45 protein-coding genes, 1 other RNA gene and 1 CRISPR repeat array (1 of these 47 running past the window's edge) are annotated in these 57671 nt (G+C 49.1%); of the genes, 23 read left to right on the forward strand and 23 right to left on the reverse strand.

The features are described 5' to 3' along the window. The 4 genes from HMPREF1051_RS00365 to HMPREF1051_RS00380 form a co-directional block, all read left to right on the forward strand. A partial coding sequence (locus HMPREF1051_RS00365; protein WP_036490886.1) for an OmpA family protein occupies positions 1-1387 on the forward strand: 1387 nt, incomplete at its 5' end. 71 nt (positions 1388-1458) lie between these two features. Further along, on the forward strand, positions 1459-1947 hold the full coding sequence (locus tag HMPREF1051_RS00370; protein ID WP_003760091.1) for an Hcp family type VI secretion system effector: 489 nt from the start codon (positions 1459-1461) through the stop codon (positions 1945-1947). A 71-nt stretch (positions 1948-2018) separates the two neighbouring features. Next, positions 2019-4838: a type VI secretion system ATPase TssH gene (gene tssH, locus HMPREF1051_RS00375; RefSeq protein WP_003762842.1), complete on the forward strand. Its 2820-nt coding sequence runs from the start codon at positions 2019-2021 to the stop codon at positions 4836-4838. A gap of 586 nt (positions 4839-5424) precedes the next feature. Next, on the forward strand, positions 5425-5643 hold the full coding sequence (locus HMPREF1051_RS00380) for a YdcH family protein (RefSeq protein WP_003760086.1): 219 nt from the start codon (positions 5425-5427) through the stop codon (positions 5641-5643). A 349-nt stretch (positions 5644-5992) separates the two neighbouring features. Here the strand turns inward: HMPREF1051_RS00380 and recB are convergent, their stop codons facing one another. The 3 genes from recB to HMPREF1051_RS00395 all read right to left on the reverse strand — a co-directional run bounded on the left by recB (position 5993) and on the right by HMPREF1051_RS00395 (position 12688). After that, positions 5993-9634 (reverse strand): exodeoxyribonuclease V subunit beta, encoded by a 3642-nt coding sequence (gene recB, locus HMPREF1051_RS00385; protein ID WP_003762846.1) that lies wholly within the window; start codon positions 9632-9634, stop codon positions 5993-5995. Between the two features lie 377 nt (positions 9635-10011). Continuing rightward, the gene (ftsH, locus tag HMPREF1051_RS00390) at positions 10012-12003 is read right to left on the reverse strand and encodes an ATP-dependent zinc metalloprotease FtsH (protein ID WP_003762745.1); all 1992 of its coding nucleotides are present in this window, start codon (positions 12001-12003) and stop codon (positions 10012-10014) included. A gap of 64 nt (positions 12004-12067) precedes the next feature. Continuing rightward, positions 12068-12688, reverse strand: a complete 621-nt coding sequence (locus HMPREF1051_RS00395; protein ID WP_003762741.1) for an RlmE family RNA methyltransferase — start codon at positions 12686-12688, stop codon at positions 12068-12070. 108 nt (positions 12689-12796) lie between these two features. On the opposite strand from HMPREF1051_RS00395, the gene yhbY reads away from it, so the two are divergent. The 7 genes from yhbY to ubiE all read left to right on the forward strand — a co-directional run bounded on the left by yhbY (position 12797) and on the right by ubiE (position 17135). Beyond that, on the forward strand, positions 12797-13081 hold the full coding sequence (yhbY, locus tag HMPREF1051_RS00400) for a ribosome assembly RNA-binding protein YhbY (protein WP_003760073.1): 285 nt from the start codon (positions 12797-12799) through the stop codon (positions 13079-13081). A 204-nt stretch (positions 13082-13285) separates the two neighbouring features. Beyond that, a complete protein-coding gene (locus tag HMPREF1051_RS00405) occupies positions 13286-13552 on the forward strand; it encodes a hypothetical protein (RefSeq protein WP_003760069.1) in 267 nt (88 codons plus the stop codon). 296 nt (positions 13553-13848) lie between these two features. Beyond that, positions 13849-15138, forward strand: a complete 1290-nt coding sequence (locus HMPREF1051_RS00410; protein WP_003762832.1) for a CAP domain-containing protein — start codon at positions 13849-13851, stop codon at positions 15136-15138. Between the two features lie 97 nt (positions 15139-15235). Then, positions 15236-15523, forward strand: a complete 288-nt coding sequence (locus HMPREF1051_RS00415; protein WP_231286232.1) for a cytochrome b6 — start codon at positions 15236-15238, stop codon at positions 15521-15523. Between the two features lies 1 nt (position 15524). Next, entirely contained in the window at positions 15525-15956 is a 432-nt protein-coding gene (locus tag HMPREF1051_RS00420) for a gamma-butyrobetaine hydroxylase-like domain-containing protein (protein ID WP_003762839.1), read from the forward strand. 13 nt (positions 15957-15969) lie between these two features. Beyond that, positions 15970-16239: a hypothetical protein gene (locus HMPREF1051_RS14720; protein WP_168166254.1), complete on the forward strand. Its 270-nt coding sequence runs from the start codon at positions 15970-15972 to the stop codon at positions 16237-16239. Between the two features lie 158 nt (positions 16240-16397). Then, entirely contained in the window at positions 16398-17135 is a 738-nt protein-coding gene (gene ubiE / locus HMPREF1051_RS00425; protein WP_003760056.1) for a bifunctional demethylmenaquinone methyltransferase/2-methoxy-6-polyprenyl-1,4-benzoquinol methylase UbiE, read from the forward strand. 39 nt (positions 17136-17174) lie between these two features. Here ubiE and HMPREF1051_RS13935 read toward each other — a convergent pair whose 3' ends face one another. The 11 genes from HMPREF1051_RS13935 to HMPREF1051_RS00475 form a co-directional block, all read right to left on the reverse strand. After that, positions 17175-17324, reverse strand: coding sequence for a hypothetical protein (locus HMPREF1051_RS13935; RefSeq protein ID WP_003762792.1), 150 nt, complete (start codon positions 17322-17324; stop codon positions 17175-17177). Positions 17325-17344: 20 nt separating this feature from the next. Further along, positions 17345-21515: a CRISPR direct-repeat array (repeat unit 32 nt; unit sequence GTTTCAACACACAGCCGCCTGAAGGCGGCTGG). Positions 21516-21704: 189 nt separating this feature from the next. Continuing rightward, complete coding sequence (gene cas2 / locus HMPREF1051_RS00430; RefSeq protein WP_003762828.1) at positions 21705-21998, reverse strand: CRISPR-associated endonuclease Cas2; 294 nt, start codon at positions 21996-21998, stop codon at positions 21705-21707. A gap of 74 nt (positions 21999-22072) precedes the next feature. Beyond that, the gene (gene cas1c / locus HMPREF1051_RS00435) at positions 22073-23086 is read right to left on the reverse strand and encodes a type I-C CRISPR-associated endonuclease Cas1c (RefSeq protein WP_003762781.1); all 1014 of its coding nucleotides are present in this window, start codon (positions 23084-23086) and stop codon (positions 22073-22075) included. A 330-nt stretch (positions 23087-23416) separates the two neighbouring features. Further along, entirely contained in the window at positions 23417-24277 is an 861-nt protein-coding gene (locus tag HMPREF1051_RS00440; RefSeq protein WP_003762797.1) for a DUF2971 domain-containing protein, read from the reverse strand. Between the two features lie 37 nt (positions 24278-24314). After that, positions 24315-24983 carry a CRISPR-associated protein Cas4 gene (cas4, locus tag HMPREF1051_RS00445; protein ID WP_003762760.1) on the reverse strand — a complete coding sequence of 223 codons (669 nt, stop codon included), beginning with the start codon at positions 24981-24983 and terminating at the stop codon, positions 24315-24317. Between the two features lie 15 nt (positions 24984-24998). Further along, positions 24999-25982 carry a type I-C CRISPR-associated protein Cas7/Csd2 gene (cas7c, locus tag HMPREF1051_RS00450; protein ID WP_003762813.1) on the reverse strand — a complete coding sequence of 328 codons (984 nt, stop codon included), beginning with the start codon at positions 25980-25982 and terminating at the stop codon, positions 24999-25001. An 11-nt stretch (positions 25983-25993) separates the two neighbouring features. Further along, positions 25994-27886 (reverse strand): type I-C CRISPR-associated protein Cas8c/Csd1, encoded by a 1893-nt coding sequence (cas8c, locus tag HMPREF1051_RS00455; RefSeq protein WP_003762755.1) that lies wholly within the window; start codon positions 27884-27886, stop codon positions 25994-25996. Next, on the reverse strand, positions 27883-28557 hold the full coding sequence (gene cas5c / locus HMPREF1051_RS00460; protein ID WP_003762769.1) for a type I-C CRISPR-associated protein Cas5c: 675 nt from the start codon (positions 28555-28557) through the stop codon (positions 27883-27885). Before cas5c ends, cas8c begins: the two co-directional genes overlap by 4 nt. Before the next feature lie 119 nt (positions 28558-28676). Next, complete coding sequence (locus tag HMPREF1051_RS00465; RefSeq protein ID WP_003762835.1) at positions 28677-30758, reverse strand: ATP-binding protein; 2082 nt, start codon at positions 30756-30758, stop codon at positions 28677-28679. Next, positions 30758-32146 (reverse strand): SIR2 family protein, encoded by a 1389-nt coding sequence (locus tag HMPREF1051_RS00470; protein ID WP_003762786.1) that lies wholly within the window; start codon positions 32144-32146, stop codon positions 30758-30760. Before HMPREF1051_RS00470 ends, HMPREF1051_RS00465 begins: the two co-directional genes overlap by 1 nt. 62 nt (positions 32147-32208) lie before the next feature. Then, a complete protein-coding gene (locus tag HMPREF1051_RS00475; RefSeq protein ID WP_036490896.1) occupies positions 32209-34494 on the reverse strand; it encodes a CRISPR-associated helicase/endonuclease Cas3 in 2286 nt (761 codons plus the stop codon). A 679-nt stretch (positions 34495-35173) separates the two neighbouring features. On the opposite strand from HMPREF1051_RS00475, the gene HMPREF1051_RS00485 reads away from it, so the two are divergent. The 8 genes from HMPREF1051_RS00485 (at position 35174) to HMPREF1051_RS00515 (ending at position 45175) form a co-directional block, all read left to right on the forward strand. After that, positions 35174-36700, forward strand: coding sequence for a DUF4178 domain-containing protein (locus tag HMPREF1051_RS00485; RefSeq protein ID WP_003762852.1), 1527 nt, complete (start codon positions 35174-35176; stop codon positions 36698-36700). 1 nt (position 36701) lies between these two features. After that, positions 36702-36848: a hypothetical protein gene (locus HMPREF1051_RS14725; protein ID WP_003742187.1), complete on the forward strand. Its 147-nt coding sequence runs from the start codon at positions 36702-36704 to the stop codon at positions 36846-36848. Beyond that, positions 36845-37228 carry an adenosylmethionine decarboxylase gene (gene speD, locus HMPREF1051_RS00490; protein WP_003762799.1) on the forward strand — a complete coding sequence of 128 codons (384 nt, stop codon included), beginning with the start codon at positions 36845-36847 and terminating at the stop codon, positions 37226-37228. Before HMPREF1051_RS14725 ends, speD begins: the two co-directional genes overlap by 4 nt. 99 nt (positions 37229-37327) lie before the next feature. Next, the gene (locus HMPREF1051_RS00495) at positions 37328-39193 is read left to right on the forward strand and encodes a hypothetical protein (RefSeq protein ID WP_003762759.1); all 1866 of its coding nucleotides are present in this window, start codon (positions 37328-37330) and stop codon (positions 39191-39193) included. Between the two features lie 97 nt (positions 39194-39290). After that, positions 39291-41108, forward strand: a complete 1818-nt coding sequence (locus HMPREF1051_RS00500) for a hypothetical protein (protein WP_003762816.1) — start codon at positions 39291-39293, stop codon at positions 41106-41108. 100 nt (positions 41109-41208) lie between these two features. Next, the gene (locus tag HMPREF1051_RS00505; RefSeq protein WP_003762747.1) at positions 41209-42993 is read left to right on the forward strand and encodes a hypothetical protein; all 1785 of its coding nucleotides are present in this window, start codon (positions 41209-41211) and stop codon (positions 42991-42993) included. A gap of 91 nt (positions 42994-43084) precedes the next feature. Beyond that, on the forward strand, positions 43085-44701 hold the full coding sequence (locus tag HMPREF1051_RS00510) for an NAD(P)/FAD-dependent oxidoreductase (RefSeq protein WP_003762757.1): 1617 nt from the start codon (positions 43085-43087) through the stop codon (positions 44699-44701). 105 nt (positions 44702-44806) lie between these two features. Continuing rightward, on the forward strand, positions 44807-45175 hold the full coding sequence (locus HMPREF1051_RS00515) for a hypothetical protein (RefSeq protein ID WP_003762775.1): 369 nt from the start codon (positions 44807-44809) through the stop codon (positions 45173-45175). A 334-nt stretch (positions 45176-45509) separates the two neighbouring features. Here the strand turns inward: HMPREF1051_RS00515 and HMPREF1051_RS00520 are convergent, their stop codons facing one another. From HMPREF1051_RS00520 to plsY, 8 genes are all read right to left on the reverse strand, one after another. Continuing rightward, positions 45510-46724, reverse strand: a complete 1215-nt coding sequence (locus HMPREF1051_RS00520; RefSeq protein WP_036490899.1) for a beta-ketoacyl-ACP synthase — start codon at positions 46722-46724, stop codon at positions 45510-45512. Further along, a complete protein-coding gene (locus HMPREF1051_RS00525) occupies positions 46724-47254 on the reverse strand; it encodes a hypothetical protein (RefSeq protein ID WP_003762766.1) in 531 nt (176 codons plus the stop codon). Before HMPREF1051_RS00525 ends, HMPREF1051_RS00520 begins: the two co-directional genes overlap by 1 nt. Before the next feature lie 280 nt (positions 47255-47534). After that, positions 47535-48119 carry an NAD(P)H-dependent oxidoreductase gene (locus tag HMPREF1051_RS00530; RefSeq protein WP_003762844.1) on the reverse strand — a complete coding sequence of 195 codons (585 nt, stop codon included), beginning with the start codon at positions 48117-48119 and terminating at the stop codon, positions 47535-47537. Positions 48120-48423: 304 nt separating this feature from the next. Beyond that, on the reverse strand, positions 48424-49665 hold the full coding sequence (locus HMPREF1051_RS00535; protein ID WP_003762734.1) for an NAD(P)/FAD-dependent oxidoreductase: 1242 nt from the start codon (positions 49663-49665) through the stop codon (positions 48424-48426). A gap of 263 nt (positions 49666-49928) precedes the next feature. Further along, positions 49929-51152: a nicotinate phosphoribosyltransferase gene (gene pncB / locus HMPREF1051_RS00540; protein WP_003762789.1), complete on the reverse strand. Its 1224-nt coding sequence runs from the start codon at positions 51150-51152 to the stop codon at positions 49929-49931. A gap of 146 nt (positions 51153-51298) precedes the next feature. After that, on the reverse strand, positions 51299-52042 hold the full coding sequence (locus HMPREF1051_RS00545) for an epoxyqueuosine reductase QueH (protein WP_003762794.1): 744 nt from the start codon (positions 52040-52042) through the stop codon (positions 51299-51301). 67 nt (positions 52043-52109) lie between these two features. Next, entirely contained in the window at positions 52110-53561 is a 1452-nt protein-coding gene (locus tag HMPREF1051_RS00550) for a patatin-like phospholipase family protein (RefSeq protein WP_003762818.1), read from the reverse strand. A 157-nt stretch (positions 53562-53718) separates the two neighbouring features. Beyond that, positions 53719-54330 (reverse strand): glycerol-3-phosphate 1-O-acyltransferase PlsY, encoded by a 612-nt coding sequence (gene plsY / locus HMPREF1051_RS00555; RefSeq protein ID WP_003762795.1) that lies wholly within the window; start codon positions 54328-54330, stop codon positions 53719-53721. A gap of 56 nt (positions 54331-54386) precedes the next feature. Between plsY and folB the strand changes: the two genes are divergently transcribed. From folB to HMPREF1051_RS00570, 3 genes are all read left to right on the forward strand, one after another. Next, complete coding sequence (gene folB / locus HMPREF1051_RS00560; RefSeq protein WP_003762738.1) at positions 54387-54737, forward strand: dihydroneopterin aldolase; 351 nt, start codon at positions 54387-54389, stop codon at positions 54735-54737. 157 nt (positions 54738-54894) lie between these two features. Then, a complete protein-coding gene (locus tag HMPREF1051_RS00565; RefSeq protein ID WP_003762779.1) occupies positions 54895-55428 on the forward strand; it encodes an NUDIX hydrolase in 534 nt (177 codons plus the stop codon). 298 nt (positions 55429-55726) lie between these two features. Next, positions 55727-56608, forward strand: coding sequence for a DMT family transporter (locus HMPREF1051_RS00570; RefSeq protein WP_003762736.1), 882 nt, complete (start codon positions 55727-55729; stop codon positions 56606-56608). A 148-nt stretch (positions 56609-56756) separates the two neighbouring features. Here the strand turns inward: HMPREF1051_RS00570 and ffs are convergent. After that, an RNA gene (gene ffs / locus HMPREF1051_RS12615) (signal recognition particle sRNA small type) lies at positions 56757-56853 on the reverse strand. Between the two features lie 333 nt (positions 56854-57186). On the opposite strand from ffs, the gene HMPREF1051_RS00575 reads away from it, so the two are divergent. Further along, positions 57187-57671 carry the start of a DUF3683 domain-containing protein gene (locus HMPREF1051_RS00575; RefSeq protein ID WP_003762762.1) on the forward strand. It continues 3349 nt past the right edge of the window, so 485 of the gene's 3834 nt are visible here — the first part of the coding sequence; it begins with the start codon at positions 57187-57189; its stop codon lies off the right edge, out of view.

The raw sequence follows: 57671 nt of genomic DNA on the forward strand, positions 1-57671 counted from the left end.
GCGTATGCCTGATTCTGCAGTGAAGATGTCGAATTTAGTCGAGAGGTATGATGACACAGTATATATAAATATTTTTAATCCGGAACATTTATACACTGTAGTTTGGAATCTGCTTCAGAATATAGCCCGTAAACAAATCTCACTCAGCATAGAGCTGGTGTTGTCTCCCGCCATAAATGCCGATGTATCTATGATTATGCGGGGGTGGTTGCGCAATATATTGTTTTTGCAGAAAAAAATGGGTATATCTATACCTGTAAGTTTTGTTATTCGTGCTCCCTTTCTTTTCAAAGAGTCTTCAGATAAAAGAGAGCTATTTTTTGCCTTAAAAACTCAAGGCAGATGGAATGTATTAAATATTAATCAGTTTTTTACTGATTTTAAAGAAAGTCTGTCTATTGAGTTTTTACAGCAAAATAAACAATCAAACGGTTGTCAATATATATGGCTGATCGAGGCACTCAATTGCGTCGAAGAGCAATTGTTGAATCGTACAGACGGGGGGTGGGAATATGTCGATGTACGCAGCTTAAGCGTAGTTGACGATGGAGACTGCCAAGCCAAATCAGTATGGGCAACTTATATTTCTAAGAATACACAAGGGTTAATCCATTCTTTTAATAATTATCAAGGTAATCAATTTCAATATATTCATACCGAATTGTCAGATAAATATACCGTTTATCATAAAAATCATGCTATTGATATACTTTTTAAAGTATTATCTGTTTGTGCATTAGGTTTTTTATCTGCTTCGTTTTTCTCTATGAAAAACAATAGCCGTTTAATAGAACAAATCAGCCGGCATATAGAAAATGTTCGGTCTGAGGCAAATTCAAATGAGCGGCAACAACATTTGGTATTGCTAAAGCAGGATTTGCAATTGCTTGAGAAATACCGTGATGAGGGTGTACCAGCACATTTAGGATTAGGGTTATATCGTGCGGATTTATATATTCCAAAGTTAAAAGCCTTAATGCCGAAAGATCCTCCACCTTCAAAACCGATAAAACCGGAACCTGTGAAACCTGTAGTTATTACTTTAGACAGCTTGGCTTTGTTTGAAACAGGTCAGTTTGAACTAAAAAATAATGCCAATAAAGCATTGATTGGTGCATTAAAAGCAATTGAGTCACATCCTGATACACGAATTTTAGTTGAAGGACATACTGATAATGTTGGAAATCCTGTTTCTAATCAGCAATTATCAGAAAAGCGTGCTCAATCGGTCAAAGATTGGTTGGTTATCTCTTCTAATGTTCCGGAGAGTCGGTTTGAGGTTAAAGGATTGGGTGATACCAAGCCTATTGCAGATAATCAGACGGAAGAAGGTAAGGCCAAAAACCGTAGGGTTGAGATCATACTGATTCCGGCTGTAAAACAGTAAATTTAATGCAGCACAAGTTGCTTTAAGCCTCACAACTTAAGGCGTTTTCAATAAAACTAAGGAGTAAAAATATGGCAATTCCTGCTTATATGTGGTTGAAAGACGACGGCGGTTCCGTTATTAAAGGTTCTGTTGACGTCAATGGTCGCGAAGACAGCGTTGAAATCGTTGAGTTTCTGCACAATGTCCGTATTCCTACGGATGCCAATACTGGCAAACTGACAGGTACTCGCGTTCACGAACCTATCGTATTGTTCAAAGAATACGATGCTTCTTCACCATACCTGTACAAAGCAGTAACAACTGGTCAAACTTTGAAAGAAGTAGAAATCAAGTGGTACCAAATTGACGCTTCTGGTCAAGAGAAAGAGTATTTCAATACCAAACTGGACAACGTTAAAGTTGTAGCAGTAGGTCCTGTAATGCACAATATCAAAGACCCTGCTCGCGAACGTTACAATCACTTGGAACGCGTTGAATTGCGTTACGAAAAAATCACTTGGACTTATAAAGACGGAAACATCATTCATTCCGACAGCTGGAACGAAAGCCGCGCTTAATAATCCACATAAAGTGCTGCCTGATAAAGGTAGCACTTTTTTATAACACATTTTTACATCAGGGATATCAAATGTCTGCACATGATCAAGCATTATTATTACGTCGTCTGAACACGCATTGTCAGCAGGCGATGGAAGCTGCAGCCGGCTTATGTCAAACACGAGGTCATGCCGAAATTACGGTTGACCATTTATTTATCAAATTGCTCGAACTAGGGGATGGAGACGTTAATGCCTTATTGAGGCGTTACGAAATTGATTTAGAAAATATTTGGAATCCTTTGTTGAGTACGATGGACAAACTTCCACGCAATGTTCGTGGTAATCCTTCTTTGTCTAAATCATTGATTAGTTTATTGTCGGATGCATGGTTGTTGGCAAGTGACGAAGGTGCATCTGAGATCCGTTCAGCTTTCCTGTATCAGGCATTGCTGAAATCTCCTTACCGTCTGATGACGCAGGAAGCATGGCCCTTATTAAGCCTGACTGAAACACAGATAGGTCGTCTGAAAACCTGGTTGGACGAAGTTTCTATCGAAGGTGAGAATAATACATTTGCGCAGCCGGCTTCAGAAGAAGGTCAGCATACAGTTTCAGCAGAATCTAAACCCCAACAAACCGCTACAGCAGGACAAAACGATGCGCTTGCACGTTTTACCGTCAATTTGACTGAAAAAGCCACTCAGGGCGGTATTGACCCTGTATTTGGACGCGAAACCGAAATCCGTCAAATGATGGATATTCTATCGCGTCGCCGTAAGAACAACCCTATTTTGGTTGGCGAACCGGGTGTCGGTAAAACTGCATTGGTAGAAGGTCTGGCATTGAAAATCGCTTCAGGCGAGGTGCCTAAGATATTGGAAAACACCCAAGTATTGGTTTTGGACTTAGGTCTTCTGCAAGCGGGTGCGGGGGTGAAGGGTGAATTTGAACAACGCCTGCGCAATGTTATCGAGGCTGTTCAGAATTCTGAAGAACCCGTTTTATTATTCATCGACGAAGCGCATACGTTAATCGGTGCTGGAAACAGTGCAGGCGGCGCGGATGCAGCCAACCTCTTAAAACCGGCCTTGGCGCGGGGTGAATTGCGTACCATCGCAGCGACAACCTGGAGCGAATACAAACAATACTTTGAAAAAGACGCCGCGTTGGAACGCCGTTTCCAAATGGTCAAAGTTGACGAACCCGATGATGAGGCTGCGTTCACCATGCTCCGCGGTTTGAAGCAACGTTATGCCGCTTACCATAAAGTTCATATTCAGGACTCCGCCGTCATCGCAGCTGTACAACTTTCCCGAAAATACATTACTGGTCGCCAACTGCCGGACAAAGCCGTAGATTTGTTGGATACGGCAGCCGCACGCGTCCGCATGAGTTTGGATACCGTGCCTCATATTTTCGGTTTGATGGATGCCCAAATTTCTTCACTGCAGCGCGAACTGGAAGCATTGGATGCCGACAAGCAATTGGGTCGTCTGAATGCATCGCAGCAAGATAACATTCGACAAGTTGAGCAAGAGATTGCCCAGTTGAATGAAGAGCGCGAAGAAATGAACCGCCGATATCAGGAAGAAAAACAATTGGCGGATGAAATCCAATCCTTGATGGAAGCGGCCAAGAATACAGAATTGACTTCTGAAGAGCGACAAGCCGCGCAACACAACCTGACCGAGAAACAGCAACAGCTTGATGCCGTTGTCGCCGGCAAACCGTTGATTTTCACCAGCGTTGATGAGACCGTAATCGCCGATATTATTGCCGATTGGACGGGTGTCCCCGCAGGCAGCGTTCTCAAAGACGAACTGGCCAACCTGCTGCAACTGGAAAGCCTGCTTGAGAAACGCGTGGTTGGGCAAAGTGAAGCCATTCATGCTATCGCGCAAAGTTTGAGAGCCGCTAAAGCCGGTTTGAAAACCAACGATTCCCCATTGGGCGTATTCCTGTTGAGCGGTCCGTCCGGCGTAGGCAAAACAGAAACGGCGCTGGCTTTGGCAGATGCGCTGTTTGGCGGCGAAAAATCGCTGATTACCATCAACCTGTCCGAATACCGCGAAGCACATACCGTTTCCCAACTCAAAGGTTCGCCTCCGGGTTATGTCGGTTATGGCGAAGGCGGCGTTTTGACCGAAGCAGTACGTCAAAAACCTTACAGCGTCGTATTATTGGATGAAGTTGAGAAAGCCCATAAAGACATTCTCAATCTCTTCTACCAAGTCTTTGACAAAGGCATGATGCGTGACGGCGAAGGTCGGGAAATCGATTTCAAAAATACCGTTATCTTGATGACGTCAAACTTGGGTGCGAACGAATTGACCCAATTGCTGCAACCGCAAGAGCCTGAAGAAACAGAAGAAGCTGTTGCAGAAGAGGGTAAAGAGCAAAACGCGCAAGAACAGATTGTGGACACTGAAGTCGAACTTTCTGCACAAATGCCGGATGGCTCGTCTGAAAACGCCTGCGTTTCAGACGACCCTGTTGAAACCGATGAAACGCCTGAATTTAGTCTGGAAGAGTTGGCAGAAGCGATTCGTCCGATACTGACAGACCATTTCCAAGCTGCTCTGTTGGCGCGTATGCAGGTTGTTCCTTATCGTCCGTTGGAAAAAGAGGCATTGGCTCAAATCGTCAGACTGAAGCTGGACAAAATTGCTGACCGACTGTACGAAGCCCATCAAACACGCCTCAATTACAGCGAAGATTTTGCAGCGCTTCTGGCTGATTCTTGCACTACCGGCGACAGCGGCGCACGCAATATCGACCATTTGCTCAACCGCCAAGTCATGCCTGCCATCGCGCAAAGCTTTTTGCAATGGCAGCAAACCGCAGGGCATATGCCTGAACATGCAAAATTGGAGTTGGGTGAAGACGGAATAGACGTTTTATTTGAATAATGGGAAGAGAATAGGTCGTCTGAAATCATTATGTTGTTCAGACGACCTTCATTAATCTTTCACTTTATTGATAACGCATCCCGAGAGTTATTAGAAAGGTCGTCTGAAAAAAGCTTTTCTTAGTTCAGACGACTTTTTATAGTTAACGCATTATTGAAACCCATTATATAGTGGATTAACTTTAAATCAGGACAAGGCGACGAAGCCGCAGACAGTACAGATAGTACGGAACCGATTCACTTGGTGCTTCAGCACCTTAGAGAATCGTTCTCTTTGAGCTAAGGCGAGGCAATGCCGTCCTGGTTTAAAGTTAATCCACTATATTTGGATTGCGGCTTAATCAGATTTTATGCAGTGTATTGATAAATATTGAGAAAATAATGTCTTGTTACTCTCTTTATATTGTGTCAAAACACGGATATTTAAAAGCTGTTCTACGAACAAATGGGTTTGATATCGCTCAGACTCAACCTGATAAAAAAGGCTGAATAAAAGTGATAGCTTTGTTATAATGAAACTATAGAGATTTCCATCAGTTTCTTGGCATTGCGCCGTTTTATCCATATCAACGAAAGAGGAAAACAAAATGTTTCCAGAATATCGCGATTTAATTTCAAAATTAAAACAAGAAGATGCGCATTTTGCACGATTGTTTGATGAGCATAACGAGCTGGATGACAAAATTACCGGTTTGGTAAACAACCCTGTTACCAGCGGCTCTGAAGAAATCGAAGAGTTGAAAAAAGCTAAATTGAAACTGAAAGACGAGTTGTACGCTCTTCTGCAAAAAGCAGCAGGCAAATAATTCGAGTTTCTCAGGTCGTCTGAAACCGATATCGGGATTTCAGACGACCTTTTTGTTTGCGGGTGAGACGTAGGACGGGATAAGGCAAGGGAAGTACAGACAATAAACAGGTGCTGGTTTATTGCATGAATACAAAGCAAAGGTCGTCTGAAAACGCTTGCGCGTATAGTGGATTAACTTTAAACCATTACGGCGTTGCCTCGCCTTAGCTCAAAGAGAACGATTCTCTAAGGTGCTGAAGCACCAAGTGAATCGGTTCCGTACTATCTGTACTGTCTGCGGCTTCGTCGCCTTGTCCTGATTTAAAGTTAATCCACTATATATTTTCAGACGACCTTTTTCATTCCATTTACAGCCATTGTGCTAAGGATTCGGTATCCAAGTCCCATTGCCAGATGCCGTTGTCCGTGCCGTCCAATCCGCGCAGGAAGAGGTATCGGATGGCGATTTTGGGTAACGGCTTGCCACGCAGTTTGAAATAGCGGGCCACGGCGATGGCGTAGATGAGTGCTTGCAGGTAGTAGTGGTGCTCTGCTACGGCTTCGTTCATGGCTTGTTGCGTATAGGCTTCGGCGCTGTCGCCCAGATGGTTGGATTTGTAGTCGATGATGCATACGAGGTCGTCTGAATCTTGGCAGACCATGTCGATGAAGCCGTTGAGAAAACCTTGTACGTCTTGGAAATCCAATCTTTCCGCGGCTTCGATACATTCCGGCGGCAGTGAACTGTTTTCACGGGCAAACCAGCGGCGCAGGTCATGGAGTTTGAAGTCTTCGGTGTAGAGGGTGAACCCCATTTCCGGAAGGTGGCGTTCGGGTGGGATTTCAGACAGGCTTTGTGCAACAAGGCGCGTTTTGCGGCAGGTGTCGAGCATTTGCTTGACGGCATCTGTCCAGAGTAGGTCGAAACCGTAGCGGGTCAAGGTTTCGCTAATCAGGCTGCTTTGGCTTTCGGCGCTTTGGGCAAAGTTGAATTTTTCCAACATTTCATGCAGACAGACGCCGGCGTTGGCGCCGCGCGGGAAATGGTGGATGTCGGTGTTTGGGAGGTCGTCTGAAACGAGGAGGGCGGTTTCAGACGACCTTTCTGTGTCGGCGGCGGTTTCTGCGGGATCGAGTGCGGGTTGTAATTCTTCGCGCTCGTCGTCTCGGGTTTTGACTTGGCGGCTGAGGCCGGTAAAGCTGGTATGCCTGATGAACTGAAATCCGCGGGCAGGGATAACGGCGGCTTGATAGAGGTCGTCTGAAAGATGGCGGTTTTGCGCGGCAGCAGGTTGCGGCGCGTCTTCGGAAAAGCTGAAGTCGGTATGTTCGGGGGGATTGTTGAGGAAACGCAGCCAGTTGTTTTTCAGCATTTGCAGCTCGCCTAGGGCTTTGTTTGCTTTGCGTTCTTGGTCATAGGCCCGGCGGGTATCCGCCCGATTGCTGTCGGCGCTGCCTTCAAGCAGGTAGGCAAAAGGGGAATCGGCGGTATCGCCGCAATGGGCGGCATAAAGGACGAGCTGCTCTTCGGCACGGGTCAGCGCGACGTACAGCAGGCGCAGGCGTTCTGCCATTTCTTCGTCGGCAAGGTGGATGCGGTCTTCTTCGTTGAGTTGCGATTTGGCAAGCAGTTCGGTGGTGTGGTCGGCGGTGTGGAGGATTTGCCAATCGGCGGGCTTCATGTCTTTCGCGTCCCAAACGAAAGGGCAATAGACCAAAGGATATTGCAAACCTTTGGAGGCATGCATGGTGACGATTTTGACCAGTGCTTCGTCGCTTTCAAGCCGTAACAGTCCTGATTCGCCGACAGAGCGGTCTTGCGCGAGGCTGATTTGGTCGTTGAGCCATTGATGCAGGGCGGCGGGGCTGAGGCTTTGTCCTTCTTCTTCGGAGAGGCACTCTAAAAGCTGATGGAAATTGGTGAGGCCGCGCTCGTCGCCGCGTGCAAGCAATCCGGTTTCGATGCCGTGCAACGAGGAGAAGTGTTGCAGCGCGGCATAAATCCCGCTTTTCCGCCAAATGGCAACGGATTCGGCGGAGGTGTTTATCCAGTTTAATAATTCGGCTTCGTTGCGGTTGAGTTGATACAGGGCTTGCGCGTCGTAGCCGAACAATGTGCCGGATAAGACAAAGCGCAGAGAGCCGATTTGTCCGGGATTGAGCCAATAATCCAACAGCGCGGCAAGGGCGAGGGCTTCGGGCGTGGTGAAAACCGATTCTCGCGACAGCAAAACGCTTTGTATGCCGCGCGTTTTCAGCGCTTTTGCCACCATCACGCCTTCGTTAAACGTCCTGACCAAGACGGCAATGTCGCCCGAAACGACCGGCCTGTCTTTGAATTTCAGACGACCCTCGGCAGCTTCGTTGAGCGTGTGGGCGATTTCGTCGGCGCAATATTCGGAGGCACGGCGGCGCAAGATGTCTTTGTTGAGTACTTCGTCGTCTTTGCCGTTGAGCCAGCGTATCTGTATGGCAGTTTGGGGCGGCGAAAGCCGGCTTTCGGAACGTGCGGCGCCGACTTCGGTATAGTCTATGCCGTCCAAGACGAAAGGGCGGTTTTTGCAGCGGAACAATGCGCCTATGCCGTTAATCAGCTTGGCATGGCTGCGGTAATTGGTCGCCAGCGTGTAGCTGTGTTGCGCGTCGGCTGCGGCTTGCAGATAGGCGTAAATGTCGGCGCCGCGAAAGCTGTAAATGGCTTGCTTGGGGTCGCCGACTAGGAATAAGGGCTTGTTTTGGCTGATGAAGATTTTTCGGAAAATCTCGTATTGCAGCGGATCGGTGTCTTGAAATTCGTCAATCAAAGCGATGCGCCAGTTTTGCGCTACCGCCTGAGCCAGTGAATCGGCCTGCGGGTTGTTGGTCAATGCGTCATAAACATCAAGCAGCAAATCGTCGAAACCGCGTTCGCGCTTGGATTTTTTCTGTTTGCTCAGACTGGCATTAAGATGGTCGAGCAGGTCGAGGTGGAGCAGGGTAAGCGTATCTTCTTCAGCTTGCGTAATGGCAGCCGAATCTGCGCCGAGATTCGCCAATATCTGCAAATCGGCAAAGGCGGCAGCATCAGGAGTATTGCCTTTTTTGACTTTGGACTCTAAGGCTTCTGCGGCAAACATGGGCAGCTTTTCTGCCGTCGTTTTGCTAAAAGAAGGAAGGGCATCGGATTGGGAGGCGGATTGGAGTTCGAGAAAGACGGTTTTGAATGTTTTTTCTTGGTATGAGTTGCCATTTAATATCGGACGGATGCGCCAGAATGTTTCTTCCAAAGCATCCAGTTTGGAACGCACTTTTTCCCATGTTTTCCGAAAGTTTTCCTGCGCGGCGACTAGGTCTGCTTCGGGTCGTCTGAAAACCAAATACGGACGGCTGACGAACTTTTGTATTGCCGCCAGCATGGTTTGCGGCGTTTGGTGGCGTTGAAATACCAGCTTCGCCAAAACGGGATGATTGACGATGCGGTCGCGCCAAAAATCTTGAGCGGGAATCAGCAGGCGGTCGCGGTTGTCTTCGGTCAGCTCGACATCCATAGGCGCACGACACAAAAACGCATAATCGCGCAAAATGCGTTGGCAGAAGCCGTGAATGGTATAAATCGCGGCGTTGTCGAATTGCCCGATGGCAGCCTTGAGGCGGACAATCAGCCGCGACCGACTTTCTTGAGCCAATGCCTGTTTGAGCAAACCGGTCAGAAACACATCGCCCGGATGATTGTCTCGGCAGTATGCTTCAAGGTCGTCTGAAAGATTGCCCGTATCCTCCACGCTCTCCAAAGCCTGCAATACTTCGTCCAAACGTGCGCGTAAACGGGTTTTCAATTCCGCCGTAGCAGCCTTGGTAAAAGTAACGGTCAAAATGCTTTCGACAGGCATCTGCTCAAGCACGACCAAGCGCGTGAACAAAGCCGCAATGCCGTAGGTTTTGCCCGTACCGGCAGAAGCTTCAATCAGATTGGTACCTGCTATGGGGATGTTTAGGGGATCGAAGGCTGGAATGGAGGCGTTGGCGGGCATGATAAAAGGAGGGAAGTACAGACAGAAGGCGTAATCATAGCAGAGGTCGTCTGAAAACGGTGGGGAGCTTGGGGGGGTGAAAACGGGCTTTGGCTTGGTTGTATGGCAGGCTTGCGATTTTCGGTTGCGTTCCGTTGGATTTATAGTGGATTAAATTTAAATCAGGACAAGGCGATGAAGCCGCAGACAGTACAGATAGTACAGAACCGATTCACTTGGTGCTTCAGCACCTTAGAGAATCGTTCTCTTTGAGCTAAGGCGAGGCAACGCCGTACTGGTTTAAAGTTAATCCACTATAATTGTTGATATCAGCCCTAAAATAGGGTGAGGCAAACAAGAAAACGGCAGCTTTTAGGCTGCCGTTTTCTTTAGTGCGATTAAGCTTGGTCTTCCGGTTTGTCAGATAACTCTTGGGCTTTATCAGTTGGCTCTTGAGCGGTTTCTGTGGAAGCAGGTTCATGCTGACTGACTGCTTCTGGAGATTGTGTTGCCGCTTTGGTTTCAGATTGTTCCGGATTGTCTTGACGCAGATTGTGACTGTAGTCTTTAGGCGGGCTGGGTTGCTTGCCTGCCATAATTTCCAGCACTTGATCGCGGTCTATGGTTTCCCAATCCATCAAGGCTTTGCACATAATTTCCATCTTATCGCGGTTTTCATCAAGGATTTTGTAAGCTACTTGATACTGCTCATCCAAGATGCGGCGAATTTCTGCGTCGATTTCTTGTTGGGTTTTTTCGGAAATGTTTTGGGAACGGGTAATGCTGCGTCCCAAGAATACTTCGTCTTCATTTTCCGTATAAACCATTACGCCCATTTTATCGCTCATGCCGTAACGGGTGACCATCTCGCGCGCCATTTGGGTGGCACGTTCGAAATCGTTGGATGCGCCGGTAGAAATACGGCCGATGAAGATGTCTTCGGCAATGCGTCCGCCAAACAGAATCGACAATTGGCTCAGCATTTGGTCTTTATACATGCTGATACGGTCGCGTTCGGGAAGCTGCCAAGTCAAACCGAGCGCACGTCCGCGCGGCATGATGGTCACTTTGTGAACCGGATCGGTAAACGGCAGGCTTTCGGCAACAATCGCATGACCTGCTTCATGGTAGGCGGTCGCACGTTTTTCGTCTTCGTGCATTACCATGCTGCGGCGTTCGGGACCCATATAGATTTTGTCTTTGGCATCTTCAAAATCGCTTTGGTCAACTTTGATTTTGTTGCGGCGGCCTGCAAACAGGGCGGCTTCATTGACCAAGTTGGCCAAATCCGCACCGGAGAAGCCGGGTGTGCCGCGTGCCAATGATGTCAAATCCACGGATTCGTCCAAAGGTACTTTTTTCGCATGGACTTTCAGGATTTGCTCGCGACCGCGGATATCGGGCAGCGGAACAACAACCTGACGGTCGAAGCGGCCGGGGCGTTGCAATGCCGGATCCAGTACGTCGGGACGGTTGGTTGCGGCGATGACGATAACGGTATGATTGCTTTCAAAACCGTCCATCTCGACCAAAAGCTGGTTCAAGGTTTGTTCGCGTTCGTCGTTGCTGCCGCCCAAGCCGGCACCGCGTTGACGGCCGACAGCGTCGATTTCGTCAATGAAAATGATACAAGGGGCGTTTTTCTTCGCTTGTTCAAACATATCGCGCACGCGGCTTGCACCGACGCCGACGAACATTTCAACAAAGTCGGAGCCTGAAATGCTGAAGAACGGCACACCGGCTTCGCCTGCGATGGCTTTTGCCAGCAAAGTTTTACCGGTACCCGGGCTGCCTGCCAGCAAAATGCCGTGCGGAACGCGGCCGCCCAAGCTTTGATAGCGGTTGGGGGATTTCAGATAATCAACGATTTCTTGTACTTCTTCTTTTACTTCATCACAACCGGCAACATCGGCAAAGGTAACTTTATTGGTTTCTTTGTCCATCAGGCGGGCGCGGCTTTTACCGAAAGAGAATGCGCCGCCCTTGCCACCGCCGCCGTTCTGCATGCGCATGAAGTAGAACCATGCGCCAATCAGCAGCAATACCGGCAGCAGGCTGAAAACCAGGCTGGTAAAGATACTCGGTTTTTCTTCAGGGATAACGTTGACGCGGACTTTATTGTCCAAAAGCGTTTTGACCAAATTATCGTCTAAAGGCGCATTGGTGAAGAAAGTGGATTTATCGGTACGTTCGCCTTTGATCAGATAGCCGATGATGGCGGAGCCTTCGATTTTGACGTTGCTCACTTCACCGTTGTTTACCTGTTGGATAAATTGAGAGTATTCGATTTGCTGCTTGTTTTCCTGCTTGCTGGTCAGTGCGTTGAACGCAGCCATCAAACCGACGCACAAAGCGACCCATAACAGGATGGACTTAAAGGTATTCCCCACTTAGCCAGACTCCATGATATTAAGATAAACGAAAGGAAGATTTTAAAACACGCTGCCTGTATTGTCAGCGTTTATTTTTTCCTAATAAATAAATCTCACTGGAACGATTGCGTGATGCTTCGGGCTTGCGCGTCTGCACCGTTCCGAAGATTTCGCGCATGGCTGCCATATATTCCTGATAGCCCGCTCCCTGAAATACCTTCACCAAAAAGCTGCCGCCCGTTTTCAAATGATTGACGGCAAAGTCCAAAGCCAGTTCGCACAAGTAAAAGCTGCGGGCTTGGTCGGTTACGGCGTTACCCGACATATTGGGTGCCATATCGCAAATTACAAGGTCTAGCGGGCGGGCGTCCAGCAGGGTTTCAAATTGCGCCAATACTTCGTCCTCCCTGAAGTCGCCCTGAATAAAGGAAACGCCTTCTATTTCATCCATAGGCAGGATATCCAATGCGAACACGCGCCCTGAATTGCCGACCAGTTTTGCTGCTACTTGTGACCAGCTTCCGGGCGCGCTGCCTAAATCCGCCAAAACCGTGCCGGGTTTGATTAATTTGTCTTTTTCGTTGATTTCCAGCAGTTTATATGCAGCGCGGGCGCGATAGCCGTCTTTTTGCGCCATGTGGACGTAATGATCGTTGACGTGTTCGTGAAGCCAGGCTTTTGATGATTTTGAACGTACTGCCATAATTTATTTAATGATTTAGAGAAACGCCGTATTGTACGTTATTTTCCCCCGAGATTGCGCCAAATCGCGTACAATGCCGCATTATTCTTTCTTTTCAAGCACTAGAACATGACTGACAATAAATTAAGTACCAAAGAAATTTTGGAATTGAAAGCCCGCGCCCATCACCTTCATCCTGTTGTAATGGTGGGACAGCAAGGTTTGACCGAGTCCGTTATCAAAGAAACCGATGCCGCCCTGACGGCGCATGAGTTAATCAAAGTCCGTGTATTTGGCGACGACCGAGCCGAGCGCGTTGAAATTTGCAATGCGCTGTGCGAAGCCGTCGATGCGCAACTGGTTCAGCATATCGGCAAACTGTTGGTGTTGTGGCGTAAAAACTTGGAGGTTTGATTCTTCAAGAGCATATTCAGACATCTTAAGGACAGATGTACAAAAGGTCGTCTGAAAATATTTATGACTCTTACCAAGTGTTTTTGTTATGCGCTCGTAAAATCAGGAAAATCGATAAACTCTCTGAGATTGATTACTGTCAATGGGAACATACCCGCAGTTTTTAAAGCTGCGGATTGGCTATACTAACGATAGGAGCACATCATGAAAGCATTATCTGTTGCACTGGTTTTATTGACTTTGGCAGGCTGTCACAATACTTGGAACGGCGTTCGGGAAGACGGTTCACGCATTATCGGGCGTTCTGTCAGCGGTATTGGGCACGGTATCGGTAAGGCAGGTCAGGCATTGGAACGTACCGGCAGCAGAATCGACAATCGCCAACAAGTACAGCCTCAAATGTCCGGACAGAATCAATATCCCTACCCGGCGCAGAACCAATATCCTGAGCAGAATCAATACCAATACTAAGTCTTTTTTTAGTACCGACCCCGATTACATGGTTTGTAGTCGGGGTTTTGGTTTTTCAGACGACCTTTATCCTGTATGATTCGGGATTGGCAATGAAATGGGCATATCTTTAGCCGTCTTCTTACTTATAGTGGATTAACTTTAAACCAGTACGGCGTTGCCTCGCCTTAGCTCAAAGAGAACGATTCTCTAAGGTGCTGAAGCACCAAGTGAATCGGTTCCGTACTATCTGTACTGTTTGCGGCTTCGTCGCCTTGTCCTGATTTAAATTTAATCCACTATCTATTTATAACAATATGAAAAATCTCATTTTCTGGCTTGCGCTGTTGGCTGCGGCTTTCAGTTTTTTTTATTATCAGCAAAACCATAGAATTTCTCATACCGAGCTGATTCATGCTGAGTCGCCGCATGACAGGTCTTCCGTGTCTTCATTCGGCGGATTGGCTTACCTGAATTTTTTGCGTGCAGGCGCGGGGCTGCCGACTTTGGCGCATTCGTCGGTTTTAGAAAAGTCCGCCCGCAATCATGCGCGTTATTTGTTGCAGAACCCTGAAGACGGTCATGACGAACGTCATCGCAGCAATCCGTTTTTTACCGGTTACCGCCCGAATGAACGCGCCCGCAAGGTAGGTTATCTTTATGATGGCGTACATGAAAATATCACCACCGGTTTTTATCCGTATCCTGAAGATATGGATACCAATTTGCCGGTTCAGCAGCAGATTGACGGTTTGATGACCGCTATTTATCACCGCTTCTCTCTGTTGGAACAAGGCATTGATGAAGCCGGTGCGGCATTTGAGCATCGTGATGGGCGCATATCGGTCGCCATCAATCAGGGAAATCATCAGTTTAATTTTTATTGCGGTTTAGGCAGGGTTTATCCTGAACCGGGACGGCGTTACTATCAAAATGCCTGCAACAACAATGCCATTGTTTATGCGGACGAAGTCAAGGCGCAACGCGAGTTCTTATATGTCGTTTATCCGCAAGGTGATTTTGCCATGCCGGATTTTCACGGCGAACACCCCGATCCCATGCCGAGACACGAATTTACCGGCAATCCGGTCAGTATCGCTTTTTCGGAATCTGCCGGAAAAATCAAAATGCGGTCGTTCAAGCTTTATCAGGGCAAATCCGAGATAGAGAAGGTCAAGGTGTTGACGGCAAGCAATGATCCGAATCAAACGTTTTCTGATCGTCAATTTGCCTTATTTCCTTTATTGCCTTTGGAATACGATACCGCGTATCGTGCCGTATTCGAGTATGAGCGCAATGGCAAATCTGAAAAAGCCGAATGGACGTTCCGAACGAAAAAGCCTGATTATCCTTACTTTATCGTTAAAGGTGGCGAAAAATTGGCGGTTGAATCGGGTAAGAAATATTTCATTCATTGGAAGGATTTTTGGTGTCAGCGGGAATGCGAAGAGTATGTTTACCGCCAACGCGGCAAAGCGAAACTCGAAGTCATGGAGCGTCAGATCGGCGGTATGGTGGTACGGGTTACCGGAGACAAAGGCGATGATGTCCGGTTAACGCCGAAAGAAGAAAACGATAAGGCGGTCTTACTTTATATCTGGCAATAGGCAATCAAGGTCGTCTGAAACCTAAACAGGTTTTCAGACGACCTTCTTTATATGCAACAAGACAAAGCAGGGTGGGGCAAGATACTTTATTGTTTGGGTGAACCGTAAAACTGTTAGAATAGCGGAAATTTTATTTCTTGTTTCTCAAACAATGATCCGCCATCCGAAAATTGCCGCCCATACGCGTTATGCCTTTATCTGTATCGGACTGATGATGCTTTCTTTCCTGATATATGTGGTTTTGGCAGTGTTTGATTTGGGCTTGGATATGTCGATGCGGATTGAGTTGACCCGTTTTGCGCTCATTTTAATCTTGCTGTTTGCGTTTTTAGGCGGCGTTTTTTCAATCTGGGTAGCGGTGCTGCGAAAGAAAATGGGGGTATGACATGAACCAAGTTGATAACAACATTCCTGAAGAAATCCGTTTGCAACATGACCGATCGGCTTTGGTTTTGGTTTATCGCGGTGAACGTAAAACCCTTCCTGCCGAATTTCTCCGCGTTTATTCTCCCAGTGCCGAAGTGCGCGGACATGGTGCGGGACAAGATGTCTTGCAGACAGGTAAAGCAGAAGTTACGATTTCTGATTTAGACCCTGTCGGTCAGTATGCGCTCAAAATTACTTTTTCAGACGGTCATAATAGCGGTTTGTATGACTGGGCTTATCTTTATAAATTGGCTTACGATTATGATGCGCTTTGGCAGGATTATCTTCGCAGGTTAAAAGAAGCCGGAGCTTCCAGAATACCGAGTGCCGCTGACCTTGTTGCCGGTAAAAAGCATTCCTGCGGCAGCGGCGGTTGTGGCGGGCATCATTGATTACTGAGCGTGTTTGTTCTTTTTGAAGCGGCATTGTGACGGACAGCAGGATGTCGGCAAAGCAGGCTCTGTTCCTCGCTTGAAAAAATATATCAGCCTGTCGGATGTCAAACAAAATCGGCTGGAAAGATACGGTCTTGAGGGTACAATGCCACTACACGGGGGCAAGTTGCGCTGCTATCTGAATAAAAAAGATTATTTAGCCATCCATTTGATAGACTATACCAAGCAGGTCCGCAAAAAGCATATCGTGAATGACGATAAAAATGCCATCACCTTCTGAGATGAAATTTCAGCATTCGGCGTAGCCATGGACAAATTGAAAGACAGGTTTGCCTCTCAATGATTAAACTTTCAGACGACCCCTAGAGCAAGGTCGTCTGAAAATCGAAATACCGTTTGAACCATATTGATTTCAGATTATTTTAGGAAAGCACCTCTATGAGCGACCACAAAACCCATTTCGGTTTCACTACCGTAAACGAAGAAGAAAAGGCAGGTAAAGTGGCCGAAGTGTTCCATTCCGTAGCCAAAAACTACGACATCATGAACGATGTCATGTCTGCTGGCCTGCACCGCGTTTGGAAACATTTCACCATCAATACCGCCCGTCTGAAAAAGGGCGATAAAGTGCTGGATATCGCCGGCGGTACCGGCGACCTGTCGCGCGGCTGGGCCAAGCGTGTGGGCAAAGAAGGCGAAGTGTGGCTGACCGACATCAACTCATCCATGCTGACCGTCGGCCGCGACAGACTGCTGAATGAAGGTTTGATTCTGCCCGTGTCGCTGGCCGATGCCGAAAAGCTGCCGTTTCCCGACAACTACTTCAATCTGGTTTCCGTTGCTTTCGGTTTGCGCAACATGACCCACAAAGATGCCGCACTCAAAGAAATGTACCGTGTGCTCAAACCGGGCGGAACGCTCTTGGTGTTGGAATTTTCCAAAGTCTACAAACCACTGGAAGGCGCATACGATTTGTATTCCTTCAAACTGCTGCCGGTCATGGGCAAACTCATTGCCAAAGACGCAGACAGCTATCAATATCTGGCAGAATCCATCCGCATGCACCCCGATCAGGAAACATTGAAACAAATGATGCTGGATGCCGGTTTCGACAGCGTTGATTACCATAATATGAGCGCAGGCATCGTAGCCTTACATAAAGGTGTGAAATTCTGATGCCCGAATCGGCTGACCTATCTGTCTGATGCCCATAGCCTATTCCAAAGTATCGGGCTTATGTTGATGGCTGAAAAAGGTCGTCTGAAGACCGATTGATAAGGTTTTCAGACGACCTTTGTTGTAAGAAATCTCTGAGTTGTACTGATATATAGCTGCTTGAAGGCGGCTGGCTACGGCGTTTCGCATAGATTACCCTTACTTATTCAGTTTCAAAACCCAGCCGCCTAAAGGCGGCTGGCACAGGCTTCCGCCGGTTTTCCAACGGATAAATAGGTTTCAACACACAGCCGCCTAAAGGCGGCTGGCGCCATCGGCGCGATTCCGCGCGTATGTGTGACCGTTTCAACACACAGCCGCCTAAAGGCGGCTGGTAATTCAAAGATGGGCGGTTCTGATGATATGGGTAAGTTTCAACACACAGCCGCCTAAAGGCGGCTGGTTTCGGGAAATTTCGATGTTACTATCTTCGTAGTAGTTTCAACACACAGCCGCCTAAAGGCGGCTGGAAAGATTTAGGTGAAACAAATGGCTAAAGAATTGTTTCAACACACAGCCGCCTAAAGGCGGCTGGCGTCTATCAGGCGGGGATGTTGGGTTATCAGAATGTTTCAACACACAGCCGCCTAAAGGCGGCTGGTTCAGATTTGCGCGGATAAGGTGCGGGTATCGGCGTTTCAACACACAGCCGCCTGAAGGCGGCTGGTCCAATCAACGGTGCACCAGGTGTATTATTCAGACGTTTCAACACACAGCCGCCTGAAGGCGGCTGGTTGCGGCTTCTGTCGTCTGCGTTTTGTACGGGTTGTTTCAACACACAGCCGCCTGAAGGCGGCTGGGAAGTGTTTGCCGCCGTGATGGACGTTTCGGGCTTGTTTCAACACACAGCCGCCTGAAGGCGGCTGGGTCTGAAATGGATTTAAGAGAACAGATTGTCGAAGTTTCAACACACAGCCGCCTGAAGGCGGTTGGGAATACGGCGATGAAGCTAAAAAAGTGGAATTGGTTTCAACACACAGCCGCCTGAAGGCGGCTGGCCGCGTGAGGTTTACCTCTGATGCGGTGGATTTTGTTTCAACACACAGCCGCCTGAAGGCGGCTGGGTTATTATGAGAGTACCAAGCCTGAAATCTTGGCTGTTTCAACACACAGCCGCCTGAAGGCGGCTGGTTGATTTCCTTTCAGTCAAAAATCAGGGTTAATGTGTTTCAACACACAGCCGCCTGAAGGCGGCTGGGAAGACCGACGCAACCGCCGCGAAGACGACCGCTGTTTCAACACACAGCCGCCTGAAGGCGGCTGGCCCCAACTGTCATGCAGCGTTACCCGCTGGATTTGCGGTTTCAACACACAGCCGCCTGAAGGCGGCTGGTTGTTTTTATCGGGAAATGCGTAAATCTCTTTAGTGTTTCAACACACAGCCGCCTGAAGGCGGCTGGATACAGCGGTTCGGTCAGTATTTTGACGACGTTTTGTTTCAACACACAGCCGCCTGAATGCGGCTGGCAAATCTCATCAACACCCCGGCTGCGTAGGGCACGTTTCAACACACAGCCGCCTGAAGGCGGCTGGGCGGCAGAAGGCCGCCCTTATTCTGTATAACATGGTTTCAACACACAGCCGCCTGAAGGCGGCTGGCAGCGAGCTTAGTCAAGTCGTCAGTTTGGGCGGGTTTCAACACACAGCCGCCTGAAGGCGGCTGGGGCAAGCAGGCAGGCATGACCGCCGAGGAAATCAAAAGTTTCAACACACAGCCGCCTGAAGGCGGCTGGGGGTATCAGTAGAAGTGGTACTACACACAGCGAAGGTTTCAACACACAGCCGCCTGAAGGCGGCTGGTTTTGAGAAACGATGTTGCGGGCATTGTTGGTTAGTTTCAACACACAGCCGCCTGAAGGCGGCTGGGGACGAATCTCAGCAGATGTCTGAGCGCGTACTGGTTTCAACACACAGCCGCCTGAAGGCGGCTGGACAAGCTGGGCAATACCGAGCTGACCAAGTTCAGGTTTCAACACACAGCCGCCTGAAGGCGGCTGGTCAGTTCGGCTTCGTTCACGGTCATGCCGTCATGGTTTCAACACACAGCCGCCTGAAGGCGGCTGGCGGTACGAAATATTCCGATGCGAAAAGCCTGAGAATCGTTTCAACACACAGCCGCCTGAAGGCGGCTGGCTGATTCGTCGGTTGACGGTGATGTGGAAATGGCGTTTCAACACACAGCCGCCTGAAGGCGGCTGGCTGTACTTCCATGGCGTCCCGATTGAGTATTGTCCAGTTTCAACACACAGCCGCCTGAAGGCGGCTGGAATTGTCGTGGTAGTCGTTCGCCAATCCTGCGCGGGTTTCAACACACAGCCGCCTGAAGGCGGCTGGTTTGCATAAATAATCGAATTAGGCGACCACGAACCGGGTTTCAACACACAGCCGCCTGAAGGCGGCTGGTAACCCACATTACTACGCAAAAAGGATGAAAAATGTTTCAACACACAGCCGCCTGAAGGCGGCTGGTTCAATCGGCGGCAGCGTTACCGCCCGCGACGAGTTGTTTCAACACACAGCCGCCTGAAGGCGGCTGGTTTCGCCGGGGAACGCCCATGCGCCCGTTATTTTCGTTTCAACACACAGCCGCCTGAAGGCGGCTGGAAAATATAAAAATACCCACTTTAAAACCGCTTTAGTTTCAACACACAGCCGCCTGAAGGCGGCTGGCGCGCCACAAACATCTTCCAATCAACTTTCTCTAGTTTCAACACACAGCCGCCTGAAGGCGGCTGGCCGTTCGGAAATTCTGCGTCTTCGACAGCATGGCAGTTTCAACACACAGCCGCCTGAAGGCGGCTGGCTGGCAAACGGCAAAAGGGGCGGCGTAGCCGTTGAGGTTTCAACACACAGCCGCCTGAAGGCGGCTGGAATCGCTCATACGACCGCCCATAAAAAAAGCCCGTGTTTCAACACACAGCCGCCTGAAGGCGGCTGGCGGCGCATCGTCCGAAACTGCGACCGGCGCATATAGTTTCAACACACAGCCGCCTGAAGGCGGCTGGAGTTTAGATCGGCAGGTTGGAAGTATCGCGGTGCGGTTTCAACACACAGCCGCCTGAAGGCGGCTGGGGATTTGCCCATGTATTCCGCGATGGTATCAAGCAGTTTCAACACACAGCCGCCTGAAGGCGGCTGGTACTTCCGCTTTCACACCAACGGCGCGACGCTACTGTTTCAACACACAGCCGCCTGAAGGCGGCTGGTTCAATGCCATTTAAACTGCCGGTATCAATGGAAGTTTCAACACACAGCCGCCTGAAGGCGGCTGGATCGCGGTAGATGGGGTTTTGGATTATGTAACGCGGTTTCAACACACAGCCGCCTGAAGGCGGCTGGGTCGCTTTTTTTGTGCCTGTTGCAGCATATGCCGATGTTTCAACACACAGCCGCCTGAAGGCGGCTGGCATCGGCGTCGCCTCGTGCGCCGCCTTTTACTTGTGTTTCAACACACAGCCGCCTGAAGGCGGCTGGTTCTTGCATATCTTCAGCTACGTCGATTCGGGTTACTGTTTCAACACACAGCCGCCTGAAGGCGGCTGGTTGACTTTCCATTCGCCCACGCCCAAACGTTCGGGTTTCAACACACAGCCGCCTGAAGGCGGCTGGCATGTCGAGCTGGTTGAGCCACGAGGGGAGGTGGGTTTCAACACACAGCCGCCTGAAGGCGGCTGGCTGCGTTTGGTTATCGAGAAGCGCAAAGACCAAATGGTTTCAACACACAGCCGCCTGAAGGCGGCTGGCCATGCCTGTTTTGCGCAGGGTATCCGAAACGTCGTTTCAACACACAGCCGCCTGAAGGCGGCTGGTTATCGGCAACGGTGGCGCGCCGCTGATTAAGTTGTTTCAACACACAGCCGCCTGAAGGCGGCTGGTACAGGCGGTTTTTTTATTTTTGGGAGCTTTAAATGTTTCAACACACAGCCGCCTGAAGGCGGCTGGGTTTCTTAAAGCCCTTTATCGTTGCTATAAATGTGTTTCAACACACAGCCGCCTGAAGGCGGCTGGAGATGGTATCGGGAGACAAGCGGTATTTCGAGAAGTTTCAACACACAGCCGCCTGAAGGCGGCTGGATTTCAGGGACAGAAAAGTCGTCGTTTTTGGTCGGTTTCAACACACAGCCGCCTGAAGGCGGCTGGGATGTCTTCGCGGGTGTTGACGATAAGATGGAAGTGTTTCAACACACAGCCGCCTGAAGGCGGCTGGCTCAGCCTTGTATAGTGTTCAAACTGGTTATGTACGGTTTCAACACACAGCCGCCTGAAGGCGGCTGGGATTTTAGTGCAGGCTGATTCTGATTATCCGATGGTTTCAACACACAGCCGCCTGAAGGCGGCTGGAGCCTCTCTCAAAACCCTTGCTCCATCAGGTTTAGCAGCCCCGATTTCGCTAGGCTCACAAGAAAAGCGCGAACGCGAGTATAACACAGCCTTTTCCGTTACACCCGCATTCGCAATATCCTGATTGTTAAAGAACAATCCCAATTCGCCAACCCTGCCGCATTTTCATGAGAACCGCAGGTTGGCGATTCACACAATCAACGTATCCTTAAACACATCCACCGCCGGTTTCGCGCCGTGGTGTTCCACTTTGTGCCGCCATTTGCTGCCCAGATGGTAAAAGCGCAAGCTGTCGGTTTCGGGGTTGTAGGTTTTCAAAAGTTTGTCCTTTAAAACAACCCACTGGTCGGGCGCAATGTCGCATTCGAACACTGAATATTGCACGCGCACGCCGTAGTCCAGACACAATTTCGCCACGCGGCGCAGCCTTGCCTGCCCTTCCGCGTCTTCCAGCGAAATATCATAAGTAATCAGCATCAGCATTTTGTATTCCCATGTGCAGGCTGCTTTAGAGGTCGTCTGAAAACATCCAACCCGTTTTCAGACGACCTGCAAATCTATCTCATCAAAAACGGCGGATATTCCGCCAAATCCCCGCGCAAATGCCGCGCCAACAGCATTGCCTGAATATACGGCAGCAGCCCGATTTCCACTTCTTCGCCTAAAAACGGATGAACGATTTTCTCCTGCTTTTTAGCCTGCAAAGCTTGGAACAACAGCTTACGCGCCTCTGCTTTCAAACTTACCGCGCCGCTTGCCTCGGTAACAAAATCCTGCGGTTTGATTTGCCCTCGGTTAATCAGCGACAACACCAGCCTGTCTGCCCACCATGCGCGGAATTCTTCCAAAATATCCTGCGCCAAACTGTCGCGCCCCGGTCGGTCGGCGTGCAGAAAACCCACCTGCGGATCCAGCCCCACGCCTTGCAGCGCGCCGCTGATGTCCTTGCCCAGAATGCTGTACACAAACGACAACAGCGCATTCACCCCGTCTCTGGGTGGACGGCGGTTGCGCCCGTCAAAAGTAAAGCCGCTTTTTTCGCTCAAAAGTTGCCCGAACACGCCGAAATAACGCGCCGCCGCATCGCCCTCAATACCGCGCACCACGTCCAGCTCCGCCGCACCCTTCAACTGCCGCAGCGAAATATTCAAAGCATCGACCGCACTTTGGATCGCCACATTCTCGCCGTAATTGCGAATCTGCCGCTGAAGCACCCGCTTACTCGCCTGAATCTTCGCCGCGATAATGTTCCGCGCAATCGGCACAGGATTTTGCTCCGATCCCCGATACTGCGCCCGACGCAGTAGCACATTGCCGCTCTGCCGTCCCTGAAGTCGCCCCAAGAAATGACCGTTTTCCGTAAAAAACGCCAAATTCACATCATTTTCGCCGCAAAATCCCAGCAAAAATGGCGACACCAGCACATTTCCAAAACAAAAAATATGCCCGATGGAATGCACCGGCAACTGCGCCACCTTCTTACGCTCCTGCTCCACCACCAACGTCTCCCGCTCCTTATGCAAATAGCTGCCTTGGGTAGTGATATAGAGCGTGTTTTGCAGTTTGCGCATGGGGAAACTCCTTGGATTTTGACCGTACTTTTTGGGGCGATTGGGCTACCTGAAAAACGGTAGGTCGGATTCTTGAATCCGACATTTTCAAAATTATCGCAACAATTTCAAATCATATAAATATCAAACGGTTGTCGGATAAAAGTATCCCACCTACACAGCCTGAAACACAAGGTCGTCTGAAAGTTTTAGGCAATTATTTGAACAGCAAAAACCACGTGTGTGCGTACCGCACATACCCTACATTTTGGTTTTAAAGCTTGCATCGTTTACAGTAGGGTGTGTGGCGCAGCCACGCACGCGGTTAGTTGAGATGCAGGCTACAGCTTGCTAACAATAAGGAATAATAGAGCGTCTCACTTTAACATCTCTTAAACTATTAGTTTCAAGAAAAATACTAATTGCTGTTTCTAAAACTGGATTTTTAGGACCAATGATAACCTCTCTTATTGCTCCTTTATCAAAAGGAATTTCAATATAAGGCGTAGGTATATTTTGTTTTATTCTAAATTTAACATCCATAGGTGGGTTAGTTAAAATATCATTAACTTTTAAATTTTCATCCACTGACAATGGATATAATAATCTCACTTCCTCTTCTTCTGAAAATGAACTATTTTTTAATGCAGCAGTATTTAGGCAATACATCTCTACTAATTCCTCAAACTCCTGCCACTTTTCATTTTTAATTAATTGGATTAAATGACATATCTCCTCTACGCTCTCTTTAACCTGTTTTTCTCTATTATATAAAACAGAAACAGCATAAGAATTTAATTGAAGCAAATAATCAATATCGAATCCTATACAATAACCCTGCCCATCATTTGCATAACCTCTCCACTGACTTAATAAATCTGAATTTCTGGAGAAACATGCAGCTGTATAAATATACTTACGTCCAGACAAATGCATAAATTCATCAATTTTATCTAAAAACACTTTTAATTCTTGGATTTTTTTATTTTTCTCATCTTCGGTAACCATCTTTCCAATTTCTTCGCTTATAACTTGACTCGCAGACAGCTCCCAAATTTCATATCCATAATGCCGCTCACTAAAATCATTCATAGAATGCAAATCATTAAACCATAATTTTTTATTTTGACATATAGATAAAAAGGCATGTGCATCGCAATAGTGATATATCGTTTTATCGACCAAAGAATTAATATTTATAGAATCAAACATAAAAACTCCATAATTAACTTGAATAAAAAATTTGTTATTAATCTAGTAGATCATTATCTTCCCCAAACAACCCCGCAACATACCCAACACTCCTATCCCGTTTCCCCAGCAACTCCGGCTGGCAAATCTCCGCCAACGAGCAGGCTTTGCAGCGTTTGCCGTAGTTGGGCAGCGGGGTTTGGCCGCTGTTTAGAAGTTCGCGCACGGCGGCGATGGTGGCGAGTGTTTGGGCGCGCAGGTCGTCTGAAAACACGACGGGGATGCGGTGGCGGGTTTGCATATACCACAGCGCTCCCTCGTTGACGGTTTGCCCTGTCATTTCTTCCAAACACAAACCTTGAGCGCAAAGCTGGATTTCGTCCATCGGGTCGGGTTTAGGCTTGCCGCGTTTGTATTCCACAGGTTTCAGGCGACCAGTTTTCGTGTCCACTTCCACCAAATCCAACACGCCGCTGATGCCCAGTTTCTCCGCCGACACATGCACCGTCCGCTCAAAGCGCACACCCTTGCGCGTTTCCGGCTCGCCCGAATCCACCCGCTCATGCAACGCCTTGCCTTGCGCCGTCAAATAGTTCTCCGTCCACGCCTGCTCGTTGTGAATTAACGCGCATTGACGCGGGCAAAAGGCGTAGTGTTGCAGGGCGGAAAGGGAAATCAGGCGCATGTCCTGATTTTCCCCTTGGGTTTTGGTTAAAAGTGCGGTCATCTTTTCAAGTGTTTTTTAAAGCAGTTCTTCCACACTCACGCCATTCAGGCCATCTGAAATCACACTGATTTTGTAATCGCCAAAACCGCTTGCGGGCGTACCTGATTCGCCGTTTACGCGTTCGACTTTCACGGCGTCAAACAGTTTATGTGCAGGCTGGCTGCCGAGTGCGCTGTCGTGTTTAAAAACAATCAGTTTGCGTGCCGCCATTTCGCCACGGGCGGCGGAGCGGTCATGCTCAAACATCAGCGTCAGGGCTTGCCAGAGTTTGGCTAAATCGTCGTCTGAAAAACCGGTTTGGGAGGCAAGGTTGGAGGAAATGAAGCCATGTACGCGGTAAAGCGCGTAAGGGACGATGTATTTGCGCCCCATCATAGTGTCTTTACCCTCTTCTTTTTCTGCTTCAGAAGTTACAGCTACGCGTGTAATACTTAACTCCAACGGTACAATGGGGTCGATAGATTGGGCGAATGCCAGTTGTACAGGACCACGTACTTGACCTGCTTTTTTAGCAATCTTGCTTTTTTCACCATTTTCATCGGTTTCTTCTTTTTCCTTCCCTGTACTCATTACCGCACCAAAAGTACGAACGTCAAAAAAGTTTTCGCACATCCAATCGCGTGCAATGTCTTCATAATGTTTTTCAGGTTTGGAAATATTTTCTCCTTCCCCTCCTTTTTTCTTATTCTTCCGCTTTTTCTCGTATTCTTGCCAAGCCTTGAGATTAGCTTTGACCTCTTCGCTTTCCGTATAAGCTCGTTCAATTTGACGGTTTAATACACCTTTTTCTCTTACAAAAATCTCATAGCCAGCCTGACCTGATGAAGTCATATCCACAAAATTACGAATTTTGCGTTTCAGGCAGACGTCAGTTACTAGGCCTTTGCTGGATTCGGGGTCAAGACGCGGCATATTGCCCGCATCGGGATCGCCGTTGGGGTTGCCGTTGGTTACGTCAAAAAAGTAAACAAATTCATAGCGGTTTTGAATGGCAGACATTTTCTGGCTCCTTAGTTTTCTTCATTTTCAGAATCGGCTTCATCAGCCAAATAATTTGCTTGTTCAATATCTTCAGGGATATTATCGTCTTCTTGCTTATTGTATTTTTTGAATCGTTGCTGGTAATAACCGACAACAAAACGTCCTTGCTCTTCCAGCGACAAATGGCGTGGGAACGGTGTTTCTGCATCGAAAACACCAATAATTTCGCCAACCTTTCCTTCCAACCAGTTTGCCAGTTTTTTGGGATCGCCTTTTACCCATTTAGCTTTTCTTCCTTTTCTCAAGGCTGAAATATGCGTGCGATAGTTATCCAGCAATAAGGGAAAAGTGCTATGCGGAGAACTGGATGCACCACCGTAAAATTTATCCCTTACCCCAGCATTGAGTTCACCCAATGCGGAAGACTGCGCCAATTCGATAATGGCAAACAAGCGTCCCAAACGATAGGGAATATCGTGGGTTTCTTCATTTAATCCCATTTTAAGTTCCTCTCTGTACAAACTGTTACGGTTAATAACTGCTTTAATTACGGCAACACGCAAACCGGAAATGTATCCATCAGAACGGATACGTCCAATCATTCGTGTCAACATAGTTTTCGGATAAAATCGCCCTGTTAAAACCGAACGCATATATTCTCCAGCCAGTTGTGGCGGAATATCTTTACTTTCCGATTTTTTCAGACGACCTTCCGCATCTTTTCGCTTCGGTGTCGTTTCTAGGAGAATGCGCCATACGGGAGGTTCTTTCCCCTTCTTCCATGCAGACGGTTCTATATGCAAATCCTTCCAATGCTGCGCCAAATTTTCCGCCAACTGCCCAAACGTGGTGTCCAGCCAAAACCGAACAGAAATCCGCGCAGCATTAGGGGCAAGCCCTAAGATATAAAAACGGGTATTGGGAGATAGTTCGGGCGCAATTTCTTGCAGCGGGCAACCTTTGCCGATTTGTTCTAATACATTAAAAATTTTGACGCTTTCTTGTTCGTCATTTGGCGGCATGAATACTTGCGCGAAGAAGCCTTCGGCAGCCTGCGCAGTTGCGTTATCATCAGCTTCCGCCCAAAAGACCGTGCTGGCATCGCCGATGGTCAGACAGTGATTATTTTCGCGGCGCAAGAGATAGTTCAGCGCAGTGGTGTAGGCAAAGGCGGATTGTTCGGAGACGGGCGCATTTGCGCCTTGCTCTTTACCAAAAGAGGCAAAGGCTTCTTTGTTGAACGAAATAATCGAACCGCCGGAGCTTTGCCCGCCAAACACGCCTTTAATCGCCGGATGCAGCCGCGCAATCGGGGCAGTGTCGCCGCTAATCAGGCACAAGCCCTCAAGAGCCTCGTCGCTTTTCAGGCAGCCTGCCCACAAGGTTTGCGCAGCTTCGCGTTTATGGATAAGTGCGGTCGGTTTTTCAAGAGAAAATGCAATGTTGGCATCCAGCATTTCGGCAGGCAGATTTTCGGCAGCGAAATGTGCAGGCTGCCAGTTTTGCAGAAAACGGCACAAGGCTTGTAAGCCTTCATCGTCGCTGTTTTGCAGTAAATCGAGATGGTATTGCTTAAAGGCGTCAAAGGTTTTTTCAGACGGCGTAAACGGTTTTGCTTTCGCTTCGGCTTTGTTTTTATTGGCTTCCACGCCAAGCGCGTAGGCGGTTTTATCCCACAAAAAATTCGGCTTGATGCCCGACGTGCGTTTTTCAGGGCGCGGCACGCTCATCAGCTTTGGCTGCGGCTTTTTATCGACAGTCAGATTCGGTACAACGGTTTTCAGACGACCTTCTTTATCCAATACCAAAATCCAGCCGATTTTCTCCTCGCTAAAACCATAAGACGGCACTTTCGGGTTGCCCATTTCATCGTTTTCCTCTGCCAAACGGCGGTAATAACGGGCAAGGGACGCAAGAATCATGCTTTCACCTCCTCGGCGTAAAACGGCGGCACATCAATCACGCCGTCTTTCATTTGTGCGCGGAAAAAATGCGGCGTGTTGCCGTGGTCAAAATCAATATCGTGCAGCATCCAGCCTAAATCGCGGTTTGCCTCGTTTTCCGATAATGCCGACGGCGGCAGCGGCTCGCCTTCATCAATCAAAGCAAAATCGGCGGGAAACTCTCGCACGCCCAAACAAGGCTGCTGAAAGCATTGCCCCTTTTTCGCACGGCGTTTGAACATCTCGATATGCTTGGTAACGGTCTCATCCGCCCCCGCTTTTGCCGTCAGCACCGCATGGGCTTCAATCACATAAGCCACGTCTTTAAGCACCGTCGCCGCGCGCTGCTGGCGGTCGTCTTCAATCAGCGTATATAAATCGGCAACTCTCTTACGCTTCATCGCACCGCTGACCTTACCCGCCGAAATCTTGCCGCCCAACTCATTGCGCCGCACCGACTCAAACCGAATCGGCTTTAGCACATAAATCCGGTCAATCACCCACCGAATCGCCGGCTTCCAATGCACCGCCGCCAAAATCCCGCGCGCCGCCGACGGCGTGATGACATCATAAGACACCCGCTCCACCTTCATCTCCGGACGGGTAAAACAGGCATAATCGCCCCAAATATGTAGGCGGATTTGGTTCATTTGGTTCTCCTTGTGGTTGGTAAGTGCGGTTTTAGACGACGTTTTGAAAACGTTGGGAGAATTGACCGCACCTCTACAATAACTGTCTTAAAATTGACTATAAAAAATGTATATCAACTTTAATCATCTCCATTTGCTGGACTAATCTGCTGCCAATCATCTGCAATAGTTTTCCAATTTACTTTCCGTTCAACTTGACCAGACCAAACAGCCCAAAAATCAGGATCATCTGATTTTGGTCTATGATTCTCCGGTAAATCCTTCATCTTAACTAAGACCGGTAACTCAGATGCCCAGCCCAATAGAATCGCATGACGTGAAGGTAATGAAGGTAAATCACGTAATAGTCCGTGTAAATTATCAGGTACAAGTTTATGTACTAACTCTTGATCGCGATCATTGCTGATACGGTGCAAAAGAAAACTATTGCATTGTGAAAGAACTGTTGGTGAGAGCTCGCTAGGACGCTGGGAGGATAAGACCAAGCCTAATCCGAATTTTCGCCCCTCTCGAGCAATTTTTTCAAAAACTTGACAACAGATTGTTGCTGGACCTTGGTTTTCAGCATCATCCTTATATCTCTTTATAAAAGTATGAGCTTCCTCCATTACCAAAACTGTAGGCAGAGTTTTTCCCTGATTCAATTTACGGTAACGCTGTAAGGCCTCTAATGTCATCCTAGAGATAACTGCGGTAACCAAATGAATGACTTCCGCTGGAACTAGAGAAAGATCAATAACAGTGACAGAACCATTCTCCGCTTGATTTCCCCCAATATATGCATTCAACCAGTCATCCAGGCCCATGCTGGTATCAGAAATGACAGACTTCACTCTCACATCTGAGATAAGCGTACGAATTCGAGATACTAAAAAATCAACAAATTGACTGACATTCTCCTGTTCAGCCAATATTTCTAAATGATCTGGTAACTGAACTCCTTCAAACATTAACGGAATATCTTCATCAGATCCATTTTGTGGGAGAATTCCTCCAACCGTTGTAAGCGAATCTTCCAAAGCAGTAATAATTCGGTTAACCTGGTCTTCAGTGAAAGCTCTATAATATTCAATAGTTTTTCCATCTTTAACAAAACTATTATGCGTGGCTGTCAAGGCGGAATTAATAGCCTCTAGAGCCATATCCAATTTATTTTCTTTATAAATACTACTTTTTTCTTGTAAATCAGCTGCGATAGCCTTTAGACGAAAACCAAATTTAGATTCATCCGTTTGGATTTCACCAGAACGTAGATCTCGTCGAAATGAAATCAATCTAGATGAAAGGTAACGCCGCAGAGACAGCATTTTATTTTCTGAAGAATCATTAGAAATTGTACGACCAGCTCTAACATCACGTAATGCTTGTTTAAGCAGCGGACGTTGCGTCTTACTGCTAGCTTGCGTAAAAGAACTCCATTCCGCACTATTCCAAAACCACAAAGGAACCTGCAACTGCTTAATATTCTGAATTGGTTCAACTGCATACACCCGTACTTCGCTCATATCGCAAAAGGTATTTGCATATTCACCGTTTGGGTCAAGTACAATAAAGCGAGCATTCGGGGTGGAGCATCTCTCTTGTTTTGCCGCTTCGAGAGACCAACGAATCAGTCCTGCGACAGAACAAGATTTTCCACTACCGGTATTCCCTAAAATGGCTAAATGGCGACCGAAAACCCTATCTGGATCTATCATTACTTTGGCGTTAGCTGCTAATGGGCTATTACCGATCAAAACAGAACGGTTATCACCTGATTCAACAATAGCTCTAAGCTGGGTTTGAGTTGGTAACAATACAGGAGCGCCAACAGTTGGATAACCTTCAACCCCTCGTTGAAAACGGTAACTTTCTTTTCCGTCTGAACTTCTATCTCCGTAAAACAAGCAACCTAAGGGATTTAAACTCATTTTTCGTAAGGGATAAGGTAGGTCAATCAAACCGAAATCTTGCATTCCCTTGCGTTTTGGATATTGCGATCGTTCAATCGTGATCCATTCCACTTGTGCAACCAAATAACCCTCATCGCTTGGTATCAATACATAACCATTAATTCGTGGAAATGGGCGTGGTGTACCTGTATTAAGAGCAACACCATCAGGTGCTTCAATATCCAATAAAACCTTAATTTCATCGGGCGACACAAAATCGATTGTACCAATACGCAAAGAATCGGCATAAGCTAAAGGTGATAAACTCATTACAATTCCTCCAAGCCAGTATCGCTGGCTGTTGTTTCTTGCTTCTTATGCTCCTTATCGGATTGCATGGGGTCCATACGCTGTTTAAGCAGTTCACTCATTCGAAATGTTGTTTTATCAATCGCTGCTTTCGGTAGATAATTTTGTGTTAACTTAGTTAAATCAGCCAATTCTGCGCCAATCATCAAACTAATTTGGGAAGGTCTCCCTATTTCATTATAAATTTGCATAATACGCTCAAGTGGATCATCGTAAGAAATTACAACTAAATGAGTTGAAGGAATAGTCAACATATCGCGAATAGTCCGATTAATATGTTCATCCCCAAAGCTATACCCATAAGTTACTAATACACTATTAGGACGACAAACAGCAGATGCAAAATCTCGGAATAATTCCACATAAGGATAGCCTGCTGTTTCTCTGTCTTTGGCCGCATTTGGATAAATCATTAATTCGTGTGCAGTTGCCCCATAAAGACTCGGTGTCTGAAAAAATGGAGTAATGTCAGTAGCACCAAACGGTAAACCTATACGACGTATATCTCTATCTGTTTGTACCCAATCTACAGAACCATGCAATTTTGTATATCGAGCAACACCTTCTAAATATCTTGGTTCTCCCCTTATTCCCGGTGGGTTATAGTGCATATCTAAATCCAAGCGTGAGGAACGAAAAATCGGCATAAGATTGCCAAGAAAGCGATCTAATAGATGCAAGCCTGCAATTTCCGCTCCGGCTTCAATCAAACGATCATAATTTGTGGTAAAAATATTTAGTCGTTCACGTACACCAATACGGCTAGCAAAACTCATTAAAAAAGTAACTAACGTGTTAAATGCTTGTTCTCGTTTATCTTCATCAGCCGCTACAATACCGTTTTCACTATTTAAAATGGATTGAGCAAAACTTTTCATACCTTCATTTAATTCGTTCCGTAAATTATCTGCCTTCGATTCCCCAAGAATTTCTAATCCTCGCAATAATTCATTCGCAACTCGAAGCTGGTCTTCTAGGTTTCCTTCCTTTCTATCTGCTTTTTTAGCAGATTCTTTAGCTCTATTATCTATTTCATCCTTATAGTTACTTAAATCCAATGCTGACATTCCGGCGGCAGCTTTATTTGCTGCCAAATAATGAACTGCATGGGTTAATCCAGCACCAACTAACAAGGAAAGATGTTCAGATTGAAAAAGTGAAGTTAGCCAAGGCTCAACCCGACTTCGTAAATCTTTTACTGTAAATTCCTGATCTGTCCATGAAGCACTTGAACCCTCACAGACTTTGAATTTATTCAATCCACTTATTGATTCAAATTGTATTGGTTCATAGTCATCACGAACTTTAATAATGTTAGCTATTTTCTTTATTTCCTTAATGTTAGCCATTTTCTTTATTTCCTTAATGTTAGATATTAACTACAACTGGTTTATTCTCTGGTAAATTTTCTTCAAAAAACCAAACTCTCCCCCTTCAAAAACGCCGTATCCTCCCAAGAAAGCCCCGCCACTTCATCATACAAATCCAGCCCAATCAGCGTATAAAACTGTTTGCCGAAGTTTTTCTCGTTAATTGGTTCGATACGCCCTGCTTTATATAAAGCGGCGAGAGCTTTTTCGGGGATTTGGACGGTGTAGGGTTGCAGTTTGCGTAAGAGTCCGCCGATGTGGTCGGCGTGGTGCAGGCTGCTAATGAGGTTTTCGGCCTCACCATCGAACGGAATGATCAGCGGCTGCATGTGGCTTTCGATCATGCGGAACTTGTCGTCGATGGTTTGGAATGGGAAATCGAGGCTTTGCCCGGCGTTGCGGTGCATTTGTAGGATTTGTTTGTAGTCCAGTTCTTTGCCTTTTAGGTCGTAAAGGTCTTTGAAATAGGCGGCGACGGCTTGGGTGGATAAGAGGTCGTCTGAAAAGCTGTCGGCGGTCAGGCGCATAACGGCGGCTTGGACGGCAAGTTCAGGCGGGGCTTTCCATTGTTCTTCGGGCGCGAATATCCATACAAAGCTGTTTTCAGACGGCCTTTTGCCTTCGCGGTTGCAGCGTCCTGCGGCTTGGGCTACGCTGTCTAAGCCTGCTTCAGCGCGCATCACTAGCGGAAAATCCACATCAACGCCGGCTTCAATTAAGGAGGTGGCGATGACGCGGCAGGGTTCGCCATTTTTCAGGCGACCTCGGATCTCATCGAGCTTTTGGCTGCGGTGTTTGGCGCACATTAAGGTGGTCAGATGGAATGTACCGTCAAGGTGTTTGGCTTGGTCGTACAGGCTGCGGGCGTGGCGGCGGTTATTGACGATGACGAGCATTTGCGGGTGTTCGCCAAGTTTGGCGAACAGGTCGGCGTCGGTTTGTGTGCCGATGTGTTGCACGGTGGTGCGGCGCAGTTTGTCGAAAAGTGCGGTCGGTTTTGGGGCTATTTCGCGCACGTTTTCAAAGCCGCGATAGAAGCCGTTTTCGGCTTGCACGGCTGGCTGGGTGGCGGTGCACATGACGATGCTGCAACGGTAGTTTTGCGCCAATTCTTTGATGGCTTGCATGATGGGCAGCAAAAGATTGAGCGGCAGCATTTGCGCTTCGTCGAGGATGATGACGGAGCCTGCGATGTTGTGCAGCTTGCGGCAGCGCGAGGAGCGGTCGGCAAAGAGGGATTCGAAGAATTGCACGGCGGTGGTCACAACAATCGGCGCGTCCCAGTTTTCCGAGGCAAGGCGCAATTTGTCTTTGGTGGTCTCATTTTGCAGCTTGCCGTCGTCGAAGGTGCTGTGGTGTTCCAACACGGCTTGCTCGCCCAATTCGCCAAAGGCTTTGCGAAATTCGGCGGCATTTTGTTCGATGATGCTGGTGAACAGGATGACGTAAATCACACGCCGCATACCGTTCTGTTTGGCGTGTTCCAGCGCAAATGCCATGGAAGTGAACGTTTTGCCGCCGCCAGTCGGCACGGTAAGCGTAAACAGCCCTTGCGCTTGTGTCGCTTGTTCTACGGCATGATCAAGAATTTCGCTGCGCAGGCGGTTTAAGGCGGCATTGCGTTTTTCGGCTTCGGTTTGCTCTGGAGCTTGGGCGATACGTCGTCTGAAAGCGTTGATAAATTGATTGAAATTGTGTTGCAAGGCGTTTAAATCGGGATAGCCGCCGCGCTTGACGGCTTTGTTTTCTAGGTTTGAATAAAAGGCTTCAGTATCAAGATAATCAGCATCCACCAAGCAAGAATAGAGCATTCGTGTGAAGAAGGCGTAGGAGAAAAAAGGATGATGCGCGTCGGCTTTGAGTGGCGGTGCAGACAGGGTTTCCGGGAGCTTGATTTCTTGTTGCCACAGATTATCAAGAGCGGGAATATCTGCGCCGAATTGCAACGCCAAACGATCCTTTAACGTGTGACGGTTATCGCCTTCGCCGTTTCCATTTGCCAACCCTGCATGGTGCCCCGCAATGCAAAACGCCATCAGTTTGCCGATAACATCTCCCCAACGCTCGATAGCAATTTTGGCTCCCGCAGTGGAATGATCCACAAATTCTATCTCTCCTTCTAAACGCTTTTGAAAGGGTAAACTGTATTTCCCTAAGTCATGAAGCCGTCCCGTCTGGCAGGCAATTTCCTGCACACCGAATACCCGAGCAAACTCCGCCGCCATTTCGCCAACATTTACCGAATGGCTTTGCAAGGTTTGCCAATGTTCGTAAGGCAAGAGATTTCCGAATTCATCTTGCGCGGAATGGGCGTAGTAAGTTGTCATTTGGATTTCCTTGGGTGTTTTCACGGCTGGGCTATTTCTGTTTTCTGCCATCTGTCTTTGCAAAGACAGGCTGCGGGAGCCCGTTTGTTTTACGGATATGGGCGATGCAGTCGAAACTCACATCGATTCTCCAAATTTAAAACGCGCAAAATTTAACGAACAAGCCATACAAAATGGTTTGAGGTGTTGAAAAATTGAAAATCTGTGGAATGAGGTCGTCTGAATGACGGGGAAAAATATTGTAGATAATTGGGAGTTTATGATGTTATTGTTTTATTTGTTACAATTACCCGAACATAATACAGCATTTGTAATAAATAACAATATCAATTTGACTCTTTGTGAGCAATGGGACAAATCAAAGGTAGCGTGATGATTCAAATGATGCAGATAAACGATGACAGGTTTTCAGACGACCTTTGTCGTATAGATGGGTTAAATTCGGTAGGATGCGGCTGTGCTTGCCTGATTCCGTACCCAAGCCGTTTTGTTTTACTATACAATCATATTGCTGCCGACTGCTTGTTTGCTGCGGTCTGCATCGGCATACGGATAGTGCGGACGCTGTTTGCGTTTTGGAAAATGCGGCAAGATGTTTATTTGCCAGTATTTTTTAAGCATCGGCTGAAGCCCGTATCAGTTTGCCCTAGGTCGTCTGAAATTCCGAAAAAGAAAATTCATGTCAAACACCCCATTCTTCAAAACCGACTGCCCGAGCTGCGGTGCGCCTGTTGAGGCGCATTCCGCGACAGCCGTTACGCTGGTGTGCGGCTACTGCAACAGCATGCTGGTGCGGCAGGATGACAGTATCGTCGATTCCGGACGCGATTCCGCTTTGTTGGAGGATTTCAGCCCGCTGCAAATCGGCACGACAGGGACATACGTTACCCGCCCATTTACCTTGGTCGGACGGCTTCAGGTGCAATACGACGACGGTGTGTGGAACGAATGGTATGCGCTGTTTGATGACGGGCAAACCGGTTGGCTGTCTGAATCCGGCGACCTGTATTCCATGACGCGCTTGGTTGAATCGCCTGAAGTTGTGCCGGACTTTCACGACGTCGTGCCGGGCGGTTGCAATTTCAATTTTCAAAATAAAAACTTTGTTCCGTCGGATAAGCGTGAAATCAGCCTCAGAAAATCGGCGGCGCAGGGCGAGTTGCCGTTTAAGCTGACTGAAGATACGACAAGTAAAGTCATAGACTGGCGATGCTCAGGTCTTTTTCTGACGATAGATTACGGCGATGATCCTCCCGCAATCTATTACGGCAGTATGGTCGGCCTAAATGAACTGAAACTGCAGAATACCCGTACCGATGACCAAATCCGTGAAACGGCAGGTCGTCTGAAAGGCAGTCATCATTCGGAAAATTGTCCGAATTGCGGATCGTCCGTCCATTGGTTGAGCGGTGTCACCGATTTTTTGATTTGCCCGAGCTGCGGCAGCCAATTGGAAGTCAGTAAGGAAAAAGCGCGGCTGATTACTGCCAATGCCATGCGTGTGGCGCAAGATAAACTGTTTACCCTGCCTATCGGCACGCAGGGTCGTCTGAATGACAATGATTATTTCGTGATGGGTGCGGTCAGGTATTCCGAACTGGATCCCGATGCGACTTATGAATATATGTTTGAAGGCAAACGGCGGATACTGACGCCGGTCGGTTGGTGGGTCGAATACCTGCTTTACAATCCGCAGAAAGGCTTTTTGTGGTTGGTCGAATCGTCCGACGGCGAGTGGAGCCAATCCGAAACGCAAAACAATTGGCCGCGTTTAAACAGCGCCCGCAAACCGCAAGGTTGTGATGAACTTTATTCCTACGGCGGCAAAGTCGAAGTCGCCGCCGGCGCGTTTTACTGGCATATCCGTTCGGGTGATTTGGCGTATTACACCGACTACCAAGTCGGCAGCAACAGCAAACTGTGTGCCGAGCTGACCGAACACGAGCTGGCATGGAGTAAAAGCACGCGCACTACCTACGGCAAAGTTGCCGGCGCTTTCGGTTTGCAGGCGGAAGCGCCCAGATACACGGCAAAAATGAACGCAGACGGGGTCGATAACCAATTGCGGTTTGTCATGATCGCCATCTTGGTTGTCGTCAACCTTCCTGCGCTGCTGACCGACGGCAACTCTGCCTCATTTACCGTCATCTTTATAGGAACTTGGTTGTTGTGGACTATGGGCAAAGAAGACGAGGACGAGGATTAACATGTCGAGAGCCACTTACATCATTTTCAGCACCATTATCATCATCATCTCCATGATCATCAGCTACGGCTCTTCCGATTCCGACGGCTCGCGTATGCATTCCGGCGGCTATTACGGCGGCGGAGGTTTCTCCGGAGGCCATAAATGACCCATATTCCCGGCAACCACGGTCTTTTAGATTTATATGGCTGTGATGAAGCTGTCTTGAAAGACGAAGGTCGTCTGAAAACCGCCCTCAAAGCCGCTGCCCAAGCCGTAGGAGCCACCATCCTCGCCGAGCGTTTCCACACCTTTGGCGGTGCAGGCGGCATTACCGGCATCTTACTGCTCGCCGAATCCCACATCAGCATCCACACTTGGCCGGAACACCGCTTCGCCGCCATAGACGCATTTATCTGCGGCGGCATGAAGTTGGAAAAAGTGAAGGAAGTGTTGTGCAGGGAATTGGCGGCAGAACGGGCCGTTTGGACAGTTGCGCAACGTGGCGAAGGAATACTGGACGATACGCAGCCGCCAATAGAACAATAAAACCTGTAAAGGTCGTCTGAAACAGTCTCAATCTGTTTTCAGACGACCTCATTTTAAAACCCCCAAAAATATTCTCACTAAGAACATCAAGGAACCAAAATGCACTTACGCACTTCCATCATCCTCTCTTTATCCGTGCTCTCTTTAGGCGCGTGTATCAGCAACCCAAGTTCGGCACCCACCAGTTCTTCATCATCAACACCCATCAACCCATTCGCCAAAGACTACATCTATTATTTCGAGCATCTCGACGAAGCCAAAGCTAAAAACGAACAATGTTTGAAAGACGGCGTGTTTAAAAAAGTGGGCGTTGATATGGAAAACGCCGATGAACGACAAATGATTGCGGAGTATCCCGACGATATTTTGATGCTCAATCCCGGCAACAACGAATTATCTCCCTGTTTCGCCGCATGGACGGCAAACAATGCTGCGGAACCGCTGCGCAAATGGCAGGAGGAAAATAAGAAAAAAGAAGAGCTGAATCAAAAATTTGAAAAGCAGGTCATCCGGCTCAAAACCGAATGGGAAAAGAAATACGCCAATGAAGATTGGAACACATTCTACCCCGAGGCTTTGCGTAAAGAATCCGTTCAAACACGCAATAGAAAAAACCGATTGGAAAATCGGGCTAAAAGAGAAGCCATCGACCGCATTTTTGTCGATAAGGCGGAGCCGTTTTTGAATGAATTGAAAACAAAAAACATTGAAACATTGACCAAAGAAATTCCACAAAGCTGTCGTAAGGGAGCTTGGGACCTTATTCCTTCGTGTAAAGCTTATTATCATGTTTTAAAAGAGAAATTATCAGAAAAAACATTATCCGAATTGGCGGGTATGGAAAAACAATATAAAGGTGCCAAGCATCTGCCTGCTACCGTTCAGTCGGCTGCCTACCGTTCTGCGGTGGAGGGGAATTCAGAAAAAATGGATAAAGCATTAATGCTGGACTATCGCAAACGCAATACCGAATATATGCAATGTGCTAAAAAAATCGGCGATAAAATAGCAGCGACACCGTTTCAGATGGATAAAACCGGAGATTACACCTTTTCCTTTTATTCAGAACTTTATCCGGAATGCGTCATTACGAATCAAGTCATGGAAAGGTTGGAGCTGCCATCCAATTTAAGTAAGGTTGTTGACAGAGAAGTGTGGATGAAGTTAGGCAAACACATCTGGGAAACGGAAGCAAACCACGAAAAAGAATACGAGCAGTTGGAAAAAACGCCTGAGGTCGCACAAACCAAAACAATCTTGGCTCAGAAATACGCCCAAACACCTTGGCAAAATTTCACTTGGCAAAATTTCATAAGTACCGTAGAAAAAGACTATCCGACGACTATAGCAGACATTTTCTCGGGTACGAAAGAGGAACAGAAGCAGAAACAAAAGCAGCATCAGATAATGGTCATAGCATTGAACCAGGTGTTTACTGACAAAATCCAGCCTCTCGTGGATGAATTGGCGAAAAAAAGCATCGATCAACTGATTGCCGAAATACCTGCCAGCTGTCGCGATGAAAGAAAAATAGATTGGTTAGCAGATAGTCAATGTGATGCATATTCCCGCGCTCTCTCAAAAAAATTTCAGAATCAGACGTTAGAAGAGCTTTCCGCTTCAAAAGATAAATATGAAAATAAAGATGAAGAGGGGCTTTCACGGGTTTATACAGCCTACTCTTTGGCATTGCATGAAAAAGAGAGAAAACAATACCTTGAACTGAGCAATGATGATACCAAGCGAGAAGCGGCATATAGGCAATGTATCAAAAATATCAGTGGAATCATCGAAAAATCATATGTTTCAGAAGAGGATAGTGCTTCTTCGTATGCTAGGCGGGCGCCGGGATGCCTAGCGTTTAGCTCTAGTCTTCGAATTGAAGAGTCACGTTTCGACTACTTTACTGAAACGCTGCTTAATAAAAAACGTTTCCAACAAGCATCCGCAGTCAAACAAAATTGATGGAAACATTTCATCAAAAGGTCGTCTGAAACCGTCTTTACGTTTTCAGACGACCCCATTTTTAAATTTTAAAAATATCCTGACTAAGGAACTAACAATGCGCTTACGCACTTCCGCCATCCTCGCTTTATCTGCCCTCTCTTTAGGCGCGTGTATCAGTCAGCCAAATTCGGCATCTACCGGTTCCCAATCTCCTGAGCCCATCAATCCTCTCGTCAAAGACTATATCTATTACTTCGAGCATCTTAACGAAGCCAAAACTAAAAACGAACAATGTTTGAAAGACGACGTGTTTAAAAAAGCGGGCGTTAATATGGAAAGTGTCGGTGATCGACAAATGATAGCTGAGTTTCCCGACGATATTATGATGCTGAATCCTGACAACGCCGAATTATTACCCTGTTTCGCCGCATGGACGGCAAATAATGCTGTAGAGCCAATGAGTAGATGGAGAGAGGAAAATACGGAAAAAGAAGCGCTGAAACAAAAATTTGAAAAGCAGGTCATCCGGTTCAAGACAGAGTGGGAAAAGAAATACGCCAATGAAGATTGGAATACATTCTACCCCGAGGCTTTGCGTCAAGAATCCGTTGACTCACAGAATAGACAAAACCGATTGGAAGAGCTTGCCAAAAGAGAAGCCATAGACCGTATCTTTTTTGATAAGGCGAAGCCGTTTTTGAATGAACTGAAAACAAAAAACATCGAAATACTGACCCAAGAAATCCCGCAAAGCTGTCGAGAGGGAGCTTGGAACCTTATCCCTTCATGCAAAGCCTATTATCATGCTTTAAAAGAAAAACTCTCGGAAAAAACAGTATCTGAATTGTCAGACATGGAAAAACAATATAATGACGACGGGCATTTATCTGCTTCTATTTTGTCAATGGCCTACCGTTCTGCATTGGAGGTGAGTTCGGAAAAAATGTCTGCGGTTTTAATGTCGGATTACCGCAAACTCGATGCCGAATACACGCAATGTGTTAAAAAAATCAGAGATAAAATTAAGACAATACAGATTACTTACTATAGAGGAGACACTCCATCCGAGTATTTTGAATCTTATCCCGAATGCGTCATTACGAATCAAGTCATGGAACAGTTGAATCTGCCTGCCGATTTAAGTGAGGCTGTTAACAGAGAAGTTTGGATGAAGCAATTCAAACAACGCTGGAAAGAGGGGGAAGACAGCCAAAAAGAACAGGAGCAGTTGGAAAAATCGCCCGAATTTGCACAAACCAAAACAATTTGGGCACAGAAATACGCCCAAACACCTTGGCAAAATTTCAGAAGTGCCGTAGAAAAAGACTATCCGAGTATGGTAAACATTTTCTCGGGAACGGAAGAGGAGCAGAAGCAGAAAAAGATAATGTCTATGGTGTTGGAACAGATGTTTACTGACAAAATCCAGCCTCTCGTGGATGAATTGGCGAAAAAGAGCATCGATAAACTGATTGCCGAAATGCCCGCCAGCTGTCGCGGCGAAGAAGCAATAGATTGGCGAGAAGATGTTCGGTGTGACGTACCTTTCCGTGCCCTTTCAAAAAAATTTCAGAATCAGACTTTGGAAGAACTTTTTACTTTAAAAGATAAATATGAAGGAGGGCATTCATTGGCTCAGACAGCCTACCATTTGGTATTGCATGAAAAACAGACAAAACAATACTTTGAGCTGAACAAAGATGATGACAAGCGAGAAGCGGCATATAGGGAATGTCTCAAAAAGATCAGTGGAGTCATCGAGAAATCAAATGTTTCAGAAATGGATGATGGATCTTCGTATGTGAGACAGGTACCCGGATGCCTGGCGTTTAGCTCTGATGTTTCGGTTGAATCATTACGTTTCAGAGACTTAATCGACACCTTGCTTTATAAAAAACGTTTCCAACAAGCATCAGTAGTCAAACAAAATTGATGGAAACATTTCATCAAAAGGTCGTCTGAAACCGTAGTCTTGATGTTTTCAGACGACCTCATTCTTAAATTTTAAAAATATCCTGACCAAGGAACTAACCATGCACTTCCGCACTTCCGCCATCCTCGCTTTATCCGCCCTCTTTTTAGGCGCGTGTATCAGTCAGCCAAATTCAGCACCCATCACGTCGCCCGTTAAAGACCGCGTGTATTATTTCCAGCATCTCGACGAAGCCAAAACTAAAAAAGAACAATGTTTGAAAGACGATGTGTTCAAGAAGGCGGGTGTTGATATGGAAAACGTCGATGGACGACAAATGATTGCGGCGTATCCCGACGATCTTTTGATGTTGAACCCTGACAACACCGAATTATTACCCTGTTTCGCCGCATGGACGGCTGTTGATTCCGCAGAATCGTTCCATGAATGGCAGAAAGAAAATGCGGAAAAAGAAGCGCTTAATCAGAAAATTGAAAAGCGAGCCATGCAATTCAAAACCGAATGGGAAAAGAAATATGCCGAAGAAGATTGGAAAACATTCTATTCAAAGGCTTTACATCAAGAATCCGTTCACTCCATAAATACCGACAGTTCGTTGGAAGAACAGGCTAAAAGAGAAGCCATAGACCGCATCTTTGCTGATAAGGCGGAGCCGTTTTTGAATGAATTGAAAACAAAAAACATTGAAACACTGAACAAAGAAATCCCGCAAAGCTGTCAGAAGGAGGCTTGGGATCATATTGCTTTGTGTAAAGCTTATTATTATGTTTTAAAAGAGAAATTCTCAGAAAAAACATTATCTGAACTCGTTCAGACAGAATTAGGATATAGCGATGGCAAGCACATTCCCACGCCCATCTTGACAGCCGCCTACCGCGCCGCCATAGAGGCAGATTGGAAGAACATTGAGAAGACATTAATGTCGGACCACAGCAAACTCGAGGCTGAATACAGAAGATGCTTTAAACAACTTAAGGACAAAGTGGCGGTAACCCAAGTTGATGAATCCGAATACGAAGACTCTTCTTACTATTATAGGTTTTATCCAGAATGCACCATTACGAATCAAGTCATGGAGCAGTTGGAGCTGCCTATAAATTTAAGTAAGGCTGTTGACAGAGAAATTCTGATAAAACAGATCAAACAAAATTTGAAAAAGAAAGAGGGGGAACGGCCAGAATGGGAGCGGCTGGAAAAATCACATGAAGTTGCAAAAATCAAAGAAATTTTGGCGCAGAAATATGCCCAAATACCTTGGCAAGACTTCGAAAGTATCATGAAAGAAGACCATTCGCGCATGGTAACTGATGCATTGGGTACGGAAGAGAGGGAGCCGGTATTAATTGACATCGCATTGGGACAGGTACTTGCTGACAAAACCAAGTCTCTAGAGGATGAGTTGCAGAAAAAAAGTATCGATGAATTGATTGCGGAAGAAGCAGAGCATTGTAGTAATGGTAAGGCATCAATAAACTGGGTAAAAGGCGTATCGTGCCAGATACATATCCGTGTGCTCTTTAAAAAATTTCAGGATCAGACTGTAGAAGAGCTCTCGATTTCAAAAGCCAAATATGAAGAAGAGTTTCCAAGAATTGGGATGCTTTACAGGTTAGTATTGCAGGAGAAAGAGGAAAAACAGTACAGCGAGTGGATGAAAGACAATGCCAAACGAGAAGCGGTATATAGGCAATGTCTCAAAAATATCAGTGGCATCATTCAAGAATCAGACGTTTCAGAAGAGGATAATGGATTTTCGTATGTTTCGCGGGATCCGGTATGTAAAAACATCCGAGGGGCTGTATTTTTTGATGGGGAACGAATTGATTTTTTCATTGGCACCCTGCTTAATAAAAAACGTTTCCAACAAGCATCCTCAGTCAAATAAAATTGATGGAAACATTTCATCAAAAGGTCGTCTGAAACCGTCTTGATGTTTTCAGACGACCTGTCAGAACCCTAAACCGACATTCAACCCCATGCCGACACGCCGTCAATTCCTCAGTTACACCGCCGCGCTTGCCGCCGCGTCATCTTTTTCTTGGCTGACTTATAACCGCCTCAACCGCAAACCGCCGGTTTCCGTCAACCGTGTCGGGCTGCCGTTGGGGCATTTGTTGCGCGACGGGAAATTGCTCAATCCGCCGACTCGACGTTACGAATGCAATACGCTGATACTCGGCGGCAGCGCGGCGGGTTTGGGGGCGTTGTGGTATTTGGCGAAACACGGTCATCGTGATGTATTGCTGGCGGAAGGGTTCGAGCGCAACGGCAACAATGCCGCCTACGCCGCTTCAGACGGCCTGCAAGCGCCGAGCGGTGCGCATTATCTTGCGTTGCCGTCGAAAGAGAGCGCGTATGTGCGCGAGATGTTGGCGGATTTTGATATTTTGCAATCGGACGGCAGTTTCAGGGAAACCGATTTGGTTTATGCGCCCGAGTCGCGCCTTTTGTATCAGGATAAATGGCAAGAACACTTGTTGCCGAAAGAAGATACGGATTCCAAACGTTTTTTTGATTTAATCGGTCGTCTGAAACAGGCTTACGGCAGCGACGGCAAAAAGATTTTCGCCATTCCGATAGCCCTGTCTTCGGCAGACAAAACGTGGCGCAAACTTGATAAGTTGACGTTCAAACAATGGCTTGTGCGAGAGGGCTACACCTCGCCCGAACTTTTGTGGTATCTCGATTACTGCTGCCGCGACGATTACGGGCAGGGCATAGCGCAAGTATCCGCCTTTGCCGGACTGCATTACTTCGCCGCCCGCAACAGCGCGGAAACCGTCCTCACCTGGCCCGAAGGTCTGGCGCACCTTTCTGAAAACCTGCGCTGCCATGCCGGTTTGCAGGAAGGTTGGCAATGGTCGTCTGAAAACCGCATCCGCCTAGACAAACCCGCTTCCGTCAACGCATCCGCCGTCAAAATCAAACCGCTTTCAGACGACCGTATTGAAGTTTGGCTGCGTGACAATTCAAGCGGCGAAACCGTCGCCCTGACCGCGCAACACGTTATCTCCGCCATGCCGTTGATGGTCGCCGCCCGCATCATCGAAAATCCCGCGCAATACGGTTTGAACATCCCCGAATACGCCCCGTGGTTGGTCGCCAATTTCGAGCTGCACAGCTTCCCGAAAGAAAAAAACAACAGCGAAACGGCGTGGGATAACGTCATCTACGGCAGCCAGGGGCTCGGCTACGTCGTCGCCACCAACCAGCTCATCCGCGTCGCACGCCCTGAGCGCACCATCTTCACCGCCTACACTGCACTCAACCACGACACCCCGCAAGCCGTCCGCCGCCAACTGCTCGACGCCACCGACGAAGAACTGCGCGACTTGGCCGCCAAAGACTTGATCGCCGCCTACGGAGAGGGCTTCTGGCAACACGTTTCCCATGTTGATGTTACAGTGCGCGGACACGGCATGAGCGTACCGAAAGCCGGTTATCTGAACGACGAATCTTTGTTAAAACTCAGAAACCGCGCGTCAGGATTGCTGTTTGCCCACAGCGATTTGAGCGGCTATTCGGTATTCGAAGAAGCCTTGTATTGGGGCGTGGAAGCGGCGAGGAAGGTGTTGGAACGGAGGGATGGTTGAGTTTTATGTTGGTTGGATTATTTTTCGTCTCGCCTAGCGCGGATGCCAAATAATCAGTGCTATAATCCCGCTTCGTTTGAATATTTAAATCTCAAAGGAAACCGTATGAAATCTCTGAGTTTTTCCCTGATGCTTGCTTTGGGCTTGGGCAGCACCGCTTTTGCTTATGCGGAAAAAAATTTGCCCCTGAATGAAACGGGCTGCATCGACCAACCTATGAAGGTCAAACGCGGCGAGGTGTACAGCTTTAAAGTGACGGAAGGCAATGGTTTGATGCTTTCATTCGCGCCCGTCAGCCCTAATGTGGTCGTGAAAGACCCGAAAGGCAAACGCGTTGCTTTGGAAGTGGGCGCGGACGGCGATACGCCTGAAGACCGCTTCAGCTTTGCAGAAATCAACCAAAAAGGACGCTACACCATCCGCTTCCCGCGCGCAGGCAAGATTGATTCTTTGTGCGTCAACGCAGCCAATTAGGATAAACGTCAAGCCGAACCGTGTTTGAGCGGGTTTGGCTGCAGTAAGCGAAAAGGTCGTCTGAAACAGTTACCCAAAACTGTTTTCAGACGACCTTTTTATAGTGGATTAAATTTAAACCAGTACGGCGTTGCCTCGCCTTGCCGTACTATAGTGGATTAAAATAAAAATGAGACAAGGCGGCAACGCCCGCCGTGTACGGGTAGTACATAAGGGCGTTGGCAACGCCGTATCATTGCAATTTTAATCCACTATATCTGTACTGTCTGCGGCTTCGTCGCCTTGTCCTGATTTAGTTAATCCACTATATCGTTGAGGCAAAGCCAGAAGCGGTTTATTCGGCTGATTCTCCGATAATCAATACTGCGTTGCTGCCGCCGAAGGCGAAAGACGAGCTGGCGGCGATGCGTTTTTCAGACGACCATGTGCTGTTGCCGTCGGTCAGGGCGATGGCGGGCAGTTCGGGGTCGGGGATGCCGTCCCACTGTTGCGGTGGCAGTTTGCCTTGAGGATTGCAGCCGCGGTCGGCGACGCCCCAGGCGAATGCGGCTTCGATGGCACCGGCGGCGCCGAGCGTGTGTCCGGTTTGCGGCTTGGTCGATGTGCAGAAGGTTTGGCTGCCGAACACTTCGGCGACGGCGCGGCTTTCCATGCTGTCGTTGTGTTTCGTGCCGGTACCGTGCAGATTAATCCAGCCGATGTCCTGCGGCTGCAAACCGGCATTTTTCAGCGCCGCCTGAAAAGACTGCGCCGCACCCAAACCGTCGGGGCGGGGCGAGGACATATGATAAGCGTCGCTGCTTGCGCCGTAGCCCAACAGTTGCATCGTGCCGCCGAAATCGGCATCGCGGGTCATGACGAATGCGGCGGCGGCTTCGCCGATATTGATGCCGTCGCGGTTGGCGGAAAACGGGTTGGCGAGGCCGTCTGAAAGCACTTCCAGCGAGGCAAAACCGTTGATGGTCAGCGGCGAGAGGGTGTCTACGCCGCCGCAGACCACTGCGTCGCACAAGCCTGAGCGCAGAAGCCGCGCCGCGCTGATTAAGGCGCGCGCGCCCGATGTGCAGGCGGTGGAAACGACGTAGCGCAGGCCGTGAATGCCGTAGACGTGTGCAATAAATTCCGAAGGCGACGCCATTTCGTGCTGGAGCTGGTTGAACGGCTTGTCCGCCCAGCCGCCGCCGTCGGCAACGTGTTGGAACAAGGGGATATTTTCGTCGGCGCCGCTGGTGGAAGTGCCCATGATCACGGCCGTCCGCGCCGCGCCGTAACGCCGGACGGCGGCGCGGATGTCGTCTTCAATCTGCTCCAGCGCGTGCCACAGCAGTTGGTTGTTGCGGCTGCGATGCGCGGCAGACAGGTTGTCGGGCAGCGGGCGCAGCGTTTCGTTTACCGCGCCGAATGCGAAGGTTTTTCCCTTGACCCATTGGTCGGAAAACGTCAGCGGCGAAGTTTCAGACGGCATCAGCAGCGCGTCGATATGTGTGCGCAGGCCGTTGCCGAGCGCGCTGGTCACGGCGGGGCGGCTGAGATAAACGGGGGTTTTCATCATTGTTCTTCTTTAATCGGGCTGACGGTCCAACGCGTTTTGTCGGGAAAGGCGATGACGAACTGCCCGTCATGACGGGCGACGCACCATAAATCGCGGTCTTTGTAGCGGAACAGTGCGCCGTTGCCGTCGGGACAGAACGCGTTGTGTTCGGACGGTTTTTGCTCCACTTCGGGATACAGCGCGGCAGCACGGTCGGCGGCAAGCAGCGGCAGCAGCGCGGCAAACAGGCGGCGCGAAGCGGAATTGGGCATGATGAAGCCGTCGTTTTTCCAGCCTTTCGTGCCGACAAACTGGCGCGACACGGGCGCACCCAGCGCGTCGGTCTGCACGAAGCGGATGCCGTCTGAAAGCTGCTCGACCGCCAGCAGGCTGGTTTGGGCGGCATTGCCCGAAGCGTCGGTCTGTTCGAGTTTGAACCATAATCCTGCTTGGTCAAGCGTCGGCAGGGTTTGCGGACGGGGCAGGGAAGGGGAGGCGGCGCAGGCGGCAAGGGCGAGCGCGGCAAGAGCGGCGGTTGGGAATCGCATGGGTTTCCTTTTGTAGGGGATAGGTGTGTGTATCACTGGCAGGGTATTGTAACCGATGTCTGAGGAGCGGGAGGCCGTCTGAACAGGCACAAGTTTGGACGGTTCGGTCTGTCGGGGCGGATGTTTCATGTTTGGCAGGCAGTTTGCCGGATTTGCCGAAGAACTTTTTGCCCGATATGGTTCGGGGTAAAACACCTCGTTTCCAATACGGAGCTTACCGACTGCTGCCGTTCCCGCCTGCGCGGGAATGGCGGGATTCAATAAAAATTAAGTAAGCCGTTTATAGGCTGACGCCTTCGTCGTTCATCGCCTGCACCAGCGCGGCCAGTTTTTTCTGCGGGTCAAGCAGCGGGTCGGTAATGTGTGCGGCCAGTTCGCGCGCGGATTGCTCGATTTCGGCTTCGGTGGCGTGGACGGCGCCGTGGAATACGAACGGGGGCAGAAATTTGGTTTGCACCAGATTGGCGGTTTGTTGCAGGGGCTTTAGAAATTCGCTCATGGAATAACTGTTGTAGCCGCCCGCCTGATAAGAATCCGCCGGACCGCCGGTGGAAATGGCGCATACCCATTCCTTACCCGCCAACGCATTGCCGCCGCCGTATGCCCAGCCGTAGGTAAACACCTCGTCTATCCATTGCTTCATCAGCGGCGGCACGGAATACCAGTAAAACGGGTGCTGGAACACCAAACGGTCATGCGCGGATAGGGCTTCCTGTTCCGCCGGAACATCGATTTTGCCGTCGGGGTAGCGCTGGCAGATTTTGCGTACGGTTACATCCGCCGTCTTTTCCAACTGCCGTACCCATGCTTTGTTAACCGTGGATTTTTCCAGATCGGGATGAAATACGTTGACTAGAATCTTCATAATGCCCTCCGTCGTTTTTCAGACGGCCTCCAAGCCGAGGCCGTGCGTACCGGTCAATTTAGCAGATGTGGGGGCGGTTGCCAAACCTGTGGCTGATTCATTTACGTTAATACGGACCCGATCACCGACCGCCATTCCCGCCGCCTGCGCGAGAGCAGGTTATCGCCGGAATGACGGCAAGTGGCGTATCGATGCCAATGAATCAGCCATATACCTTGCTCCGCCAATTATAGAAAAGTTTCAGACGGCCTTTTTGTCTTTATAAAGGCCGTCTGAAACGGCGGACGGACCGTTCCGAACGGTTTTATTCGACTTTCACGTCCCCCACCAATGCCGCCAGCGCAGACAGGCGCTGCTCGGATTTTGCCACGAACGGGTTGGCAGTATCCCACGCATAGCCCGCCAGAATCGAAGAAATCATGCGGCTGATTTCGGGGCTGCGGTTGGGCGCGTAGATGGCGTTTTGGAAGCGGAAATCGTACCAGCCGTTGACATAAGTGCGGAACGCGTTCACGCCAACCATCAGCGGTTTGGCAAACTCGGCATCCCAGTCCGCTGCGCCGCCTTCAAGCTGTTTCGCCAGCAGGTCGGCGGCGAGTTTGGCGGAGTGCAGCGCGATGGTTACGCCTGATGAGAACACGGGGTCGAGGAACTCGGCGGCATTGCCCAACAGCGCGAAATGTTTGCCGTACAGCGATTTTACGTTGGCGGAGTAGCCTTGGATGGAGCGGAACGGGAAGTCGTTTTCCCAGACGGCTTTGTCCAGAATTTCTTTCAGCATCGGGCATTCGTAGACAAATTTTTTCAACACCGTTTCCGATTCGCCCGCGAGTACGTCGGGTGTACCGACCACGCCGATGGAGCAGCGGTTGTCGCCGAAGGGAATCAGCCAAATCCACACGTCGCGGTGTTGCGGGTGGGTGGTAATCAGAATTTTGCTGCGGTCGAATTTCGGGTGGGTGATGTTGTCGTCGATGTGGGTGAAATGCGCTTGGCGCGGAGGCAGGTGCGACGGCGTTTCCAAGTCCAGCAAACGCGGCAGCACGCGGCCGTAGCCGCTGGCGTCCAATACGAATTTCGCGGTCAGCTCGTAGCTTTCGCCCGTGTCGGCTTCCACGCTCAAACGGGCAAGGTCGCCGCTGTTGTCGAACGCGGTTACGCCGTGTCCGAAACGAACCTCCACCCCTTGCTTGGCGGCTTCGTCAATCAGGATTTTGTCGAAAATCCCGCGGCGCACTTGGTAAACCGTGCCGGGGCCGTCTGAAAATTTTTCGGTGAAATCAAATTCGGTATAACGGCTGCCCCATGAAAACGCCGCGCCGTTTTTAAACTGAAAGCTGGGTTCGGCGTGTACGGCGTCGACAAAACCGGCTTCTTCCAGCATTTCCATGCAGTGCGGCAGCAGGCTTTCGCCGATGACGAAGCGCGGAAAGTGCTGTTTCTCCAATACGCAGACTTTATAACCTTTTTTGTGAAGCAGGGCGGATGCTACCGAGCCTGCAGGACCTGCGCCGATCACGGCGACATCGAATTGAGGTGCGGACATTTAAATATACTTTCAAAACATAACAAAATAAAACGGGTGCTATTCTACTCCTTAATAGGTTTATCTGAAATGGGTTTCAAGTGCATCTCCATAATGAAATGAAAAGGCAGAAAAGACGGCAACCGCCGTACTGGAAACCTATAATGGAGTAGGGCGGATTGCGGCTTGGGATGATTGTCGTGTTGTCAATTTGTCTGATGGAAAAGGTCGTCTGAAAACCTTAGTTTTAGGTTTTCAGACGACCTTTTGCCGTTTTCAGTTAATCAATCCTCCGCCTTCGGCTCGGGAACGTCAAACACCTGACGCAGGTAGGCGAGGAAGGTGTTGTTGGTGGTCATGGTTTTGCCCGGGGAGTCGGAGAGTTTGGCGACGGACTGACCGTTGCACTCGACGAGTTTCAAAACGATGTTCAGCGGGGTATGGCCCATGTCGTTGGTGAGGTTGGTGCCGATACCGAAGCTGGTTTTGAAACGATCTTTGAAATATTGGTGCAACGCCCACGAGCGTTCGATGTCCAGCCCGTCGGAGAAGGTCAGCATTTTGGTGCGGCTGTCGATTTTGAGTTTTTTGTAGTGGGCGTGCGCTTTGTCGCCCCATACATAAGGGTCGCCGCTGTCGTGGCGCAGACCGTCGAAGAGTTTGGCGAAATAGAGGTCGAAGTCGCGCAGGAAGGCATCCATGCCGACCACGTCGGTCAGCGCGATGCCGAGGTCGCCGCGGTATTCGTGTACCCAGCTTTCGAGGGCGGCTTTTTGGAAATTGCGCAGGCGCACGTCAAGGGCTTGGAAGGCTTGGAGGAACTCGTGCGCCATTGTGCCGATGGGGGTGATGCCGATTTTTTTGGCGAGATAAACGTTGCTGGTACCGCGCACGATGTCGGGGGCGGCTTCAAGCAGGGTGCGGATGACGTGTTCCTGCCAGTCGCGGGTGTAGCGGCGGCGGGTGCCGAAGTCGGAGATGAGAAACGGCGGGTCGTCGGGATTTTGCGCGGCGGAGATTTCTTTGAGGCGTTGCGCTTTAGCTTGGAGGCGGCGTTCGCCTTCTTCAATGACGGCGGGGGTTTCGAGACGGCGGAAGTAGAGTTCGTTGACGATGGCGAGGATGAAGATTTCAAAGAACATCGCCTGAATCATGGGGCCTTCGATGCGGATGTTCAGACGACCTTCATTGTCGGGACTGACTTTGACGAAGCGGCGTTGGAGTTGGAAGAGTTCGAGATAGTCGACAAAGTCGCTTTTGATGAAGCGCAGGCTGCGCAGATAGTCGAGTTCGTCGTGGGTGAAACGCAGTTGGCAGAGCGCATCGAGTTCTCGTTCCAAGTCGCTTTGGATGTCGGCAAGCGGGTAAACCATGTCTTTGTTGCGACAGCGGAACTCATAAAGGCTGTGGGTTTGGGGGAATTGGTGCAGTATCACCTGAAGCATGGTGAACTTGTACAGGTCGGTGTCGAGCAGGGAGCGGATAACGGGCGTTTGAGGTGCGGTCATGGCTTTTCTCTCGTTCAGCGTAAATGTAAAGCATTATTAGAACACGGTTAGACGGACGGGTGTTACTTTTTTTGGTTGGAGAAGTGTTGAAAAGGTCGTCTGAAATCTTTCAGACGACCTTTTTCTTCATATAAAACCGACATCAATTATTTGTCCACAACGATTTTGGCTGCCTGTCCGTCAGGCGAGGGTTCGTATTGTGTGGATTCGTCGCCGTAGTACAGCACACCGAGTTTGATGGGGATGCGGCCTTGCGATTTGCGGTGGGCGTTGGAGTCGCGCAGGGAGTAGGCGCAGCCGCAGTATTCTTGTTGGTAGAAGTGTTCGCGTTTGCTGATTTCGATCATGCGTGCGCTGCCGCCGCCTTTGCGCCAGTTGAAATCCCAATAAACGACGTCGTCGTAGGGCGCGGCGGCGCGGTGGCCGCAGTCGTTGATTTGCGCCATGTTTTTCCAGCGGGAAATGCCCAGCGAGCTGGTGAAGACGGGGAAGCCGTTTTCGTGGGCGTATTGGGCGGCTTTTTCGAAACGCATGTCGAAACACATGGTGCAGCGGATGCCGCGTTCGGGTTCGAATTCCATGCCTTTGGCTTTGGCGAACCATTCTTTGCGGTCGTTTTCGTAGTCGTCGTCTTTGTCGATGAAGGGGATGCCGAATTTGTCGGCGAAGCGCATGTTTTCTTCTTTGCGCAACATGTATTCTTTGAGCGGGTGGATGTTGGGGTTGTAGAAGTAGATGGTGTAGTCGATGCCGCTGGCGAGCATGGCTTCCATGACTTCGCCGCTACAGGGGGCGCAGCAGGAATGCAGCAGGACTTTTTTATGGCCGCCGGGCGGGACGAGGACGGGGCGGTTGATGTCGGTAACGATGGGGCTGGTTTTGTCGTTCATGATCGGGGTGTTCCGTTTGTGGTGTTTCAGACGACCTCTTGGGTTTTATGGGTCGTCTGAAATGTCGTTATGGGATGGGTTTGTTTTGTTTTTGGGCTGCTTTGCCGTCTTTGGGATCGGGTGGCGGCGGCTCGGCGAAGATGCTTTCGGGGTTGGGGTGTGCGGCAAATTCTTGCAGCAGTTTTTGGTAGTCTTGGGACTGTTTCATCAGCTCTGCCGCGGCGGTCCGCAGGTTGTCCACGTCTTCGGGCGGGAGGTAGAAGCTGGTGGGGATGTTCAACACTTTGTCGCGCAACGCGGAGGGCGGCAGGTCTTTGAGGTTGAGGCTGACAAAGGAAAAGCTGATTCCGTCGCCGTTTTGTCGGCTGGCTTCGTTGCGCTTGTCGACAAAGGCGCGGAAGCGGCGTTGGGATTCTTGGGTGTATTGGTCGATGGGGATGTTGACGATGGCGGTAACGACGTCGCGGAATCCGGGTACGGCGGCGGTTTTGTCCATATTGCTGCTGATTTGGTTTTGGGCGTTGACGCTGATGACGACGATGTGGCGCAGGTTGCGGCTGCGGATTTGTTGTTCCAACACTTTGTCGGGATACATTTCGGTCATGTCCAAGAGGCTGCGCATGCCGAGGTTGTCGGTCAGGCCGCCGTCTATCAGGTGGATGTAGGGACGGGTTTTGCTGTCGCTGTATTTGTTGAACCTGTCTTTAAACTCTTGATAGGTGGCGTTTTGCTGCTTTTGGGACTCGAGACCGGTCATTTGCAGCTGCGGCGGCAGGGTGTAGCCGCAGTTGCCGCCGTTGTTGTTGAGGGTAATCGGGGCGAATATCATGGGCACTGCGCTGGAGGCGGCAACGGCGCGGGCCAGGCGCAATCTGCCCAAGTCGATACACATGGGGTCGAAGTATTCTTGCGTGAAGTTCAGGCGTTCGCCCGCGCCCATGTCGGTGGCGGAAATGATGGCGAACGGGCCTTTGCCGTGCATTTCCAAATCGCGGAAGGTGGCTTTGCCGAAAAGGTGGTTTTCAAACTGCTCCTGCAAGAGGTCGCCGCGTCCGTATTCGGGTGAGGCGAGGCGGGGCAGGTTGGACATGGAAAAGGCTTGCTTGACGACTTGGCGTTGGAAGTTTTGGTGAAGGAAACGCTTGTAAAACATGGGGATGGTTTCTTCGCCTTTAAGCGCGAAGTAGGCAGCGAGGACGGAGCCGCCGGATACGCCGACCACCAAATCGACATTGGACATCAGCGACTTGCTTTTGCCGTTGATGGTGACTTTTTGCTGCTGAAGCTGCTCCAACACGCCGTAGCCCAACGCCGCCGCGCGCGTGCCGCCGCCGGAGAGCATCAGGATGATAAAAGTGTCGTCTTCTTCGCGCCGAAACTGGCTGGTTTCAAAACGATAGCCTTGGTTCATATCAATTTTATTGATGGTGGCGACAGGCTGATACTTGACCAGCGAGCAGGCAGACAGCGCGGCCAAGGTAAAGGCGGTCAGGACGGTTTTGAACGGGCGTTTCGGCATGGAAGTTTGGTTGTGAAACAAAAGAGCTTGATTATAATGGATTAAATCGGTTTTCGATACCTGCCGGCGGGTTAAGGTAATGCCGCAGCGTAGATTGAAAGGTTTTCAGACGACCTTGGTTCATTCCGCAATCGGACAGGCCGTCTGAAAAATAAAATCAGGATTTATCTGCCTTGTCTCCGATTTTTCCTTCCTTGCCTTGAAGCAGGTTTTGGATATTGCTTTTATGGCGGTACAACACCAGCACAGCGATGACGACGGTCGCCCAAGCCCAAGAAGGGTAGGGCATCAGCCAGAAGGCGACGAGCGGCGCGGCTACGGTGGCGACGAGTGCGGCAAGTGAGGACACTTTAAAGCCGAACGCCATGACCAGCCAAATCGCCGCGCAAACCAAAGCCGTTACAGGAGAAAGCGCCAGCAATACGCCCAAAGCAGTTGCCACGCCCTTGCCGCCTTTGAAGCCGAAAAATATCGGCCACATATGTCCGACCAACGCGGCTACGGCAACCGCCGCTATGGCGATGTCCGACAGATTCAAAGCATCTTGCAGACAGCGTGCCAAAACCACCGCCACCAAGCCTTTGAGCGCGTCGCCCAGCAAAGTCAGCGCCGCCGCCTTTTTCTTGCCGCTGCGCAAAACATTGGTTGCGCCGGGGTTGCCCGAGCCGTAAGTGCGCGGATCGTCCATGCCGTAATATTTGGAAACAATGACGGCAAACGACAGCGAACCGATTAAATAAGCCGCGATAACGGCGGATACATTGAACATTTCAGATGCTTTACTTAAAATGGGACGCTCATTTTATCAAAAAAACAGGCAGGCAAATGGACAAAATCTTTTTACGTGGCATGAAGGCGGACACCTTAATCGGCGTGTACGACTGGGAACGCGAACGCCCCCAAACCCTGATTTTGGACTTGGACATCGGCATCCCCGAACAAAGCGGTCAAGACGACCACATCGGCAATACCGTCCACTACGGCGAAGTCTGCGAAGCCGTCAGGGCAAGCCTTGCCGAACAAAGCTTCCTCTTGCTCGAATCATTGGCGGAACACATCGCCAAACTCATCCTTGACAATTTCGGCGCGTTGAGTGTGCGCGTCAAAATCATCAAGCCCGGCATCCTGCCCGATGTCAAAGAAGTCGGCATTGAAATCGAACGCAGCAGGGTTTAAAACAGCACAAACGTTTTAGCGAAACCCGCTTCGCTCCCTTTCAGACGAGCCTTTTCATGACTCAAGAGGTCGTCTGAAAGCTCGGCTTCAACGAAGTTAAAACCCATTCCCGATTTTCAGACGACCCCGTATCAAACTTTACAAAGAGAACACGCAAATGGATTTGAAAGAAACCAAACTCAGCAGCGAGCCGATTTATCAAGGCTCATTTGTTACCATCAACCGCGACAAAGTCCGCCTGCCCAACGGCAACGAAAGCCAGCGTATCGTCATCCGCCATCCCGGCGCGGCCTGCGTTTTGGCGGTTACCGAAGAGGGCAAAGCCGTACTCGTGCGCCAATGGCGTTACGCCGCAGATGCTGCCACGCTCGAGCTGCCCGCCGGCAAACTCGATGCAGGCGAAGACCCCGCCGAATGCGCCCTGCGCGAGCTGGCGGAAGAAACCCCGTACACCGCCGACCGCGTCAAACTTATCAGCAGCTTCTACACCGCCATCGGCTTCTGCGACGAAAAAATGTACCTTTACAAAGCAGAAGGCGTGCGCCTCGGCAGCACCTTGAGCAACGACGAAGACGAAATCACCGAAACCGTCCTGATGAGCAAGGAAGAAGTCCGCACCGCTTTGGAACACAACGAAATCAAAGACGGCAAAACCTTAATCGGGCTGCAATATTGGCTGATGCAGGATTGATGTGAAGAGAATGTAAAAAGGTCGTCTGAAAAGCAGGTTGCACGTTTTCAGACGACCTTTCTGTAAACCGGCTGGAGAGCAATACCCAATAAAACCGACGGATTTCAAATCCGCCTTATATAGTGGATTAACTTTAAATCAGGACAAGGCGACGAAGCCGCAGACAGTACAGATAGTACGGAACCGATTCACTTGGTGCTTCAGCACCTTAGAGAATCGTTCTCTTTGAGCTAAGGCGAGGCAACGCCGTACTGGTTTAAAGTTAATCCACCATAAAACAAAGAGAATAGAGAACGTTATGAATAAGCCGCATCATTCGCATGCTGCCCCTTTGCTGGTCGTCGGCTGCGTCGTTTTCGGACTAGGTAGCTTGATTGTCAAATTTGTCGACGTCGGCTCTTACGCCATCGCATTTTGGCGGCTGGCGATAGCGGCAGTGATTTTCTGGCTGCTGTCGCGCCTGTTCGGGCAAAAACTGCCCAAAAGCAGAAAAGCCATCTACACCGCCATGCTCTCCGGCGTGTTTCTGGCATTCGACCTGTCGCTGTGGCACGAAAGCATACACGCCGTCGGCCCCGGTATTTCCACCTTGCTCAACAGTTTGCAGATATTTTTCCTCTCCGCCATCGGTTTCTTCTTTTTTGGCGAACGTTTGAGCAAATCGCAAATGTTCAGCCTCATTCTCGCCATCAGCGGCGTCGCCTTTATCGGCAGCCCTGAGTTCGGACACAACGGCAACGCCGTCTGGGGCTTTATCAGCGGCATCACTTCGGGCGGTATGCTCGCATTGTCTATGGTGTGTATCCACAAAACCCACCAAATTGAGAAAACTCCGCTCTTTCCTCTGATGATGGTGTTGAGTTTCGGCGGCGCAATGTCACTCATCATCCCATCCATCCTGTTTGACAGCCACGCCCTCTATCCAGCCACCATGCGCGATGTCGGGCTGGTTTTGATTTACGGCGCGGTCATGCAGTGTTTCGCTTGGGGCATGATTGCCTACGCCATTCCCTTATTATCATTCTCGCTGACCGGACTGCTGCTGCTCTCCGAACCCGTCGCCGCCTTATTGATAGACTATTTTTGGTTGGAGAAGCCGATTAACAGCCTTCAATGGAGCGGCGCCGCGTTGACCCTGATCGCCATTTACTTAGGGCGTGCCAATGAGAAAACCGTTTGATTTTGCCTTGTCGTCACAAACAGATGCGATGCCTTGCCGTTATTTGAGTAGGTGCATTTAATAGATTTTCAGACGACCTTTTTCCAATCCCGAATTCTACAAAAGCAAAAACACCGAAGACCAATCAATCTTCGGTGTTTTTTAATAGGGTGGCGAGCCAGACCCCCGGCACTGACGCATCGGAGTGGGCTGCTGGCTTCCGCCCCTGACCCGTTGTTCCGAATTACCATGCGGGGAGACCCGCCGTAAGAGAGTGGCATTATAACTGTTTTACGGGAAAACTCAAGCGCGGCGGCGTCAAAGGTCGTCTGAAATGTCTTTTTAGATTAAAATTGTCAACAATATCCGCCTTTTTGAAAATTATTCCTATTGAAACATTTTTCGCCTTTTACGTTGAAAAACGTCGGAATTTAAACTACATTAACACTTTCTACCAAGTTGTCTGATTGTCTCGAAAATCATTTTAACTTCGTTGAATCTGCGCTTTCAGACGACCTTTTTTCTAAAAACACAGCGAAATCATGCAGCAGCTTTCCGCAGTTTCGCCGTACCAATAATTATACGGACACACCGCCACCATGACCACGACTACCGCCCCGCAGCGTATTCGGGAAATTCCCTACAACTATACTTCCTACACCGACCGCGAAATCGTCATCCGCCTGTTGGGCGATGAGGCGTGGCAGATTCTGCAAGACTTGCGCGGACAGCGCAGGACGGGGCGTTCGGCGCGGATGTTGTTTGAAGTGTTGGGCGATATTTGGGTGGTCGTGCGCAATCCGTATCTGGTTGATGATTTGCTGGAGCATCCGAAACGCCGCGCCGCGCTGGTGCGGGAAATGCGCCACCGGTTGAACGAAATCCGCAAACGCCGCGACGACAATCCGCAAGTCGATGTATTGGTGGCGGCGGCGGAAAAGGCGGTCGAGCGTTTTGACGGCAGCTTTGACGAAACGCGCCAAAAGCGGCGGCAGATTTTAGAGCGTTTGAGCAAAATCACCAAGCCGCACAATATTATGTTTGACGGGCTGGCGCGGGTAACGCATGTTACCGATGCGACCGA

It is taken from the genome of Neisseria sicca VK64, from assembly GCF_000260655.1.
Lineage (GTDB): Bacteria > Pseudomonadota > Gammaproteobacteria > Burkholderiales > Neisseriaceae > Neisseria > Neisseria sicca_B.

Coding starts and splice junctions, on each gene's coding strand:
- HMPREF1051_RS13935 (WP_003762792.1), bottom strand. CDS start 17,324: ATGCGAAACGCCGTAGCCAGCCGCCTTCAAGCAGCTATATATCAGTAC.
- HMPREF1051_RS00370 (WP_003760091.1), top strand. CDS start 1,459: ATGGCAATTCCTGCTTATATGTGGTTGAAAGACGACGGCGGTTCCGTT.
- ubiE (WP_003760056.1), top strand. CDS start 16,398: ATGAGCGACCACAAAACCCATTTCGGTTTCACTACCGTAAACGAAGAA.
- HMPREF1051_RS00525 (WP_003762766.1), bottom strand. CDS start 47,254: ATGCGATTCCCAACCGCCGCTCTTGCCGCGCTCGCCCTTGCCGCCTGC.
- HMPREF1051_RS00550 (WP_003762818.1), bottom strand. CDS start 53,561: ATGCCGAAACGCCCGTTCAAAACCGTCCTGACCGCCTTTACCTTGGCC.
- speD (WP_003762799.1), top strand. CDS start 36,845: ATGACCCATATTCCCGGCAACCACGGTCTTTTAGATTTATATGGCTGT.
- HMPREF1051_RS00500 (WP_003762816.1), top strand. CDS start 39,291: ATGCGCTTACGCACTTCCGCCATCCTCGCTTTATCTGCCCTCTCTTTA.
- recB (WP_003762846.1), bottom strand. CDS start 9,634: ATGCCCGCCAACGCCTCCATTCCAGCCTTCGATCCCCTAAACATCCCC.
- HMPREF1051_RS00410 (WP_003762832.1), top strand. CDS start 13,849: ATGAAAAATCTCATTTTCTGGCTTGCGCTGTTGGCTGCGGCTTTCAGT.
- HMPREF1051_RS00475 (WP_036490896.1), bottom strand. CDS start 34,494: ATGACAACTTACTACGCCCATTCCGCGCAAGATGAATTCGGAAATCTC.
- HMPREF1051_RS00520 (WP_036490899.1), bottom strand. CDS start 46,724: ATGAAAACCCCCGTTTATCTCAGCCGCCCCGCCGTGACCAGCGCGCTC.
- HMPREF1051_RS00440 (WP_003762797.1), bottom strand. CDS start 24,277: ATGTTTGATTCTATAAATATTAATTCTTTGGTCGATAAAACGATATAT.
- cas8c (WP_003762755.1), bottom strand. CDS start 27,886: ATGATTCTTGCGTCCCTTGCCCGTTATTACCGCCGTTTGGCAGAGGAA.
- pncB (WP_003762789.1), bottom strand. CDS start 51,152: ATGACCGCACCTCAAACGCCCGTTATCCGCTCCCTGCTCGACACCGAC.
- HMPREF1051_RS14725 (WP_003742187.1), top strand. CDS start 36,702: ATGTCGAGAGCCACTTACATCATTTTCAGCACCATTATCATCATCATC.
- tssH (WP_003762842.1), top strand. CDS start 2,019: ATGTCTGCACATGATCAAGCATTATTATTACGTCGTCTGAACACGCAT.
- HMPREF1051_RS00465 (WP_003762835.1), bottom strand. CDS start 30,758: ATGAGTTTATCACCTTTAGCTTATGCCGATTCTTTGCGTATTGGTACA.
- HMPREF1051_RS00470 (WP_003762786.1), bottom strand. CDS start 32,146: ATGGCTAACATTAAGGAAATAAAGAAAATAGCTAACATTATTAAAGTT.
- cas5c (WP_003762769.1), bottom strand. CDS start 28,557: ATGAACCAAATCCGCCTACATATTTGGGGCGATTATGCCTGTTTTACC.
- HMPREF1051_RS00395 (WP_003762741.1), bottom strand. CDS start 12,688: ATGGCAGTACGTTCAAAATCATCAAAAGCCTGGCTTCACGAACACGTC.
- HMPREF1051_RS00380 (WP_003760086.1), top strand. CDS start 5,425: ATGTTTCCAGAATATCGCGATTTAATTTCAAAATTAAAACAAGAAGAT.
- HMPREF1051_RS00530 (WP_003762844.1), bottom strand. CDS start 48,119: ATGAAGATTCTAGTCAACGTATTTCATCCCGATCTGGAAAAATCCACG.
- HMPREF1051_RS00405 (WP_003760069.1), top strand. CDS start 13,286: ATGAAAGCATTATCTGTTGCACTGGTTTTATTGACTTTGGCAGGCTGT.
- yhbY (WP_003760073.1), top strand. CDS start 12,797: ATGACTGACAATAAATTAAGTACCAAAGAAATTTTGGAATTGAAAGCC.
- HMPREF1051_RS00535 (WP_003762734.1), bottom strand. CDS start 49,665: ATGTCCGCACCTCAATTCGATGTCGCCGTGATCGGCGCAGGTCCTGCA.
- HMPREF1051_RS00485 (WP_003762852.1), top strand. CDS start 35,174: ATGTCAAACACCCCATTCTTCAAAACCGACTGCCCGAGCTGCGGTGCG.
- HMPREF1051_RS00515 (WP_003762775.1), top strand. CDS start 44,807: ATGAAATCTCTGAGTTTTTCCCTGATGCTTGCTTTGGGCTTGGGCAGC.
- HMPREF1051_RS00505 (WP_003762747.1), top strand. CDS start 41,209: ATGCACTTCCGCACTTCCGCCATCCTCGCTTTATCCGCCCTCTTTTTA.
- HMPREF1051_RS00570 (WP_003762736.1), top strand. CDS start 55,727: ATGAATAAGCCGCATCATTCGCATGCTGCCCCTTTGCTGGTCGTCGGC.
- cas4 (WP_003762760.1), bottom strand. CDS start 24,983: ATGACCGCACTTTTAACCAAAACCCAAGGGGAAAATCAGGACATGCGC.
- cas2 (WP_003762828.1), bottom strand. CDS start 21,998: ATGCTGATGCTGATTACTTATGATATTTCGCTGGAAGACGCGGAAGGG.
- cas7c (WP_003762813.1), bottom strand. CDS start 25,982: ATGTCTGCCATTCAAAACCGCTATGAATTTGTTTACTTTTTTGACGTA.
- HMPREF1051_RS00565 (WP_003762779.1), top strand. CDS start 54,895: ATGGATTTGAAAGAAACCAAACTCAGCAGCGAGCCGATTTATCAAGGC.
- cas1c (WP_003762781.1), bottom strand. CDS start 23,086: ATGCGCAAACTGCAAAACACGCTCTATATCACTACCCAAGGCAGCTAT.
- HMPREF1051_RS00420 (WP_003762839.1), top strand. CDS start 15,525: ATGAACCAAGTTGATAACAACATTCCTGAAGAAATCCGTTTGCAACAT.
- HMPREF1051_RS00545 (WP_003762794.1), bottom strand. CDS start 52,042: ATGAACGACAAAACCAGCCCCATCGTTACCGACATCAACCGCCCCGTC.
- HMPREF1051_RS00510 (WP_003762757.1), top strand. CDS start 43,085: ATGCCGACACGCCGTCAATTCCTCAGTTACACCGCCGCGCTTGCCGCC.
- folB (WP_003762738.1), top strand. CDS start 54,387: ATGGACAAAATCTTTTTACGTGGCATGAAGGCGGACACCTTAATCGGC.
- HMPREF1051_RS00495 (WP_003762759.1), top strand. CDS start 37,328: ATGCACTTACGCACTTCCATCATCCTCTCTTTATCCGTGCTCTCTTTA.
- plsY (WP_003762795.1), bottom strand. CDS start 54,330: ATGTTCAATGTATCCGCCGTTATCGCGGCTTATTTAATCGGTTCGCTG.